Here is a 57,085-nt window from a genome sequence, read left to right on the forward strand (position 1 = left end):
TAGGGCCGCCGCGTCAACGCGCCGCACCTCGCTGCACCGCCACTCCAGACAAGGAGGTTCCATGTTCGACTTCCACCCCCAGCTCAAGCAGCGCTTTGCTGCCTTGCGCACGGGCGCTGAATTTTTTTCCCTGCGTTATGTGCGCGAGTCCGGCCAGCACTTGTCGGTGCGCAAGAACGTCGCCGAACCGCCCAGCCTGGCCCGCGATGAAGGCGCGATGCTCACTGCGCGAGTCAATGGTGTCGAGGCGTATGCCTCCACCAACGATCTGTCCCAGGCCGGCCTACAGGCAGCGCTGGAGCGGGCCGAGCAGCAAGCCCGCCAGCTCCAGCCCCACGCCCTGCTCGACCTGCGCGAGCAAGGGGTGTCCAGCGACCGCGCCGATTACCTCTCACCTGATTTCGACCAAGCCTTCCCTTCCCTGAGCGACTGTTACCAATTGCTCAGTGACGAATCGGCCGCAGTGCCCGTGGACGAGCGCCTGGTGAACTGGCAAGTCAGCATCGGCCTGACCCAGGTCGAGCAGATTTACCTCAACAGCGCCGGCGCCGAACTGCGCCAGGCCCAGCGTTTTATCTATCCGGCCCTGGATGTCACCGCTTTCGACGGTCAAGACAGCCAGACCCGCACCCTGGGCCGCGAGAATTTCGGCCAGCAAGGCGGCTTCGATGTGATCAGCCGCTGCGGCCTGATCGGCGCCGCCCCCAGGATCGCCGACCAGGCCCTGCAACTGCTGATGGCGCCGAACACGCCGCAAGGCCCACGGGACCTGCTGCTGATGCCCGACCAGATGATGCTGCAAATCCACGAGTCCATCGGCCATCCACTGGAGCTGGACCGCATCCTGGGAGACGAGCGCAATTACGCCGGCACCAGCTTCGTCAAGACCAGCGACTTCGGACACCTGCAATACGGCTCCAACCTGTTGAACGTGACCTTCGACCCGAACATTCCCGAGGAACTGGCCAGCTACAGCCATGACGACGACGGCACGGCCGCCAGCAAGCAGTTGCTGATTCGCGAAGGCCTGCTGCTGCGTCCGCTGGGCGGAGCACTCTCGCAGTTCCGTGCCGGCCTCAATGGTGTCGCCAACAGTCGCGCCTGCGGTTGGAACCGCCCACCCATCGATCGCATGGCGAACCTGAACATCGAGCCCGGCGACCAGTCCCTGGAACAACTGATCCAAGGCATCGAGCACGGTGTGCTGATGCGCACCAACCGCTCCTGGTCCATTGACGATGCCCGGAACAAATTCCAGTTCGGCTGCGAGTGGGGCCAATTGATCGAGAACGGCGAGCTCAAAGGCGTGGTGAAAAACCCCAACTACCGGGGCATTTCCGCACAGTTCTGGAAGAGCCTGCGCGCCGTGGGCGATGCCAGTACCTTCCAGGTCTTGGGCACCCCGAACTGTGGCAAGGGCGAGCCGAACCAGGTCATCCGTGTCGGCCATGCGTCGCCGGCGTGCGTGTTCAGCAACGTTGATGTGTTTGGGGGAGATGCCTGATGAGCACCGTCAATAATCAGGCCGTAGCGTTCAAGGCGTTGGTCGACTGGCTGGGCGATGCCCTGCGCGAGCCCGAACAGTTCACCCTCAGCTACGCCGCCGAATCCTCTGCCTTCGTGCGCTTCAACCACGGCAAGGTCCGCCAGGCCGGGCAGGTGCAACAAGCCAATGTCAGTTTCAAACTGATCGACGACGGGCGCCACGCCGACTTGCAGATCACCTTGTCCGGTGAAGCCAAGACGGATGTGCAACGCCTGGCCGAAGGCCTGCAACAACTGCGCGAAACCTTGCCGTTGCTGCCCCGTGATCCGTACCTGCTGCTCAACCACAACCACCGGCAGAGCAACAACGTGCAAGACCACCCGCTGCCGGAAACCGAGCAGGCCGTTGCTCAAATCACCCGCGCCGCCGAAGGCCTGGACCTGGTCGGCTTCTACGCCGCCGGGCCCATCAGCCGTGGCTTCGCCAGCTCTTCAGGGGCGTTCGGTTGGCACCAGGCCAACAGCTTCAACTTCGATTTCAGCCTGTTTCATGAGAACGGCCAGGCGGTGAAGGCCAGTTACGCCGGGCATGAATGGAGCGACGAAGGGTTTGCCCAGCGCTTCGCGCAGGCCCGCGAGCAACTAGCGTTCCTCGGCCGGCCACTGCGCACGTTGCCGCCCGGCGAATACCGCGCCTACCTGGCACCGGCGGCCCTGGAAGAAATCATGGGCATGCTCAGTTGGGGCGGGTTCTCGGCCCGGGCAATTGCCAGCAAGCAGAGCCCGTTGCAGAAGTTCTACGCCAACGAAGCCAGTTTCAGCCCCAACGTATGGTTGAGCGAGCAAGTCAGTGGTTCCTTGAGCCCGGCGTTTTCCGACGAAGGTTACCCCCGTGACGACCTGGGGCTGATCGCCAAGGGCACGGCCAATGCGCGGCTGGTCAATTCCCGCAGCGCCGCCGAATACGGCCTTACCGCCAATGGTGCCAGCAGCTACGAATACCCCACGGCACTGGACATGAAGGGCGGACAGCTGGAGCACAAAGACATCCTCGAACAACTGGGCACCGGGCTGTACATCAGCAACCTCTGGTACCTGAACTACTCGGACCAACCCGCCGCACGCCTGACCGGCATGACCCGCTTCGCCACGTTCTGGGTCGAGAACGGCCAGATCGTGGCGCCGGTCAGTACCATGCGCTTCGACGACAGCGTCTACAGCCTGCTCGGCTCGCAGCTCGAAGGCCTGACCCGGGAGCGCGAACTGCTGCTTTCGGCCAGCACCTACAGCCAGCGCGCCACGGCCTCGATGCTGTTGCCGGGGGCACTGGTCAAGCGGGTGACTTTAACGCTGTAAACCCAACCCTACACACCTGTGAAGGGGGTTACTTGTGGCGAGGGGATAAATCCCCTCGCCACAACGGCGTTCGCACTTGATCAACCTGTCATACAAGAGGCCCCATGCCCAACCGCGCACCGCTCGATGCTGTCACCGCCCGCTGGCTCCCGTGGGTCGTGGCGATTGCCTTCTTCATGCAGTCCCTGGACGGGACCATCCTCAACACCGCCCTGCCCGCCATGGCCAGCGACCTGGCGGAAAACCCGCTGCGCATGCAGGGCGTGATCATTGCCTACATGCTCACCGTGGCGCTGCTGATCCCGGCCTCGGGCTGGATCGCCGACCGCTTCGGCACCAAGAAGATTTTCTTCGGCGCGATCCTGTTGTTCAGCTTCGGCTCGCTGCTGTGCGCCTTGTCCCACTCGCTGGGCATGCTGATCGGCGCGCGGGTGATCCAAGGCCTGGGGGGCGCGCTGATGATCCCGGTCGGTCGGCTGGTGGTACTGCGGGCCTACCCTCGCTCGGAGCTGGTGCGGATCATGGGCTTCATCACCATTCCCGGCCTGCTCGGCCCGCTGATCGGCCCGACCATGGGCGGCTGGATGGTGGAGTACCTGACCTGGCACTGGATCTTCCTGATCAACCTGCCGGTGGGCGTGATTGGCTGCTATGCGGTATGGAAGTTCATCCCCGACCTGCGCGGCAGCGAGCGCACCCGGTTCGATGGCCTGGGTTTTTTGCTGTTCGGCGCGGCAATGGTGTTGATCACCATTGCCATGGAAGGCCTGGGGGAACTGCACCTGCCGCACTTGCGGGTGATGTTGCTGTTGTTCGGTGGCATGGCCTGCCTGGCGGCTTATTGGCTGCGGGCCGGGCATGTCGAGAACCCGCTGTTCGCACCGTCGCTGTTCAAGACCCGGACCTTTGCCGTGGGCATCCTCGGTAACCTGTTCGCCCGTCTGGGCAGCGGCGCCCTGCCATTTTTGGTGCCGTTGCTGTTGCAAGTGGCCCTGGGCTACTCGCCGTCCCAGGCCGGCATGAGCATGCTGCCGCTGGCGGCGGCGGCCATGTTCGCCAAGTCCGTGGCCCGACCGTTGATCGAACGCCTGGGCTATCGCATCGTCCTGACCGGCAACACCCTGGCCCTGGGCCTGATGCTGGCGAGCATGGGCCTGGTCAGCGAGCAAACGCCATATTGGTTGCTGCTGGTACAACTGGCCGTGCTGGGGGCGATCAACTCGCTGCAATTCACCGCGATGAACACCGTGACCCTGATCGACCTGGACGACGCCAGCGCCAGCAGCGGCAACAGCCTGCTGTCGGTGGTGGCACAACTGTCCCTGAGCCTCGGCGTGGCCTGCGCCGGCGCCCTGCTCGGCGGCTTCACAGCCCAGGTTGGCAACGATGGGGTCGAGACGGTGCTGGGAGCGTTCCAGTTGACGTTCGTCACGGTGGGGATCATGGCGATGCTGGCGGCGACGATTTTTTCCCAGTTGTCGAAGCAGGATGGACGGCGGGTCAAGCGGCCGGATGAGCATATCGAGCACTGACCAGGCTCCAGTAGATTTGAGGAGCTATTGTGGCGAGGGGATAAATCCCCTCGCCACAGATTGATCACCCCGAGAGCGCCACAGCTCGTCCAGAACTTTCGAAGAAAGTGGCACGAGGCTGCTACACTGCGCGACATTTTGTTTTGCAGGCCAGTCCCGTGACCACCATCGCCACCGCTTTTAATACTTTGCCGCTGTCCGCCGCCATGCTGGCTAACCTCGAATCACTCGGTTATGCCCAGATGACGCCGATCCAGGCGCAAAGCTTGCCGGTGATCCTCAAGGGCATGGACCTGATCGCCCAGGCCAAGACCGGCAGCGGCAAGACTGCGGCTTTCGGCATTGGCCTGCTGAACCCGATCAACCCGCGCTTCTTCGGCTGCCAGGCACTGGTGATGTGCCCGACCCGCGAACTGGCCGACCAGGTCGCCAAGGAAATCCGTCGCCTGGCCCGCGCCGAAGACAACATCAAGGTCCTGACCCTGTGTGGCGGTGTGTCCTTCGGCCCGCAGATCGCCTCCCTTGAACACGGCGCCCACATCATCGTCGGCACGCCAGGGCGCATCCAGCAACACCTGCGCAAAGGCTCGCTGGTGCTCGATGGTCTCAACACGCTGATCCTCGACGAAGCCGACCGCATGCTCGACATGGGCTTCTACGATGCCATCGAAGACATCATCCAGCAGACCCCGGAACGCCGCCAGACACTGCTGTTCTCCGCCACCTACCCGGTGGGCATCAAGCAGCTGTCGTCCAAGTTCATGCGTAACCCGCAGCAAGTCAAAGCCGAGGCGTTTCACTCCGACGCGCAGATCGAGCAGCGCTTCTACGAGATCTCTCCTGAAGAACGCATGGACGCGGTAGTCAAGGTGCTGGCGCACTTCCGCCCGGCCTCCTGCGTGGCGTTCTGCTTCACCAAGCAACAGGTCCAGGAAACCGTCGATCACCTGACATCCAAAGGCATCTCCGCCGTCGGCCTGCATGGCGACCTGGAACAGCGCGACCGTGACCAGGTGTTGGCGATGTTCGCCAACCGCAGCACCTCGGTGCTGGTGGCTACCGATGTAGCGGCACGCGGCCTGGACATCGATGCCCTGGACATGGTGATCAACGTCGAACTGGCCCGGGATTCGGAAATCCACATCCACCGCGTCGGCCGCACCGGCCGCGCCGGGGAAAAAGGCATCGCCATCAGCCTGGTGGCGCCGTCCGAAGCCCACCGCGCCCAGGCCATCGAGCAACTGCAGAAGTCGCCGTTGAGCTGGGACCAACTGGACAACCTCAAGTCCCAGGGCGGCGGCCCGCTGCTGCCGGCCATGAGCACGCTGTGCATCGGTGCCGGGCGCAAAGACAAAGTCCGCCCCGGCGACATCCTCGGCGCCCTGACCGGCGACGCTGGCATCCCCGGCGCCCAGGTTGGCAAGATCGCGATTTTCGATTTCCAGGCCTATGTGGCCGTGGAGCGCGGCATTGCCAAACAGGCACTGCAACGCCTGAACGATGGCAAGATCAAGGGCCGGTCGTTGCGGGTGCGGATCCTCTGACGAGGATCGTTCCCACGCTCTGCGTGGGAATGCTGTCCGGGACGCTCCGCGTCCCTTGCTGTCAAGCTTGACGCAGAGCGTCACAGGATGCGTTCCCACGCAGAGCGTGGGAACGATCGTAGGAAAGCCGAGAGGACACCGTTTTGCGCTCTACCGAAGTCGTGATCATTGGCGCTGGCGCCGCAGGGTTGATGTGCGCACTGAGCGCTGCCGCGCGCGGACGGCAGGTGATGTTGCTGGACCACGCCAACAAAGCCGGCAAGAAAATCCTCATGTCGGGCGGTGGACGCTGCAATTTCACCAACATGTACACCGAGCCGGGCAATTTTCTCTCGCAGAACCCGCATTTCTGCAAATCGGCCCTGGCCCGCTACACCCAATGGGATTTCATCGCCCTGGTGGCCAAGCACGGCGTGCCCTATCACGAGAAAAAGCTCGGCCAGTTGTTCTGCGATAACAAGTCCAGCGACATCCTCGGCCTGCTACTGGAGGAGTGTGACCAGGCTGGCGTCAAGCTGCACCTGGATACCTCGATCACACAGATCGAAAAAACCGACAGCGGCTACCTGCTGCAAACCACCCTTGGGGCCGTCAGTTGCCAATCCTTGGTGATCGCCACCGGCGGACTGTCGATCCCCACCCTGGGCGCTACCGGCTTCGGCTATCAGGTGGCGAAACAGTTTGGCCATCAACTGCTGCCAACCCGCGCCGGGCTGGTGCCGTTCACCATCACCGATCAACTCAAGACGCTGTGCACCGAGCTCTCGGGCACTTCGGTCGATTGCCTGGTGAGCTGCAACGGGCAGAGTTTTCGCGAGAACATCCTGTTCACCCACCGCGGCCTCAGCGGCCCGGCGATCTTGCAGATTTCGTCGTTCTGGGAACCGGGGGACACGGTGCAGATCAACCTGCTGCCCGACCACGACGTGCCGCAATGGCTGCAACAGCAACAGGCCGAACGTCCCAACAGCGAGCTGAAAACCCTGCTGGGCGAGCTGTTCACCAAGAAAATGGCCAACCTGCTGGCCGATACCTGGTTCGTCTCCAAACCCATGAAGCAATACACCCACGCGGAACTGGCGGACATTGCCGAGAAACTGGCGAGCTGGAATGTCGTCCCGGCCGGCACCGAAGGCTACCGCACCGCCGAAGTCACCCTGGGCGGCGTCGACACTCGGGAGGTCTCGTCCAAGACCATGGAATCGCTGAAAAGCCCCGGGCTGTATTTCATTGGCGAAGTGCTGGACGTCACCGGGCACCTGGGCGGGTTCAACTTCCAGTGGGCCTGGGCGTCGGGTTATGCGGCGGCGCAATACGTCTGACACAACAAAAATAAAAGGCAGGCAATGACCTTGTGGGAGCAAGCTTGCTCGCGATAGCGGTGGTTCAGTCAACATCAATGCGACCGACCTGACGCCATCGCGAGCAAGCTCGCTCCCACAGAGGGTCCATGGCGTTTTCTGAATCGCATTCACACGCGAAGGAACACTTTTTGCTGTCCGATGTGATCGCCGCCATTGCGTCGGCGTCATTACTGCCTCAATTTAGCGTCATTGCCCGTCAGGCCCGTGCACTTCATGTCATCGAACTCGTTTAGCCAGTCTTTGCGTCGCCTTTGGGCGTTGGATAAGTTCAGTTATAGCGTGCGGGTGTTCATCGCCCTGACCGGCAGTATGGGTCTGTGCTGGTATCTCGATGAGATGGCACTGCTGATTCCCCTGTTCCTGGGCATCATCGCCAGCGCCCTGGCCGAGACCGATGACACCTGGCAAGGCCGCCTCAATGCGCTGGCCGTGACCCTGGTGTGTTTCACCGTCGCGGCCCTGTCGGTGGAACTGTTGTTCCCCTATCCCGTGCTGTTCATCATCGCCCTGGCCCTGGCGAGCTTCGGCCTGACCATGCTCGGCGCCCTGGGTGAGCGCTATGGCGCAATTGCCTCGGCCACCTTGATTCTTTCGGTCTATACCATGATCGGCGTGGACCAGCGCGGTGGCGCGGTCACCGATTTCTGGCACGAACCCCTGCTGCTGGTGGCTGGCGCTGCGTGGTACGGCTTGCTCTCAGTGCTGTGGCAAGCGCTGTTTTCCAATCAACCGGTGCAGCAAAGCCTGGCGCGGCTGTTTCGTGAGCTGGGCCGCTACCTGAAACTCAAATCTTCACTCCTGGAGCCGATCCGCCAACTGGACGTCGAAGCCCGACGCCTGGAACTGGCCCAACAGAATGGCCGAGTGGTCGCGGCGCTGAACGCGGCGAAGGAGATCATCCTGCACCGCGTGGGCAATGGCCGGCCAGGCTCCAAAGTCAGCCGTTACCTGAAGCTGTATTTCCTCGCCCAAGACATCCATGAGCGCGCCAGTTCCTCCCATTACCCCTACAACGCACTGGCCGAGGCCTTCTTCCACAGCGACGTGATGTTCCGCTGCCAACGCCTGCTGCGCCAGCAGGGCAAGGCCTGCCAGGCGCTGGCCGAATCGATCCAACTGCGCCAGCCGTTCGTCTACGACGCCAGCTTCGCCGAGGCCCTCAACGACCTGCATGCCTCCCTCGAACACCTGCGCATCCAGAGCAATCCGGCCTGGCGCGGCTTGTTGCGATCGTTACGCGCCCTTTCGGCCAACCTTGCCACCATGGATCGCCTGCTCAGCGATGCCAGCAACCCCGACGCCCTGGCCGACGCCACCGACAGCAGCCTGCTGGACCGCTCGCCGCGCAACCTCAAGGACGTCTGGCTACGCTTGCGCACGCAGCTCACGCCAACCTCGCTGCTGTTCCGTCATGCCCTGCGCCTGCCCTTGGCGCTGAGCGTGGGCTACGCGATGGTGCATCTGATCCACCCGTCCCAGGGTTATTGGATCATCCTCACCACGCTGTTCGTCTGCCAACCCAACTACGGCGCCACCCGGCGCAAGCTCGGCCAGCGAATCATCGGCACCGCCATTGGCCTGACAGTGGCCTGGGCGCTGTTCGATCTGTTTCCCAACCCGCTGGTGCAATCGAGCTTCGCCATTGCCGCCGGGGTGGTGTTCTTTACCAACCGCACGACCCGCTACACCCTGGCAACTGCTGGGATCACCATCATGGTGCTGTTCTGCTTCAACCAGGTGGGCGACGGCTACGGGCTGCTGCTGCCGCGGCTATTCGATACCTTGCTCGGCAGCCTGATCGCCGGGCTGGCGGTGTTCCTGTTCCTGCCCGACTGGCAGGGCCGACGACTGAACAAGGTGCTGGCCAACACGCTGACCTGCAACAGCATTTACCTGCGTCAGATCATGCAGCAGTACGCCGCCGGTAAAAGCGACGACCTGGCCTATCGCCTGGCCCGACGCAACGCCCACAACGCCGACGCCGCGCTGTCCACCACGCTGGCCAACATGCTGATGGAGCCGGGGCATTTCCGTAAGGAAGCCGACGTGGGGTTCCGCTTCCTGGTGTTGTCCCACACGCTGCTCAGTTACCTGTCAGGCCTGGGCGCCCACCGCGGCACCGAACTGCCGGCGCAGGTGCGCGAACAATTGATCGATGGCGCGGGAGCGAAACTGGCGACGAGCATCGACGAAATCGCCCAGGGCCTGGCGAGCAAAACGCCGATTGTGGTGCAAAGCGACGAGGAGGAAGCCCTGGCCAATGAGCTCGAGCAGATGCCCGATGAAATTGACGAGGGGCAGCGGTTGGTGCAGACGCAATTGGGATTGATCTGTCGGCAACTGGGGCCGTTGCGGACCTTGGCGGCGCACTTGGTCAAGGACACCAGCGAGACTTGAGGGCTGTGGTGTTCATACTGGCCTCATCGCGAGCAAGCTCGCTCCCACAATGCGGTGCGCATGGACTTTGTGTAACAGCAGACCCACTGTGGGAGCGAGCTTGCTCGCGATGGGGCCGGTCCAGGCAACCTTACATCCCATGCGCCTTCAACAACCGCGCATAACTGCCGTCCGCTTTCATCGCCGCAATCTCCCGATCGAAGCCCGCCACGATCTCCTCATGCTGCGGATTCTTCAGGCTGACCAGGATGTGCAGGCTGTTTTCGCTCAACGGCTTGGGCAGGAACTCCACGGCGTTGCGCACCTTGGCCGACTCGCGGGCCAGGTAATAACGGGCGACGTATTCATCTTCCAGGGTCAGCTTCACACGGTCGGCTGCCAGCATGCGCACGGCCATCGCGAAGTTATGCACAGGGACCTTCTGCATTTGCTGGTCTTCATCGAATTCCTTGGCGTAGGCGTAACCGCGCACCACGGCGATGGGATAGGCATACAACTGTTGCAGGTTGTCGAACTCGATCGGCGCGTCCTTGCGCTTGAGGAAGCGCACGCGGTTGAGCAGGTACTCGGCTGAGAACTGGCCGACATGGGTGCGTTCTTCGCTGTACCAGGCGTTGACCAGCACATCATAGCGGCCCTCGCCGATGCCCAGCATCGCCCGGGCCCAAGGCACCTGTTCGAAGTCCGTGGCATAGCCGGCCCGCGCCAGGGCCGTGCTGACGATATCGGTCGCCAGGCCACCATTGACCAGCGTGGAGTCGGTAAAGGGAGGCCAGCCATCGGCGACCAGACGCAACTTCTGCGCACAGGCGTTGTGGCTCAGCAACAGCAATCCGACTAAAGCAAGAGCTCGATGCAAACGCGGCATGCCAAACATCCTTGACGGGTTCAAAGCCCGGTTTGTTTTAGCCGATACTCAAGGGATATCCTCGGACATCCGGTCCTAACATTAGCTCATTGAAACCGCAGCACAGCTCTGGCTCGAAGATTACACAAAGAAGACAACGCTGCGACAAGGGAATGATGGCATTTTGGTATTTATCACAGTTTTTTTACCGGGCCGAGCAAGAGACTTCCGAAGACAGCGCGCTTAATATCGGCATCAGGTTCTTAAGGAAATTCAAAAAATGGACATCGACTGGGTCTGCAAACACCACAGTGACCTGAGCAAAGAGCAGCTGTACGCCATCCTCAAATTGCGCGCTGAAGTGTTCGTCGTCGAGCAGAACTGCGCCTACCCGGACGTCGACGGCCTGGACCTGGAGGGCGACACCTGCCATTTGATGGCTTGGCAGGGCAACCAACTGGTGGCCTACCTGCGCTTGCTCGACCCGCACTCGCAAAACAGCGACGTGGTGATCGGGCGCGTGGTCATCGCGCCACACGCACGGGGCAAGGGGCTGGGCCACGCCTTGATGGAACATGGCCTCAAGCACGCCGAGAAATACTGGCCCGGGACGTCGATCTCACTGTCGGCCCAGGCACATCTGCAGGGGTATTACGGGCGGTATGGGTTTGAGGCGGTGGGCGTGGAATATCTGGAGGATGGGATTCCACACATTGGCATGCATCGGCCCTGATGACGCCATCGCGAGCAGGCTCGCTCCCACAGTGGATCTTCAGTGAACGATCAAATGTGGGAGCGAGCTTGCTCGCGATGAGGCCGGTCCAGACAAAGCCGAATTTCAGGGGTATTCAAGCACCGCCTTGATCCGCTGCAGATTCCCCTCGATCCACCCCCGATCGATCGCCCCCCAATCGCGAATCCGATAACACCCGGCATGATTTCGGGCGCCCTGCTCCTGCTCGAACTCACAAATGATATCCAGGTCCGCCAGCGCCGCGACGGTGTCCTGGGCGGTGCGCCGTGGCATGCCGGTGACTTCGGTGAGGGCGGGGACGTTGCTGGCCACGCCGCTGTCGATCAAGTACGCCACATACAAGCGACGGTAGAAGCTGGTCTTGGTCTTGCTGACGTCCATCCGGTCATTCCTTGTGTTGTTGCAGATCACGCCAGGTCAGGTACACCCGCAAGTCGAACTCCAACTGGTGATACCCCGGCAGCATGTGCTCGCAGAGTTGATAGAACGCCTTGTTGTGGTCCGACTCCTTGAAGTGGGCCAACTCATGCACCACGATCATTTTCAAAAACTCTGGCGCCGCCTCCTTGAACAGCGAAGCGATGCGGATTTCCTTCTTGGCCTTGAGCTTGCCGCCCTGCACCCGTGAGACCGCCGTATGCAAGCCGAGGGCGCGGTGGGTCAGGTCCAGGCGGTTGTCGAACAGCACCTTATCGATGGCCGGCGCGTTGCGCAGGTATTGTTGCTTGAGATCCAGCGCATAACCGTACAGGGCCTTGTCGCTCTGGACCGCATGCTGGTCGGGGTAGCGCTGGCGCAGGTAATCGCCCAACCGATCCTGAGCAATCATTTGCTGCACTTGTGCTTGCAGGGCGGCGGGATAGGCCTGGAGGTATTTGAGCGTGGTCATCGGTGGCAACACAGTCACAAAAGGCCGCCAGTGTAGCGAATTCAGGCCTGCACCGCGCTCCAGTCAAATGGCTTGGCAAAGGCATCGGTGTCTTCGGCCATCAACGGTCGCGCCACGAGGAACCCTTGCACATATTCGCAGCCATGGGCCTTGAGCCAGAGATATTGCTCCGGCGTCTCGACGCCCTCGGCGATTACCCGCAAGCCCAGTTGCATGCACAAATCGATCACCGAAGCAGCCAGCGCCGCATCCCGGGGCGAGTCCGGCAGGCGGGCGATCAAGTGCCGGTCGAGCTTGAGGGTATCGAGCTCAAGGTCGCGCAGATGCGCCAGCGAGCATGGCCCCGAACCGAAGTCATCCAGCGCCACCCGTACCCCGAGGTGACGCAGCAGCCGCAGTTGTTTGTGGGTTTCGTCAGGGTTGCGCATCAGCGCATCCTCGGTCACCTCCACCTCCAGTTGCCGGGGTTTCAAGGCATGGCGGTCCAGGACCTGGCGCAATTCGGTCACCAGGTTAGGCATGCCGAACTGGGTGCTGCTCAGGCTCACCCCCAACACCAGGTCGTCGGCGAACATGCGCTCCCAGACTTTGCGCTGGGCCGCGCTGCGATGATAGATCCAACTGCCCAGCCGACTGATCAACCGCGCCTCCTCCAGTAGCGGCAGGAACAACCCCGGCGGAACATCGCCGACGCTGGGGTGCTGCCAGCGCAACAACGCCTCGAACCCACGGATCCGTCCATCGGTGATGGACACCTGGGGCTGGTAGACCATATTGAAGTCACGGTTTTCGATGGCCGAACGCACGCTTTCCTCGAGCATCAGCCTTGAACGGGCTCGACCGTTCATTTCGTGATCATAAAAACGATATTGCTGGCGGCCGGCACGCTTGGCTTCGTACATGGCAATGTCAGAGGCGCGCAGCAAACCGTCGAGATTGGACCCGCAATCCGGATACGTCGCAATGCCGATACTGGCGCCCAACGCCACGTCCATGCCTTCGATCTGCTGACAGATCGACACCCGTTCGATGAGTTTTTCCGCAATCTTGGCCGCGTGCTCCGGCAGCTCCAGGTCCAGCAGGGCCGTGAATTCGTCACCGCCCAGCCGCGCCAGGATGTCGAACGGGCGCAGGCACGCCTTCAATTGTTCCGACACCCAGCGCAACACCCGGTCACCGGCGTCATGGCCCAGGGAATCATTGACCCGCTTGAAACCGTCGAGATCCAGGTACAGCAACACCCAGTTGCTTTCCAGGCGCTCGCTGCGCATCAACAGGTTTTCCGCCGTCTGATAGAACCCCCTGCGGTTGAGCAAACCGGTCAGCGGGTCAGTGACGGCCTGGAATTCAAGCTGCTGGTGCAAGTGGCGAACCACCGACATGTCCTGCAGTGTCACCACCATCGCCTTCTGCTCCTCAGGCAGTGGCGCACAGGACAAGGCCACCGACACCTGCTGCCCAGGCGCGGTGCGCAGGACAGCATCGTGCGCGCGCCAGGTTTCACCACGGCTGTAGGCAATATGGATATCGGAGTCGACCCACTCGGGGATGTGCGGCTTTTGCAGGAAGTCCAGCAATGGCATGCCCTGCAATTGCTCGGCGGTGGCATTGAGAAGACGGCACGTAGACGGGTTGGCGAAGCGGATACAACCGCTCTCATCCACCACCAGAATCCCTTCGGCGGCGTTGTCCAGCACCGAGGCGTTGAACGCCCTGGCCGCTTCCAGATCCTGGCTCAGGCGCTGCAAGGCCCGGCGATTGCGCTGGTGTTCCAGCAACGCATGGACCTTGGGCTTGAGAATCTGCGGATCGAACGGTTTGAACAGGTAATCCACGGCACCACTGGCGTAACCCTTGATCACCGCATCCTGGGATTGTTCGTTGGCGGTCAGGAAAATGATCGGCGTGAGCCGCGTGCGCTGGCTGCCGCGCATCAGGCGTGCCACTTCGAAACCGTCCATGTCGGGCATCTGCACATCCAGCAGAACCAGGTCGATCTCGTGTTCAAGCAGCAGATTAAGGGCCTCGACACCCGAGGCTGCGGTCATGACTCTCCAATCCTGACGCTGCAACAACGCTCGCATGCTGAGCAGGTTTTCGGGGTAATCATCAACAATCAATAGGACAGAGCTGTCTTCGCCAAGCGTTGGTTGCGCGCATTCCATGCTGCTTCTCTTATCGGGCGCCACGTCCGTTTTACGTAGTAAAGCGGACAAATACTGTGTTCTCACTCTAGACCGTGATTTTGAAAAGCAGTAGGTGTCATCACGCCATCATCCAGGCAAAGCCCGAAATAGCCGACTAACGGTCACCCACCTCGGGCACAAAAACTGCAATGACATCTTCGACGGACAATTGACGTCAATCATCCGCTGGACGGTTATCAAAAAATTTCCCTTCTGCGTGATTAATACGCCCACAGGCGCGAGCTAGGGCCTCTCTGGGCGTTCAGCATTTTCACTCCCGTTACGTAGGATCCGATCATGATTGATCTCGCCACCTGGAACCTGAGCATCCCCGAAGGCAGCCCACCGACGACCATCGAAACCTCTCAACTGGTGCAAGGGTTCCAGGACCAGTACTTCCATGCCGACTCCGGCACGGTGTTTTTCTGGGCACCGGTGACCGGCGCCACGACCGCTAATGCTATTTATCCGCGCAGTGAACTTCGTGAGACCTACAGCAACGGCACCTTGCGCAATTGGCTGTACACGGCAGCGGACAACAAGCTGGCTGCCACCTTGGCCGTCAGCCAGGTGCCCAGTACCGGCAAGGTCGTCATTGGTCAGATCCATGCCAAGGACAGCACCAGCCCCCTGGTGAAACTGGAGTACCAATACAAAACCTACAGTTCCACCGGCAACATCGTCGCCAAGGTGCGCATGCGCCCGGACGACGAAACAGGCCAGGTCATCACCATCGCCACGGGCATAAAGCTCAATCAGTCCTTCTCTTACCTGATCCATCTAAGCCCCGCCGGCGTCCTGACCATCAATGGCGCGGGTTACCAGTGGAGCTCCCCCATCAGCTCCACTTGGAGCGACAAGCCGCTGTACTTCAAGGCGGGCGTGTACGTGCAGGACAACACCGGTTATCCCACCGAAGGCGGGACCGTGACGTTCAGCCTGCTGGATATCGATCACATCTAGACGTTTTGCGGGGCGCCATGGCAGCAACGCAATGCTGCTCGCCCGGCGACCCTATCAATTCGAAATCGTTCAGGGCGAGTTCGAAACGACCGACTAACGGTAATCCATCCGGCCCAGATGCTGCAGAAGACATGTTCGACGGACAATTGACGTCAAACATCCGCCGGATGGTTATTCAAAAAATTCCTTCCTGCGTGATCAACACACCCCAAATGCTTGGAGTAGAGCCTCCCGCTTTGGTCCTTAGTACTTTTACGCCCGTTACGCAGGATCCGACCATGATCGATCTCAACACTTGGAACTTGAGCATCCCCGAAGGCAGCCCCGCCACCACCATCGACACGCCTCGCCTGGCCCAGGGGTTCAAGGATGAATATTTTCACTCCGACACCGGCACGCTGTTCTTCTGGGCGCCGGTGACCGGCACCAAGACTGCAAACGCGATTTATCCACGCAGCGAACTGCGGGAAACCTACAGCGACGGCACCCTGCGTAATTGGCTGTACCCGGCGGCAGACAACATCTTGCGTGCCGCCGTAACCGTCAACCAGGTGCCCAGCAGCGGCAAGATAGTGATCGGTCAGATCCACACCAAAGACAGCACCAGTCCCATGGTGAAACTGGAGTACCAGTACAAAACCTATAGTTCCACCGGCAACATCGTCGCCAAGGTGCGCATGCGCCCCGACGACGAAACCGGCCAAGTCATCACCATCGCCACCGGCGTGAAGCTCAACCGCAGCTTTACCTACATGATCCACCTCAGCCCGAAGGGCGCATTGGGCATCAGCGCGGCAGGTTACAACTGGAGAACTACCGTGGATCCGGCCTGGAAGGTTAAACCGCTGTATTTCAAGGCAGGGGTGTATGTCCAGGACAACACCGGCTACACCACCGAAGGCGGAAAAGTGACGTTCAGCCTGCTGGAAATCAATCACAACATCTGAGCGCTTTTTCCTCGCACCATGGCAGCACGGACGCTGCTTGCGGCGCGCCCTCAACGCTTGGGCCTTCGCATCTCACGCTCAATCGAGCCCAGGGCATGCGGCAGTGCCATATCGCCATCGTTCAAAAAAATTCCGCTTTAACCGACTAACGGTCACCTGTCTCGGGCACCAAAACGGCAAACGCCACTCTGACGGTCTGCTGACGTCAACCCTCCGCCGGATCCGCGTGAAAAACGTTCGGTCCCGCTTCCTCCTGGCGCCAGCGAAAGCGCGTCCTAGAGCCTTCGGCTGTGGCGTAAATCATTTCTTATGTACAGAAAGGATCCGAACATGGTCGATCTTGCAACCTGGAACTTGAGCATCCCCGAGGGCAGCCCGCCGAAAACCATTGAAACGCCTCGGCTGGTGGATGGGTTCAAGGATAAGTACTTCAACTCCGAAGGCAGCACGGTGTATTTCTGGTCACCGGTGACCGGCACCAAGACTGAAAACGCGGTCTATCCGCGCAGCGAATTACGAGAAACCTATAAAGACGGCACTTTGCGCAACTGGCTGTACCCCGATGCCGACAATAAATTGAGCGCGACCCTGGTCGTCAACCAGGTGCCCAGCACCGGCAAGATCGTGGTCGGTCAGATTCATGCCAAGGACAGCAGCAAACCCCTGGTGAAGCTGGAATACCAGTACAAGGACGACAGCAAGACCGGCAACATCGTCGCTAAAGTGCGCATGCGCCCCGATGACGACGAGGGTCGAGTCATCACCGTGGCCACTGGGGTGAAACTTGCCCAGTCCTTCAGTTACCGGCTCCACCTCGATCGTACCGGCGACCTGGGTATTACCGCGGCGGGTCGTAGCTGGTACACCACCATCAGCTCTACGTGGCGGGTCAAGCCGTTGTACTTCAAGGCTGGCGTGTACGTGCAAGACAACAGCGGCTATACCAGCGAAGGCGGGAAAGTGACGTTCAGCAAACTAGATATCGATCACAACACTTAAAAAGTGCTTCCGAAAATCTCGTAGGAAACATCCCCTTGTGGCGAGGGGATTTATCCTCGCTGGGCTGCGCAGCAGCCCTCTCCTTTCGTCAGACCTTCCGCATGCGCCGGTTTGCGGCGGCTGCGCGCCCGAGCGGGAGCAAGCCCCCTGGCCACAGGGGCGCGGTGCGTCCTACAGGTCGATTTTGGCTTCGAAAATCTCCTCTATAGTTCGGTTCGTCTGCTGGCTTTGGTCAGTAGGCAAGGGTTTCGCAGCCCACTGACAGAACAGAGACTTTGCACCGTCAAATGAAAATTCAGGCAAACTCGCCTGCGTTCATTTTATGGCGGTTGCGCGCGGGAGATCTTCGGGTCTGCCGGGTTTGGTCTCTATCTCGGTCTGCGAACCCGCGCGCAACTGCCACCCATTTGTTTCGCAGCAAGAAGGTGGCAATTTATGTTTCTTAAATAGAGCCAAACCTTATGACGACGACTCAAGCAATCAGCCGCTTCACCCCTCTCACCCCAATCGCCACCACCCAACCTGTTCTGTTCATCGACAAAACCGTCCCGCTGACAGAGCTTCACGCCTGCGCCAGCGAACGCCTGCACGCTACCCTTGACTACCTGACCCTCATGGCCTGCGCCAGCCTGCGAGACTCGGCCGCCAGCGACTTCAACACCCTTACCAATGTGGCTCGGATCCTGGTCCAGGATGTCACCGATGTGTTTGGTGTCATTGAACAGCGCGGGCTTGAAGGGGAATAGAAATACCGTGTGTATATCCATTGCTGCGGTAACGGCCACTTATGGTTCCGCTCTTACAGCGGGTCACTTTCGAAAAGCGCGAAAGTAACCAAAGCGCTCCTGCCCCACCACTCGGTGCCTCGCCTAGGCTCGGCATGCCCTCACTCCGGCATTGCTCCGTGGGCCCGCCGCGAAGGACCATCCATGGTCCAGCGCGGCTATCCCGGCATCCATGCCGGGATGCCCACTCCACAATGCCTGCGTTCGGCCAGCGTGGTTAACGGGGCGCCAAAATCTACGTCCACCGCGAGGCGGCCTAGTAGCCGACCTGTTTCTCCCGGTAGTACTCCGATCCAATTGTGGGAGCGAGCCTGCTCGCGATGGCGGTGGTTCAGTTGATGAAGATGTTGAATGCATCGGCCTCTTCGCGAGCAAGCTTTGCTCCCACAGGTCCTGCTCAAACAGATCAGATGGATGTACGACCGAAAGAGCCAGGTCGGCTACTAGGCCGCCTCGCGAGCAAGCTTTGTTCTCACAGGTCCTGCTCAAACAGATCTGATGGATGTACGACCGAAAGAGCCAGGTCGGCTACTAGGCCGCCTCGCGGTGGACGTAGATTTTGGCGCCCCGTTAACCACGATGGCTGAACGCAGGCATTGGGCCGTGGGCATCCCGGCATGGATGCCGGGATAGCCGCGCTGGGCCATGGATGGCCCTTCGCGGCGGGCCCACGGACCAATGCCGGAGTGAAGGCATGCCGAGCCTAGGCGAGGCACCGAGTGGTGGGGCAGGAGCGCTTTGGTTACTTTCGACTGGGCCGGCTTCCGGGCTTTTCGAAAGTGACCCGCCGTAAGGGCGGAACCATAAGTAGCCGTTACCCAAAAAACGGATATACACATAAATCCCACGCATAAAAAAACCCGCATCACTGCGGGTTTTCTCACAACCACAACGCTGAAGCCTTAGTTAACCTTAGCGTTCAACTCACCTTTCAGATAACGCTGATACATCGCTTCCAACGAGATCGGCTTGATCTTGGAGGCGTTGCCGGCAGTACCGAACGCTTCGTAACGTGCAATGCACACGTCGCGCATGGCCGTCACGGTCGCGCCGAAGAACTTACGCGGATCAAATTCGCTAGGGTTGGTCGCCATCAAACGACGCATGGCACCAGTCGAGGCCAGGCGCAAATCGGTATCGATGTTGACCTTGCGCACGCCGTACTTGATGCCTTCGACGATTTCTTCAACCGGCACGCCGTAGGTTTCCTTGATGTCACCGCCGTACTGGTTGATGATCGCCAGCCACTCTTGTGGAACCGAGGAAGAACCGTGCATCACCAAGTGAGTGTTGGGGATGCGCTTGTGGATTTCCTTGATGCGGTCGATGGCCAGCACGTCGCCGGTAGGTGGCTTGGTGAACTTGTAGGCGCCGTGGCTGGTGCCGATGGCGATGGCCAAGGCGTCGACCTGGGTTTTCTTGACGAAGTCGGCCGCTTCTTCCGGGTCGGTCAGCATCTGGCTGTGATCCAGCACGCCTTCGGCGCCGATGCCGTCTTCTTCACCGGCCATGCCGGTTTCCAGCGAGCCCAGGCAACCCAGTTCGCCTTCCACCGACACGCCGCAGGCGTGGGCCATGGCGACGGTCTGCTGGGTGACGCGCACGTTGTATTCGTAGTCGGTCGGGGTCTTGCCGTCTTCGCCAAGGGAGCCGTCCATCATCACCGAGCTGAAGCCCAGTTGGATGGAACGCTGGCAGACGTCAGGGCTGGTGCCGTGGTCCTGGTGCATGCACACCGGGATGTGCGGGAATTCTTCGATCGCCGCCAGGATCAGGTGACGCAGGAACGGCGCACCGGCGTATTTACGGGCGCCGGCCGACGCCTGGACGATCACCGGAGAGTCAGTCTTGTCAGCGGCTTCCATGATGGCGCGCATCTGCTCAAGGTTGTTGACGTTAAAGGCTGGAACGCCGTAGCCGAACTCGGCTGCGTGGTCCAGCATCTGACGCATGCTGATAAGTGCCATTAGTGTGTCTCTCCCGGTCGAGGGTCGTTAATCGTGCCAGCCTGCCGGAGCGGCGGCGGCTATTCAAGTCATTGCAAGTCGGGGGTGACCCCGGCCTGCGTGTTCGGTGTCGCTAAATCCAGATACTGACGCGATCCTTGTGGGAGCGAGCTTGCTCGCGATGAGGGCGGCACATTCAACATCACTGTTGCCTGATACGCCGCTATCGCGAGCAAGCTCGCTCCCACATCTGGATCTCTGTGGATCAGTTCAATCGTATTACTGCGCCTTACAGCCACGCCCAATCAAGTCATTGGTGGCGACCCAATACACCAGGCCTTCCTCACCCTTGACGTGGAACGCCAACATGTCATCGCTGTACAGCGAACCCGACGCGCCTGGCTCTTGCTTCAGGTGATAAACCTGATCGGCACCACCGAGGCGTACGTCGACTTCCTTGCGGGCGGCATCGGCGTAGCGCCAGAGCACTTTGGCCTCGCTGTCACAGGTCCAGGTCGTCCAACTGTCCACAGGCGCGGATGACTGCAAAAAACCCAACTGCGTGCAACCGGCCAACATTGCCAACGCCACGACGGCGATCAAGCCTTTCATCCGTGTTCCTCGACTGACGACGCGCGCCGCCAGCCATGAGTAAAGAGTCTGACCCGTCAAGGACACCCATGTTCCTTGGCCGGGGTTTGCGTCTCGTATTTATCCAGGCCTTCCGGCCCGGAACGCTTGTTCAACACCGGGTTGGTCTCGGCCTGCCAGTCAGCCTGGTAGCAACCCCCTTCAGGCACCGGCGCCCCGGTTTCCGGGGCCGTTGCCTTCGGGCTGCTCGAACAGGCCACCAACATCGTCGCGGCCAACAGCAACGTGAACGTCTTGACCATCAGAACACTCCTTTGCCCGGTCAACGCAGCCTCAGGCCTTGGCCCGGCTTTCCAGGACTTCCACGGCCGGCAGCACTTTGCCTTCGACGAACTCGAGGAACGCGCCGCCACCGGTAGAAATGTAGGAGATCTGCTCGGCCACGCCATACTTATCGATGGCCGCCAGGGTGTCGCCGCCGCCAGCGATGGAGAATGCGTCGCTCTCGGCGATGGCCTGTGCCAGTACCTTGGTACCGTTGCCGAACTGGTCGAACTCGAACACACCAACCGGACCGTTCCACAGGATAGTCTTGGAAGATTTCAACAAGTCGGCGAAGTTGGCCGCGGTTTGCGGGCCGATGTCGAGGATCATGTCGTCCTCGGCCACGTCATCGATCAGTTTGACGGTGGCGGTGGCGCTTTCGGCGAACTCCTTGGCCACGACCACGTCCACCGGCAACGGCACGCTGACCTTGGCAGCGATTTCCCGGGCGGTGTCGAGCAGGTCCGGCTCGTACAGGGATTTGCCGACCGGGTGACCGGCCGCGGCGAGGAAGGTGTTGGCGATGCCGCCGCCGACGATCAACTGGTTGCAGACCTGGCTCAGGCTGTTGAGCACGTCGAGCTTGGTGGAGACCTTGGAGCCGGCAACGATGGCGGCCATCGGTTGGGCCGGGGAGCCCAGGGCCTTGCCCAGCGCATCCAGTTCAGCCGCCAGCAGCGGGCCGGCAGCGGCGACTTTGGCGAACTTCGCCACGCCGTGGGTCGAACCCTCGGCGCGGTGGGCGGTGCCGAACGCGTCCATCACGAACACGTCGCACAGGGCCGCGTATTGCTGGGCCAGTTCGTCAGCGTTCTTTTTCTCGCCCTTGTTGAAGCGCACGTTTTCGAACAACACGACATCGCCGGCCTTCACGTCCACGCCACCCAGGTAGTCAGCGACCAATGGCACGTCACGACCCAAGGCTTTGCTCAAGTAGTCGGCGACAGGCTTGAGGCTGTTTTCGGCCGAGAACTCGCCTTCGGTCGGACGGCCCAGGTGCGAGCAGACCATCACGGCCGCGCCTTTTTCCAGGGCCAGCTTGATGGTCGGCAGCGAAGCCAGGATGCGCGCGTCGCTGGTGACAACACCGTCCTTGACGGGAACGTTGAGGTCTTCGCGGATCAGTACGCGCTTACCTTGCAGATCGAGGTCGGACATCTTCAACACGGTCATGGGTCGCAATTCCTGGATAACTGTTTAGAGAGCAGGTTTGTTAGAAGCAGAAAGCGAAGTCGCTGTTTGCAGATAATGTTCAGCAACGTCCAGCATTCGGTTGGCAAAACCCCATTCGTTGTCGAACCAGGCCAGGATGTTCACAAGCCGCGGCCCGGAAACCCGAGTCTGGCTGGCATCGACAATGGCCGAATGCGGGTCATGGTTAAAATCACAACTGGCGTGAGGCAACTCGGTGTAGGCCAGTAGGCCTTTGAGCGGGCCGCTGGTGGCGGCTTCGCGCAGGATCCGGTTGACCTCGGTGGCGTCGGTATCGCTCACGGTCTGCATCGTAATGTCGAGGCAGGACACGTTGACCGTCGGCACCCGCACGGCTTTGGCCTGAATTCGTCCGGCAAGTTCCGGCAGCAGCCGTTCGATGCCACGCGCCAGACCAGTGGACACCGGAATCACCGATTGGAACGCCGAACGCGTGCGGCGCAGGTCCTCATGGTGATAGGCGTCGATTACCGGCTGATCGTTCATCGCCGAGTGGATGGTGGTGATCGACACGTATTCCAGGCCAATGGCCTGGTCCAGCAGGCGCAACAGCGGCACGCCGCAATTGGTGGTGCAAGACGCGTTGGACACCAGCAGCTCGTCGCCAGTCAGGCAATCCTGGTTCACGCCGTAGACGATGGTCGCGTCCACATCCGCTTCACTGGCCATCGGCTGGGAGAACAGCACCCGTGGCGCACCGGCGGCGAGAAAGCGCTGGCCGTCCTCACGAGTGTGGTAGGCACCGGAGCATTCGAGCACCAGATCGACGTCCAGGGACGCCCAATCGATGCCTTCAGGGGTGGCACTGCGCAGGACTTTCACGCAGTCACCATTAATATGCAGACAATCGCCCTCGACCCGCACTTCGCCGGGAAACCGGCCGTGGGTGGAGTCAAAGCGTGTCAGGTATTCGATACTGGCCATGTCGGCCAGATCGTTGATCGCCACGATCTCGAACCCGGCCTTGGCCCCTCGCTCGAACAACGCACGCAAGACGCAACGACCAATCCGGCCGTAGCCGTTGAGTGCAACTTTGTAGGGACGCGGTTGGGGCATGGGGGATCTCTGACCAGGGTGAATCCATCAGGGCAGCGTTGCCTGAGCCACCGCTATCGCGAGCAAGCTCGCTCCCACAGGATCGGTGGAGAACCTTGTGGGAGCGAGCCTGCTCGCGATGGCGTCAGCCCGGACGAGGCAACTTTCGGATCAGTCTTCCAGCAGCTCTTCAGCCTGACCCAGGATGTTTTCCAGGGTGAAGCCGAATTCCTCGAACAGCGCTGGCGCAGGCGCCGATTCGCCGTAGGTGGTCATGCCGATCACGCGGCCTTCCAGGCCCACGTACTTGTACCAGTAATCGGCATGAGCGGCCTCGATGGCGATCCGGGCGCTGACCTGCAGCGGCAATACCGCCTGCTTGTAGCCAGCGTCCTGGGCGTCGAACACGCTGGTGCACGGCATGGACACAACACGTACGTTGCGGCCCTGTTCGGTCAGCTTGTCGTAAGCCTGGACGGCCAGGCCGACTTCGGAGCCGGTGGCGATCAGGATCAGTTCAGGCTCACCGATGCAGTCCTTGAGCACATAGCCGCCACGGCTGATGTCGCCAATCTGGTCGGCATCGCGGTTCTGGTGCTGCAAGTTCTGGCGGGAGAAGATCAACGCCGATGGGCCGTCGTTACGCTCGATGGCGTATTTCCAGGCCACTGCCGATTCCACGGCATCGCACGGACGCCAGGTGTCCAGGTTCGGCGTGCAACGCAGGCTTGCCAGTTGCTCGATCGGCTGGTGAGTCGGGCCATCTTCGCCCAGGCCGATGGAGTCGTGGGTGAACACATAGAGCACGCGTTTTTTCATCAGCGCCGACATGCGCACGGCGTTGCGGGCATATTCCATGAACATCAGGAAGGTCGCGCCGTAAGGCACCAGGCCGCCGTGCAGCGCCACGCCGTTCATGATCGCGCTCATGCCGAACTCGCGAACGCCGTAGTACATGTAGTTGCCGCTGGCGTCTTCGGCGCTGACGCCTTTGCAGCCTTTCCACAGGGTCAGGTTGGAACCGGCCAGGTCGGCCGAACCGCCCAGCAACTCCGGCAGCAATGGGCCAAAGGCGTTCAGGGTGTTCTGGCTAGCCTTGCGGCTGGCGATGGTTTCGCCCTTGGCGGCGACTTCAGCGATGTAGGCCGAGGCTTTTTCGGCGAAGTCGGCCGGCAGCTCGCCGCTGAGGCGACGGACCAGCTCGTTTGCCAACTCAGGGAATTCGGCGGAGTAAGCCGCGAAACGCTGATCCCACTCGGCTTCGAGCGCACGGCCTTTTTCCTTGGCATCCCACTCGGCATAGATGTCGGCCGGGATTTCGAACGGGCCATGGTTCCACTTCAACGCGGCGCGGGTCAGGGCGATTTCCTCGGCACCCAGTGGCGCACCGTGGCAGTCTTCCTTGCCTTGCTTGTTCGGCGAACCGAAACCGATGGTGGTCTTGCAGCAGATCAGGGTCGGCTGGGCGCTCTTGCGGGCCGTCTCGATGGCGGTCTTGATCTCTTCCGGATCGTGGCCGTCGACGTTGCGGATCACCAGCCAGTTGTAGGCTTCGAAACGCTTGGGGGTGTCGTCGGTGAACCAGCCTTCGACTTCGCCGTCGATGGAAATACCGTTGTCGTCGTAGAACGCGATCAGCTTGTCCAGGCCCAAGGTGCCGGCCAGGGAGGCGACTTCGTGGGAAATGCCTTCCATCATGCAGCCATCACCCAGGAACACGTAGGTGTGGTGATCGACGACGTTATGCCCTGGGCGGTTGAACTGCGCGGCCAGGACTTTTTCCGCCAGGGCAAAGCCCACGGCGTTGGCCAGGCCTTGGCCCAATGGGCCGGTGGTGGTTTCCACGCCTGGGGTGTAGCCGTACTCCGGGTGGCCCGGGGTGCGGCTGTGCAACTGGCGGAAATTCTTCAGGTCATCGATCGACAGGTCGTAGCCGGTCAGGTGCAGCAGCGAGTAGATCAACATCGAGCCGTGGCCGTTGGACAGTACGAAACGGTCACGGTCGGCGAAGGCTGGGTTGCTCGGGCTGTGCTTGAGGTAATCGCGCCAAAGCACCTCGGCGATATCCGCCATACCCATAGGGGCACCGGGATGGCCGCTGTTGGCTTTCTGCACGGCATCCATGCTGAGGGCACGAATGGCATTGGCACGCTCACGACGGCTGGGCATCGCTGATCTCCTGCGGGAATTGAATCGAGAATGAATAAAACGAAACTGAAAAAAGGCGAGCATTTTCCCTCACCCACCCGCCTCGGGGCAATGACAGATAGTCATCCAAAGGCGTTTTTCCGGTGGATAAAGTCCCTTTCTCCAGGTGAAACCTTTCCGCTGATGGGTTGTAGAGTCAAGCAGGTGCCGGGAAGTGCCATTTATCGAGCAATATCAAAACTTTTTGATATTGACCTTGCGATGATCCAGACCCCTCTCTAGACTGCCGCCCTATGAACTTACGTGTGCCTTCCATTCGCCATGACGATTGCGATGAGCTGGCGACCCTTTGCAAGGCCGGCGGCGATCCGTTGCGGCTCAATGTATTGCGCGCCCTGGCCAACGATTCGTTCGGTGTGCTGGAGCTGGCACAGATCTTCGGCATCGGCCAGTCGGGCATGAGCCACCACCTCAAGGTCCTGGCCCAGGCCGACCTGGTGGCGACCCGCCGCGAAGGCAACGCGATTTTCTACCGCCGCGCCCTGCCCCACACTGACCTACTGGGCGGCAAGCTGCACGCCGCGTTGTTGGAGGAAGTGGACGAGCTGAATCTGCCCACAGAAGTGCAGGCACGCATCGCCCAGGTGCATGGGCAACGGGCCGCCGCCAGCCAGGATTTTTTCGCACGGGTGGCCGAGAAGTTTCGTGCCCAGCAAGACCTGATCGCAGGATTGCCGCAATACCGTGACAGCATCGTGGCGCTGCTCGATAAATTGAGCTTCGAGCCCAGCGCCACCGCCATCGAAGTGGGCCCCGGCGACGGCGCGTTTTTGCCGGAACTGGCGCGGCGCTTCAGCCAGGTGACGGCGCTGGACAACAGCCCGGCCATGCTCGAACTGGCGCGCCAGGTGTGCGAACGGGAAACGTTGGCTAATGTCAGTCTGCAACTGGCCGATGCCTTGGACGGTGTGAGCCTGCAGGCCAACTGCGTTGTGTTGAACATGGTGCTTCACCACTTCGCCGCGCCGGCCGACGCACTCCGGCACATGGCCGGCTTGCTGCAACCAGGCGGTAGCCTGCTGGTGACAGAGTTATGCAGCCACAACCAGAGTTGGGCCAGGGAGGCCTGCGGTGATCTCTGGTTGGGGTTTGAACAGGACGATCTGGCCCGTTGGGCCACCGCTGCGGGCCTCGTGCCCGGGGAAAGCCTCTATGTAGGCTTACGTAATGGTTTCCAGATCCAGGTCCGCCATTTTCAGCGACCGGCTGGCGACACTCACCATCGGTAACTTGTAGGAAAACATCGAGATGAGCGAATACTCCCTTTTCACCTCCGAGTCCGTGTCTGAAGGGCATCCGGACAAAATCGCCGACCAGATTTCTGATGCGGTGCTGGACGCCATCATTGCTGAAGACAAGTTCGCCCGCGTGGCGTGCGAGACTCTGGTGAAAACGGGCGTGGCGATCATCGCCGGCGAAGTCACCACCTCGGCCTGGGTCGACCTGGAACAGATCGTTCGTGACGTCATCCTGGGCATCGGCTACAACAGCTCCGACGTCGGCTTCGACGGCGCGACCTGCGGCGTGATGAACATCATCGGCAAGCAGTCCCCCGACATCAACCAAGGCGTTGACCGCGCCAAGCCCGAAGATCAGGGCGCCGGCGACCAGGGCCTGATGTTCGGCTACGCCAGCAACGAAACCGACGTGCTGATGCCAGCCCCGATCACCTTCTCGCACCAGCTGGTTCAACGCCAGGCCGAAGCCCGTAAATCCGGCCTGTTGCCTTGGCTGCGCCCGGACGCCAAGTCCCAAGTGACCTGCCGTTACGAAGGCGGCAAGGTGGTTGGTATCGACGCCGTCGTGCTGTCGACCCAACACAACCCGGAAGTGTCCTACAAGGACCTGCGCGAAGGCGTGATGGAACTGATCGTCAAGCACGTGCTGCCTGCCGAACTGCTGTCCAAGGACACCCAGTTCCACATCAACCCGACCGGCCAGTTCATCATCGGCGGCCCGGTGGGCGACTGCGGCCTGACCGGCCGCAAGATCATCGTCGACAGCTACGGCGGCATGGCCCGTCACGGCGGCGGCGCGTTCTCCGGCAAGGATCCATCGAAGGTTGACCGTTCGGCTGCCTATGCCGGTCGTTATGTAGCCAAGAACATCGTGGCCGCCGGCCTGGCCGAGCGCTGCGAGATCCAGGTGTCCTACGCCATCGGTGTCGCCCAGCCTACATCGATCTCGCTGAACACCTTCGGCACCGGCAAGATCAGCGATGACAAGATCATCAAGCTGGTTCGTGATGTGTTCGACCTGCGTCCATACGCCATCACCACCATGCTCGACCTGCTGCACCCGATGTACCAGGACACCGCAGCTTACGGTCACTTTGGCCGCACGCCGCAAACCAAGACGGTCGGTGACGATACCTTCACCACCTTCACCTGGGAAAAGACCGACCGCGCCGACGCCCTGCGCGCCGCTGCCGGCCTGTAAGACCTGCTGTACGAAAAAGCCCCTGGCGACCTAGTTGCCAGGGGCTTTTTCATGCCTGGGAAATTTACACACCGGCGTTGTGGCGAGGGACCATCGAACTCAAGATCGGCGTGCCACCAGCAAAAACGAAGCCGCACTGGCCAGCAACCCCGCACACATCCGATTGAACAGACGCTTGCCACTGGGCCGGGCAAACAGCCGCCGCGCATAAATCCCCATGTAGCAATACAACCCGATAGCGATGCACTCCAATGCCAGGAACAGGCCACCCAGCACAGCGAACTGCTGAGTGACGGTACCCGCACGGTCGACGAACTGCGGCAGGAACGCCGTAAACAGCAGGATCGCCTTCGGATTGCCAATCGCCACCAGAAATTCCTGGCGCGCCAGGCTGGTCATGCTCATCGCCGTGACCGTTGCCTCGCTGCCCGCCTCTGGCTGGGCGCGCCACAACTGCACGGCAAGGTAGAACAGATAGCCGGCACCGACGAGTTTGATCCCCAGGAATAACAGCTCCGAGGTGTGCAGCACAGCCGTCAGCCCCACCGCCGCCAGGGCGATCATGATGGCAAATGCCAAAAGCCGACCGACGCCCCCGCTGCACGCCCGGACGAAGCCATAGCGCGAGGCGTTACTGATGGACAGCAGGTTATTCGGCCCCGGCGCCATGTTCAGCGCAAAGCAGGCCGGAATGAAAACAGCGAGGGTCGTCAGGTCCATCGGGTGCACTCCTGGCAGAGGCGAATCGAAGGTCCATTCTGCACTGGCCTTTGATCGGTTCAAGGGACAGTTGCACGGCTAAATCACGTCGCACTGTACCGCCGCGACCTCGCCATCAGGCTTTGCAAAATCCGGTAACGCTCCAGGCCTCGCCCCCTTCGCCGCAGGGACTAGCCTTCGAGCACACCACCAAGCAAGGATGCTTCGATGCTGCCGTTATTGCGTGCACTCACCTGTTTTATCGTCATCACCCCTCCCGTCATCGCGGCGCCCTGCCCCGCTTGGCCCACCGATCGCGCCCAAGCAGAGATCAGTGCCCTGCAACGGCAAATCGACACGTGGGACGACAGTTATCACCGCCTCGGTCGAGCACTGGTGGCCGATGAGCTGTATGACCAATCCCACGCACAACTTGGCCAATGGCGCCATTGTTTCAGCCTTGAAGCGCCCAGTGATCCGTTGCGCTCGGCTGGCGGGAAGGTGCCACACCCTGTTGTCCATACCGGCCTGGAGAAACTCAAGGATGCCGAGGCCGTGGGGGCTTGGTTGCAGGGTCGCAAGGATGTCTGGGCCCAACCGAAAGTCGACGGCGTGGCGGTGACCTTGATCTATCGCCAGGGTCATCTGCAGCAGGCGATCAGCCGCGGCGATGGTGTCCAAGGGCATGACTGGACCGTGAATGCGCGCAAGATCGGCGCCATCCCCCAACGGCTGCGCCAGCCTTTGAACCTGCTCGTCCAAGGCGAGTTGTACTGGCGGCTGCCCGGCCATATCCAGGCCAGCCGCGGCAGTCTCAACGCCCGCGGGACCATGGCGGGCCTGATGGCGCGTACCAATCTGACGGTGCAAGAAGGGGCGGACATCGGTCTGTTTGTCTGGGATTGGCCTGAAGGGCCGGCCACCCTGCCCGAACGGATGACCACGTTGAATGAACTGGGCTTCGCTGACACCCTCGACTACAACCAGCCTGTCCAGGCCTTGGCCGATGCCGAGTACTGGCGCGACCACTGGTACCGCACGCCTTTGCCATTCGTCAGCGACGGCATCGTCCTGCGCCAGAGCCGCCGCCCACCCGCCGACCGCTGGCAAGCCAGGACGCCGTTCTGGAGCGTGGCCTGGAAATACCCGTACGCCCAGGCCCTGGCCGAGGTGCGCAAGGTGCGTTTCAAGGTCGGTCGTACCGGGCGCATTACGCCCGTACTGGAACTTGAGCCGGTCATGCTCGATGACCGGCGGATCCGCCGGGTGAGCGTCAGTTCCCTCAAACGCTGGGAGGAGCTGGACATCCGCCCCGGCGACCGGGTCGCCATCAGCCTGGCCGGGCTGACCATTCCACGCCTCGACAGCGTTGTGCTGCGCAGCGCCGAACGCCAGGACCTCGACGCCCCAACAGCAGCCGATTATCACTTCCTGAGTTGCTGGCAACCGACACCCGGCTGCGAAAGCCAGTTCCTGGCTCGCCTGAATTGGCTCAGCGGCAAGCATGGGCTTGCCCTGCCCCATGTCGGCCCCGACACCTGGGAAAAACTCCTGGCCGCTGGTCGGCTCGACGGATTGCTGGATTGGTTGACCCTCGATGCCGCCGAGCTTGCTAACATTGCCGGCTTCGGCGAGCTCAGCAGCACCCGCCTGCTCACCAGTTTGCACAGCGCCCGGCAACGCCCTTTCGCACAATGGCTCAAGGCCCTTGGCCTGCCGCCCGTCGGTGAGGCCCGACTGGAGGGGCCGTGGCAGAAGCTGGCCGAGCGCAACACCGAGCAATGGCAAGCCGAAGCCGGTATCGGACCGGGACGCGCCGCGCAATTGAGCGCTTTTTTCCGCGACCCGCAGGTACTGGCGTTGAGTGAAGTATTACGCACTGCCGGGGTCGACGGTTTTTGACACATGCCCCGAGCAGTTGAACCCAAGGGGCAAACGTGCGTTCCAACAGCGCATCTGTACCGATCGCTCGCGAGTTTTTTACGGAGTTGCTATGAATTTCCTGTCCCCCGTTGCCCTGCTGGTCTTGTGCAGCGCCATGGCCACCCCTTTGCTGGCGGATGAGCAATCACCGGAGCTCACCGGCTGCGCGGCCAAACGCCAGGGCATCATCAATCAGATCGAACTGGCCAAGACTCGCGGCAACAGCGACCAGCAGGCCGGCCTGGAAACAGCGCTGAACGAAGTCACCACCCATTGCACCGACGCCTCCTTGCGCAAGGAACGTGAAAACAGAGTGCTCGACGCCAAGCATGAAGTCAGCCGGCGCCAGGCCGATCTGGAAAAGGCCATGAAAAAAGGTGACTCGGAACGGATCAACAAGCGCAAGGAAAAGCTGGCGGCCTCCCGCAAGGAACTGCAGGAAGCGGTGGATGAGTTGGATAAGTGAACGCTGAAAGATCGTAGCCCTAGCCAGCGCCTACATAGGATCGTATCCAACCCGTAGGCGCTGGCGGAGCCTGCGATCTCTCAAGGGGTATCAATGATCCCGAAATTCTTTATGGCAGGCACTGCACGCATCTTCGACCTTCTGTACCGCCGGCCCCAGGTTACTGGCCTTGTAAGGCTGGACTTGGCTGGCGGTCACCAATTCACCGGTGGCGGCCTCAAGGCTGCGGGCCAGCTCCTGGAAACGTGCCTGCTGTTGCCAGACCGCATCCCGGGCGCTGGTGTGGTCTTCTTCGCGCACTTGCGGGAAGTGCTTCCACGGTTCGTGGGACAGTTGATCAAGTTGTACCGCGCCTTCGGCGAAGCGCGTGCCGTCGAACGGCACACGGCCGCGCAACATGCCACCCAATTCTTCATTGGTCTTGAGCATCTGTTTGAAGATCGCCTTGCGCTGGCCCAGGGGAGAGTTGGGATCGACGCCACCACAGGCGGACAGCATCAGGCAGGCCAGTACGGCCATGGAAAATCGTTTTACAAACATCTTGGCCTCGGGACAGGAAACGGCGGGTAGTATCCTCCGGTCATCGGCAAAGACCAATGACCCTATCAACAATACGGGTTGTTTGAGTGCATGACAGCGTTCGAATGACTGCAAAGGAAATCTTCATGAACAGCCGCTTCAAGACCTGGCACAAAGGCCTGGCATTGACCCTACCGTTGATCGCACTCCTGGCCGGCTGCAATCGCGGCGACAAGGTCGAAGAGCCTCAGACCCACGCCCTCGCCACGTATGTCAGCGCGCCGTGGGAAGCCTTGCCGTCGGTGTCCGATGAAGACCTGCTGGCCGGCTTCGGCTCCTGGCGCAGCGCTTGCACCCGGCTCAAGGCCGATGCGACCTGGGGCCCGACCTGCGCGGCAGCGGCCAATGTCCCGCAGACCGCCCCGGATGTGCGCAATTTTCTGAAGCAGAACCTGGACGTCTATGGCCTGCGCTCCGGCGACAACAGCCCCAACGGCCTGATTACCGGCTACTACGAGCCGGTCTACCCTGGCAGCCTCACCCAGACCGCCACCGCGAACGTGCCGGTGTATGGCGTGCCGGAAGACATGATCATCGTGGCGCTGGACAGCCTCTACCCCGAACTCAAGGGCAAACGCCTGCGCGGTCGTCTCGAAGGCCGGGTACTCAAGCCCTACGACGACGCGGCCACCATCGAAACCAACGGGGTGAAAGCACCGGTGATTGCCTGGCTGACCGACCCGATGAACCTGCAGTTCCTGCAAATCCAGGGCTCGGGTCGTATCCGCCTCAATGACGGCCGCCAGTTGCGCATCGGCTATGCCGACCAGAACGGCCACCCTTACCGGCCCATCGGGCGCTGGTTGGTCGAACAGGGCGAACTGAAGAAAGAAGACGTAACCATGGGTACCATCAGTGCCTGGGCCAAGGCCAACCCGAACCGGATTCCCGAATTGCTGGGCAGCAATCCCAGCTACGTGTTTTTCAACCGCAACCCCGACAGCAACGAAGGCCCGCGGGGCTCATTGAATGTGCCACTGACCGCTGGCTACAGCGTGGCGGTGGATCGCAAGGTGATTCCACTGGGCAGCCTGTTATGGCTATCCACCACTCGCCCCGACGGCAGCGCCTTGAACCGACCGGTCGCCGCCCAGGATACCGGCGGCGCAATTGCCGGCGAAGTGCGGGCGGACCTGTTCTGGGGCACGGGCGAGGCTGCGGGGCAATTGGCCGGGGACATGAAGCAACAGGGGCAGATCTGGATGTTGTGGCCCAAGGGCGCGGCGTTGCCGCAAGTGCCGCAAGTGGCGAATGCAGTCAGCGCCAATCCCTAAAGAGGTGTGTTGATTGTCCCGGCCCCATCGCGAGCAGGCTCGCTCCCACGGTTGATCTCCAGTGGACACATATTTTGTGTACGGCTAGATCCATTGTGGGAGCGAGCCTGCTCGCGATAGGGCCTCACAGACACTATGTCTCAACCGCCAGGCTCAGACCGAAACGAAGAAGAAACTCAGCACCAACCCCACCCCCACGAACCACACCAGCGACCGCAAGATGGCCCAGTCCGCCAGGTAGCAAATGATGTAGAGCAGACGACTGGTGATGAACAGCACCGCCAGCACGTTGATGGTCACCAGCTCGGCATTGCCGGCCAAGTGCGCGACGATCACCGCAGCAGCGAAAAATGGGCTGATTTCAAAGCTGTTCAGTTGCGCGGCGTAGGCGCGCCGGGGAGCGCCTTCGAGTGTTTCCAGGAAGTCCCGAGGGTCGTGGTTATCTGCCAGCCTGTATTTTCCACCTATCTTGGCAATGGCGATGCACAGGTAAGGCAGGAGAAAGGCAATCAAAATACACCACAGGGCAACCGTCATGAGGCAGTTCCTTCTTTGAGTTTTATAGAAATCGCAAGTCCAGCGCCGGTCAGAACTTCATCACCAGCATGCCAATCAGCACCAGCGCGCAAGCTAAGAGCCGCGGCCGCCCAAAAGGTTCTTTCAAGTAGCGCATGCCAAACAGTACAACCAGGATCACGCTGATCTCCCGCAACGCCGCAGCCTCGGCAATCGACCCCAGTTGCATGGCCCACAGCACCAGAGCGTAGCTGAACAATACGCAGAACCCGACCGCCAAGCCCAACCGCCACTGCTCGCGCCAAAACAGCAAGAACGCCGGTCGCTTACCGACCAACGCCAACAATGGAAACGGCCAGGCGCTGAGCAGCGTGACCCAGACCAGGTAATCCAATGGATGGGACCAACGCCGCAGGGCGTGACCGTCAACGAAGGTGTAGCAACCGATGCACAGGCCGATCAGCGCCACCACCGGCAGCATCGACCAGGGCAGTCGCTCGCCACCGCCGCCCTGCCACAACAGGCAAAGCATGCCGAACGGGATCAGCAAAATGCCGATGATCTGCTGAGTCGTCAGCACTTCCCCGGCGAAGATCAACGTCAGGGCCAGCACCACCAGTGGCGACAGGCCGCGCATCAGCGGATAGACCAGCCCCAGGTCACCGACCCGATAAGCCTGGATCAGCAGATAGCGATACAACAGCTCGAACAGCGCCGAGGCCAGGATCCACGGCCAGATCTCCAGCGGCGGCAATGCCACGAAACCCAGAGCTGCCCCTCCAAACAGCAACGCGACACTGTCCATGCACGCCACCACCAGCAAACGCTCACCGCTGAACTTGATCAGCGTATTCCACGCCGCATGCAACAGCGCCGCGACCAACACCAGAGCCGTTGCAAGCACGGCACGCTCCTTATTCCATCCAGAGAATTGATTCGCCATCCATCCGCGGCCGTTTATACTGCAAGCGACCACGCCGCACTCAGTTGCGCATACACCTATTCCAATAATTTCGCTGTTGCCCCGTTCACTCGAACCGGTGGTGCCGGCATGCGTATGCCTGATCAGAGCGTCAAGACTACAGACAGAGACCTTGCGCATGCCACTCGCCTTGCTTGCTTTGGCCGTCGCCGCTTTCGGCATCGGCACGACTGAATTCGTCATCATGGGCCTGCTGCCCGATGTCGCCCGAGACCTGGCCGTGAGCATTCCCCAGGCCGGGCTGCTTATTACTGGCTACGCCCTGGGCGTGGTGTTCGGCGCGCCGATCCTGGCGGTCGGCACCGCCAACATGCCGCGCAAGGCCACGCTGCTGGGCATGACGCTGATGTTCATCCTCGGCAACATGCTCTGCGCCCTGGCACCGAATTACGCCACGCTGATGGCCGCACGAGTCATCACCGCGCTGTGCCATGGGGCATTCTTCGGTATCGGCTCGGTGGTAGCGGCCGGGCTGGTGGCGCCGAACAAACGGGCCCAGGCCATTGCCATGATGTTTACCGGCCTGACCCTGGCCAACGTGCTGGGCGTGCCGTTGGGCACGGCCTTGGGCCAATACGCCGGCTGGCGCTCGACCTTCTGGGCCGTGTCAGTGATCGGGGTGATCGCCGCCATCGCTCAATGGGTCTGGCTGCCCAAGGAAATCCCCATGGACAAGGCCAACCTGGCCAGCGAGTTCAAAGTCCTGGGCAAGGCCAACGTGTTGCTCGCCCTCGGCATGAGCGTGCTGGCCTCCACCAGCCTGTTCAGCGTGTTCACCTACATCGCGCCGATCCTGCAGGACATCACCGGCGTCAGTCCCCATGGCATCACCATCATGCTGCTGTTGTTTGGCGTTGGCCTGACGGCGGGCAGCTTCCTCGGCGGGCGCCTGGCCGACCGACGCCTGCTGCCCTCGCTGGTGGGCATGGCCCTGGCCGTGGTGCTGGTGCTGGCCGCGTTCAGCCAGACCAGCCAGTCGGTGATTCCGGCGGCGATTACCCTGGTGCTATGGGGCATCTTCGCCTTCGCCCTATGCCCGATCCTGCAACTGCTGATCATCGACCAGGCCTTTGAGGCGCCGAACCTCGGCTCGACCCTGAACCAGAGCGCGTTCAATCTCGGCAACGCGGCTGGGGCGTGGATTGGTGGGTTGGTGGTGGCCAGTGGTGCGGATCTGGCGGATCTACCGTGGACCGGGGCAGCGGTCGGAGGCCTCACGGTACTGACCGCCTTGTTCTTTATCCAACGACAACGACGCTTGGCGGCAGTCGCTGTTTGAGGGCCTGAGAAATCTGCCCTGCCCGTGAGCGAATGGGCGACGCTTTCAGTAAGACTTTGTCCCCATCTGTGCGAGATGTTTTACCTACCTTCCAGAAGCCTTGTTCCAGAGCGCTTTTCATTGAAATCCGCCGAGTGCTGTTTGCAGTCGGCGGATGTTTGTCCAATTGAGTCGCAACGCAATAAGCCCTCGGATTTTGCTTAGAGTTCGGTCCCCCCCTTAGGTACAAGGAACGAACCAGAATGCTAGCCCCCATCTCGCGCGCGCCCCTTCAACCTCTCTCTTTCGAGAACAGAGACCAGACCGTAAAACAGGCGAATCCTGAAAATGACCGCCTATTGGTAGACCGCCCGACAGAACGGTCGATATCCATCACTCGGCATGGCGACGGTAGCGTTGATGTCACCATGAAGCGCCCCCCCATCACTAATCTGGTCCTGAGCGGCGGTGGCGCCAAGGGGGTAGCTTATTCGGGACTCGTCCATACGCTCGAAGCCACCGGAGTCATGAATTCCATCCAAACGTTTTATGGCTCCTCCGCAGGAGCCATATCGGCCGCACTACTTGCCAGCGGCATGGATCATGAGCGCTTCGACGAGATCTCTGACGAGATTTCCCTCGTTTCCTTGCTTAACAGCGCCGAGCCTGGTGTTTCAATCTGGCAGGACAGATTGTCGAAGTTGGGCGAAATGCTGAAAAACCTTCCGTTGGCGCAATTGCTGTGTGATCTGTTGCCACGCCTGGGTTCCAAGGGAATGCCGCTGGAAGATCTGATCCGGAAGGAATCCTGCAAGGCGTTTTTGAAGCATTGTGAGGATCATCGGGGACCTCTTCCCGAGAAAGCGCAACAAGCCGTTGCCAATGTGAAAGAAAATCAGTACGTCACCTTTGCTGACCTGGCGACGCTGAGCGAGAAGATCGATCAGATCAAGACCGTGGAAATCACCGGCACCGCCATGTTCGAGGAAGGCGCGCAATTGGTGGTCTTCAGCGCGGACCTGACCCCCAATATGGACATTGCCGTGGCAGCACATATTTCCGCGTCGCTGCCAGTCGTATTCAGCAAGCCAACCCAGCAAAAGCTGCCATTCCAACAGAACGATGAGAAGCGCATTGAAACCACGGCATTTGCCGATGGCGGCATCCTGAACAACACACCGATACGTGCCCTCTACAATCCCCCGATCCCGGACGGCGAGCATTTGATCCTGGTATTCGAGGCTGAAGAATCGGACCAGGAAAACCACCGAGGTACGGGCATCTCGGCCCTGATCGACAGATTCCTCAACGCCCCCCATACGGCTAGCTCTGCATGGAACGCCGAACAACTAAAGCGTTTTGCCGACCAGACCGTCATCGTGCCGATGAACAGCAAAAAGGGCGATTTCCGCGGCCTGAATGGAACGATCAATTTCAGCATGTCCGAGGACATCAAGAATCATCTCCAGGAAGATCTGCGCAAGGCGGTCCAGATCCATCTGGACGAGCGCAACGCCACTCAACAAACCTTTTCGTTTGCCTCGACCGAGGACGCCCTATTGGCCTTGGACGACCAAACGTTAGAGCAGTTAAGCGCAGAACTGGAGCGCGACGAAACCTGCGCCGAGGTGATCGCCTTCAGGCGGCACGCGCAACTGGCGCTGACGCAATTGAAGGAAGCGATCCAAGCAGCCAACGAAACGCCCGCTAAGCTTGAACCCACCCCACAGATGCACATGGCCATCTGGGCCCTCGACCAGCTTGCGGACCAGCCTGGCAGGCTGGAATGGCTGGCAAAACGCCTAAATCACGGCAATGACCCGGACTTCATGCAGTTCCTGCAGGCCGCCGCCGAGTGGGACAAAGGCGCGCCCCGCGCCATTTCCGAGGTCACCCGTCACGCCGTCGAGCAAATGCACTTGCAAGACATTGCCACGCGCATCCGTTACGCCACGCAACACGTGCTGAATCCTGCGTGCTTTCTCGGCGGCCAGCCAGAGGCGAACATCAAGCTGCTCAAAGGAGCCATCCGAGAACTGCAGGAAGTGCAGGGGCCAAACGAATCCAACAACTCACTGGAGCAGAAGATCACGTTCAACAACTCACTTGAACGAGTCATCGCGAACTACAGATCGCGCTACACGGGGATGCTTAATCCGGAATCGACAACCCGCAGGACACTGCGCAACATGCAGTTCAAATAACCGTCCACTCGCGCCGGGAGCCTGGGGTCAGGTTCCCGCCTACTCCGAGCCCTTGCGCTGCGTAGGCTTATCTAGGCGTTTATCTTTGGGCGGGCCCACTTCGCTACGAATCTGCGCATGACTGATCAAGGCGAAGATAAAGCTCCCGCCGACGATATTGCCCGCCAACGTCGGCCCGGCGAACACCATCCAGAAGTCCCCCCACGACAACTGGCCGGCAAACACCAGGTAGGAGACTTCGGCCGAGCCGACGACGATGTGGGTGAAATCCCCCAGCGCCATGAGGTAGGTGATGAGGATGATGATCCACATCTTGGCGCTTTCCATGGAGGGGATCATCCAGACCATGGTGGCGATCATCCAGCCGGAAATGATGCCTTTGGCGAACATCTGGCCGGTGTCGTTTTCCATGACTTTGCGACCGATCTCCAGGAAAGCCTGGTCGGTGCGCTGGTCGAAAATCGGCAGGTGCAGCATCACGTAGGCCACCAACACGGTGCCGCACAGGTTGCCCACCAGCACCACGCCCCAGAGCCGCATCAACCGGCCGAAATTGCCCAGGGTGGGTTTGCTCATGATCGGTAGCACGGCAGTCAGGGTGTTTTCGGTGAACAGTTGCTGGCGGGCGAGGATCACCGCGAGAAAGCCGGCGCAGTAACCGAAACTGGCGATGACCTTGAAGCCTTCGTGGTCCGGCAACCGGGAATTGAGCAACCCCATCGCCATCAGCGACAGGCCCATGGTCAACCCCGCCGCCAGGGCCGACCACCAGAGCGCGGCGATACTGCGTTCCAGTTCCTGGTTGCCCTGGGTGCGGATGATTTCATGCAGCACCGCAGCCCGCGGCGGCTGGTTACGGTCGACTTCGTGCTGTTCCTGCGCCGAAAGATCAGGGGTCTTGCCTTCTTCGTGGGTGTCCATACAGCTCCTGAACCGGTGGCGTGATGTACCTACGACACGCGGCGTTCGGAGCTGTTCAGTGGCGAGACCTGCTGTTCATCGCGACTTCAGATTTGAGGCGTTAGTAAAGCCGTCATCGCGAGCAAGCTCGCTCCCACAAGGGATTGTGTGACCTCAAGTGCAGCGCCAGCCAGTGCGGGAGCGCGCCTGCTCGCGATTGGAGACACCGCCGATCTCACTGACTGGTAATGTCATCCTGGAACTGATCCTTGACGTACCTGATCTCGGTCCGGCCATGAGGCGCTGGCAAGCCGTCTTCACCAAGATTGACGAAAACCATCTTCTCCACGGTCAGGATGCTCTTGCGCGTGATTTTGTTGCGCACTTCGCAAGTCAGGGTGATGGAGGTGCGGCCAAATTCGGTGGCAGTGATGCCCAGTTCGATGATGTCGCCCTGGCGCGAAGCACTGACGAAGTTGATTTCCGAGATGTACTTGGTGACCACGCGCTGGTTGCCCAACTGGACGATGGCGTAGATCGCCGCTTCTTCGTCGATCCAGCGCAACAGGCTGCCGCCGAACAGCGTGCCGTTGGGGTTGAGGTCTTCGGGCTTGACCCATTTTCGGGTGTGGAAATTCATGTTCACTCCTGAGCGTCTGGCCGATGAATGGCTGCATCATGGCAGACCGGGCGGGCAGGCTCTACATCGCGGCCCCTATAACGATCATCGGCAATTTTGATTTGCCGACAGAAACCCTTTTGGAAGATCCGATTAGCCCGTTATAATCGCCCCCGCTTTACCCGGTCCACGCTTTGGACCGTTCCCGCCACCTGTCCGAGGGGCGCTGCAGCAGGCTCGACCTGTCAGGCTCGGATGGGGCGTTGTTCGTATGGGGCTCCCCGCACGGACACTAAACGCACAACGGCGCCCATTCGCATACATTACGAATGGAGGCTCTTCATGAGCGCTGTTATTACGCCTGCCGCTTTTACCGATTACAAAGTCGCCGATATGTCCCTGGCCGCCTGGGGCCGTCGCGAAATCATCATCGCCGAATCCGAAATGCCAGCCCTGATGGGTCTGCGTCGCAAGTACGCCGGCGAGCAACCGCTCAAGGGCGCCAAGATCCTCGGCTGCATCCACATGACCATCCAGACCGCCGTGCTGATCGAAACCCTGGTTGCCCTGGGTGCCGAAGTGCGCTGGTCGTCCTGCAACATCTTCTCGACCCAGGACCAGGCCGCTGCCGCCATCGCCGCCGCCGGTATCCCGGTATTCGCCTGGAAAGGCGAGACCGAGCAAGAGTACGAGTGGTGCCTGGAGCAAACCATCCTCAAGGATGGCCAGCCATGGGACACCAACATGATCCTCGACGACGGCGGCGACCTGACCGAGCTGCTGCACAAGAAATACGCAGCCGTGCTGGAAAAAGTCCACGGCGTGACCGAAGAAACCACCACCGGCGTACACCGCCTGCTGGACATGCTGGCCAAGGGCGAACTGAAGATCCCGGCCATCAACGTCAACGACTCGGTGACCAAGAGCAAGAACGACAACAAATACGGCTGCCGTCACAGCCTCAACGACGCCATCAAGCGTGGCACCGACCACCTGTTGTCGGGCAAGCAGGCGCTGGTGATCGGCTACGGTGACGTGGGCAAGGGTTCGGCCCAGTCCCTGCGTCAGGAAGGCATGATCGTCAAGGTGTCGGAGGTCGATCCGATCTGCGCCATGCAAGCCTGCATGGACGGTTTCGAACTGGTTTCGCCGTTCATCGACGGGATCAACGACGGCACCGAAGCGAGCATCGACAAGGCACTGCTGGGCAAGATCGACCTGATCGTGACCACCACTGGCAACGTCAATGTCTGCGACGCCAACATGCTCAAGGCCCTGAAAAAGCGCGCCGTGGTCTGCAACATCGGTCACTTCGACAATGAAATCGACACCGCTTTCATGCGCAAGAACTGGGCATGGGAAGAAGTGAAGCCACAAGTGCACAAGGTTCACCGCACTGGCACTGGCAGCTTCGACCCGCAGAACGACGACTACCTGATCCTGCTGGCCGAAGGCCGCCTGGTGAACCTGGGCAATGCCACCGGTCACCCAAGCCGCATCATGGACGGTTCGTTCGCCAACCAGGTCCTGGCCCAGATCTTCCTGTTCGGCCAGAAATACGCCGACCTGTCGCCGGCCCAGAAAGCCGAGCGCCTGACCGTGGAAGTACTGCCCAAGAAACTCGACGAAGAAGTGGCCCTGGAAATGGTCCGCGGTTTCGGCGGCGTGGTCACCAAGCTGACCAAGCAACAGGCTGACTACATCGGCGTCACCGTCGAAGGCCCGTTCAAGCCACACGCTTACCGCTACTGATCGGCTATTGCCTGCTCTCCCTGTGGGAGCGGGCTTTTTGTGGGAGCGAGCTTGCTCGCGATGCTGGCACCTCGATCTAACTTTCGGGCCGAGGTGACACTCATCGCGAGCAAGCTCGCTCCCGCATAGGTCCGCTCCCACATTGAGATGCGCCAGGCTTCCAGCCCTACGAGTTTCCAAGGATATGACCATGTCCCAAGAACGTCGCTACAGCTTCGAGTTCTTCCCGACGAAGACCGATGCTGGGCATGAAAAACTGATCGCCACTGCCCGTCAGTTGGCCAGCTACAACCCCGATTTCTTCTCCTGCACCTACGGCGCCGGCGGTTCGACCCGTGACCGCACGATGAACACCGTGTTGCAGCTCGAAAGCGAAGTCAAAGTCCCGGCCGCCCCGCATCTGTCCTGCGTAGGCGACAGCAAGGACGACCTGCGCAGCCTGCTGACCCAGTACAAGGCCGCAGGCATCAAGCGTATCGTTGCCCTGCGCGGTGACCTGCCCTCGGGCATGGGCATGGCCAGCGGCGAGCTGCGTCACGCCAATGACCTGGTTGAGTTCATTCGTGAAGAGACCGGCGAGCACTTCCACATCGAAGTGGCTGCTTATCCGGAAATGCACCCACAGGCGCGCAATTTCGAAGACGATCTGCTCAACTTCGTCCGCAAGGCCAAGGCTGGCGCCAACAGTGCGATTACCCAGTACTTTTTCAACGCCGACAGCTATTTCTACTTCGTCGAGCGCATCCGCAAGATGGGCGTCGACATTCCTGTGGTGCCGGGGATCATGCCGATCACCAACTACAGCAAGCTGGCGCGGTTCTCCGACGCGTGCGGTGCGGAAATCCCACGTTGGATCCGCAAGCAGCTGGAAGCCTATGGCGACGACACATCCAGCATCCAAAGCTTCGGCGAAGAAGTCATCACGCAAATGTGTGAGCGTTTGTTGCAAGGTGGTGCACCGGGACTGCATTTCTATACCCTGAACCAGGCCGAGGCCAGCCTGGCGGTATGGAACAATCTCAAGCTGCCGCGTTAACGACTTATATGCCGTGATACAAAAAGGCCTTGGCGAAAACCAGGGCTTTTTTATAGCCAAGACATCTGGAGGACTGCAGTAGATGCCTATTGGTCAAAGGTCAACGACCCCACAACTCATTTATCTGGTCTACGGGGCCGAGACCTATCATCAGGAAGCGCTATTCAGCATCGCCAGTGCCCTGGCCGGTCTGCGTGAAACACCGGGCGAAGCGCTGGACATCCAGGTGTTCACGGATAACCTCCTGCCCTACGAGGGGCTACCGGTACGGTTACGCCACCTGGACAACGAAACCCGCCAGGCCTGGATCGAGCCCCATGGGTATCACTTCCGTGCCAAGCATGTGGTGATGCAAAAGGTGCTTGAAGAAGCTGAACTGGCACTGCTGATCGACACCGACACGTTCTTTCATTGCTCGCCCCTTGAACTGTTCCGTCGTGTTCAGCCAGGCACGCTGCTGTGCAATGCTTTCGGTCTGACTTATGGCGCCAACAAGGACTCGACGCTTTATCTGACCCTGGCCGACGTCATGCGCCAGCGGCAGCTGGCGGACGACGACATGCCCTTGCTGAACTCAGGTGTCATTGGTCTCAACTGCGCGGACGCGGCGGTTCTGGATCGCTCGATTGCCCTGATGGATGAGTTTTATCCTCTGGCAAATGGTGCCTACACCCTGGAAGAGCTCTGCTTGTCAGTGGCCGCCTACCGCTCAGTGCAGGTGCGTGAATGCCCGGACCTGATCCACCACTACTGGAGCCGTAAACAGCTGTTCCGGGCCAAGACCAAAGCCTGGCTCGACAAACATCGCGCCGCCCCTATCTGCCCGCAAGCCCTGGATGAAACCCGGCAAGTGACCGCTGTCCTGCCCCGCCCTCCCACATTGCAGCGTCTGGCCTATAAATTCATCACCCTGGCATTGCCCGGTCACAAGCGGCAATTCATGCGCGAAATCCTCTACGGCTGCTATCGCCATACCAACCAGTTCGACCAGGCCTGCGCCCCGGTCTGGTGGGAAAAGGCCCTGGAGAACCTTGAACACCGCCTGAAAAAGCCCTTGGAAGACCATGAACTCAAACACTGGCTCAACCATCCGCTGATTCGCCTGGTGCTGGGCGAACGCCGCGAAGCCATCTATCAGCACCTGATGCAGGCCAAAGGCAACTAAGGCGCGGTCCAGAGCGCTCTAGCTATTTGATGAGCTCTCGTCGTAACCTCAGGCCATGCCCGTTATTGCCCAGTTACTGACCGCCCTTCTCCTCTTGTGCCTGAGCCTGGCTGCCCGGGCGGAGAAGTTGCGCATTGTCACCGAAGCCTGGGCGCCTTACGTCTATGAAGAGAACGGCAAAATCCTCGGACTCGACTACGAAACCACGGCGATTGTGTTCAAACGCCTGGGCATCGACGTGGAATGGCAACTCCTGCCCTGGAAGCGTTGCCTGGCGATGCTGGAACAGGGATTAGCGGACGGGGCGCTGGATATTTTTCACAGCGATGAGCGCGACGCCATGCTGCTCTATCCCAGCGAACCCCTGTCGGAGGTGGAGTTCGTGATGTTCTACGCCAACGCCCGGCCCCATCCGTTTAGCACGCTCGATGACCTGGGCGGCCTGACCGTCGGTACATCTCCCGGCTATCTGTACAGCCAGGCCTTCAGTGAATCGCCCCTGTTCAAGCGTGAAACAGCGCCGACCCACGAAGCCAACTTCGGCAAGTTGCAACTGGGCCGGATCGACCTGCTCATCACTGACCGCCGGGTAGGCCGGCACGTGCTCAATCAAATGCAACTGAGCGACCAGATCACTGAAAACCCAACGGTGGTGAGCCGTCAAAGCCAATACCTGGCGGTACGGCGCAGCGCCGGGATGGATTTGCTGGTGCAACGCTTCGGTGCCGAACTCAAGCGCTTCAAGCGCGAACCGGCCTACGCCGAGCTGAGCGCCCGCTACGGCGCCGACCTGGTAACCAAGGCGGCGGCGCCCTACCCGACGCAACGCTGAAATAAACCGTTGAGCAGCAGGAAAGCGGCGCACAGCGTTTGCTCTGTTATACTCCGGCCTTCCCGCCAGGCTTACGCCCGGACGCCCGGTCTTGCAAAAGGCATCCCGACACCGCTACAGCGCAGCTTCCAGCCCGCGCGAGCCCTGTCCGGACCCGCCTTTGAGACTCGGCAGGACCGGACGGGATGACGTCTTTTTTATTGAACGTCGTTCGCGCCAGGCAAGACTATCCCATTGGGCCAGGCCCTCACTAAAACAGGATTACTCATGTCCTTTGCTTCCCTCGGTCTCTCCGAGGCTTTAGTCCGCGCCATCGAGGCCGCCGGCTACACCGAGCCTACCCCGGTGCAACAGCGGGCCATTCCCGCCGTGTTGCAAGGTCGCGACCTGATGGTCGCGGCACAGACAGGTACTGGTAAAACCGGTGGTTTCGCCCTCCCGATCCTGGAGCGGCTGTTCCCCAACGGTCACCCAGACAAATCCCAGCGTCACGGCCCGCGCCAACCGCGCGTACTGGTCCTGACCCCTACCCGCGAACTGGCAGCCCAGGTCCACGAGAGCTTCAAGGTCTACGCTCGTGACCTGAAGTTCGTCAGCGCCTGCATTTTTGGCGGCGTCGGCATGAACCCCCAGGTCCAGGCCATGTCCCGTGGCGTCGATGTTCTGGTGGCGTGCCCCGGCCGGCTGCTGGATCTGGCAGGCCAAGGCAGTGTCGATCTGTCCCACGTGGAAATCCTCGTGCTGGACGAAGCCGACCGCATGCTCGACATGGGCTTTGTCCATGACGTGAAGAAAGTCCTGGCTCGCCTGCCCGCCAAGCGCCAGAACCTGCTGTTTTCGGCGACGTTCTCCAAGGACATCACCGACCTGGCCGGCAAGCTGCTGCACAACCCGGAACGCATCGAAGTCACGCCGCCCAACACCACGGTCGAGCGCATCGAACAGCGTGTATTCCGCCTGCCGGCCAGCCACAAGCGAGCCTTGCTGGCGCACTTGATCACCGCTGGCGCCTGGGAACAGGTCCTGGTGTTCACCCGTACCAAGCACGGCGCCAACCGCCTGGCCGAGTACCTGGACAAGCATGGCCTGCCGGCCGTGGCGATCCACGGGAACAAGAGCCAGAACGCCCGCACCAAGGCCCTGGCCGATTTCAAGGCTGGCGAAGTACGCATCCTGGTCGCCACCGACATCGCCGCCCGCGGCCTGGACATCGACCAGTTGCCTCACGTGGTCAACTTCGAGCTGCCGAACGTCGATGAAGACTACGTGCACCGTATCGGCCGTACCGGCCGGGCCGGTCGTTCGGGCGAAGCGATCTCGCTGGTCGCGCCGGACGAAGAAAAACTGCTCAAAAGCATCGAGCGCATGACCAAGCAGAAAATCGCCGACGGCGACCTGATGGGCTTCGATGCCAGCACCATCGAGGCCGAGAAGCCTGAAGTGCGTGAACGTCCGGACGTGCGCAACCCGCGCAACGCCCGTGGCCCACGTGGCGACGGTCCGAATGGCGGCGGTGGTGGCGGTGGCCGCAAGGACAAAGGCAAGGACAAAGGCAAGGAAAAACCGGCCAGCAACAGCCGTGGCGAACGTCCGGCCCGCGAGCAAAAGCCTCGCGAAGGCACGCCAGCCCGTGAACAGCAGCGCCCAGCTCCACGCGCCGCAGCCGATCGCGCCCCGGACGAGTTCCTGGACGACGATATCGATAACTTCGGTAACCGCGTCGACTACGTGCCCCAGCAGAAACCGGCCCAGGGTCGCGGTCGCCGTCCGGGCGCCCCGGCACAAGGCGCTGGCGCAGGTGCACCGCGTAGCAGCCAGCCACAAGGTCGCCAGAACGGTCCACGCAACAGCAACGGCTCGTCCACCGGCACCCCACCGGCCAAGCGCAACGGCCCGCGCAACGGTGCTCCCCGTGACGGCCAGGCCCGTCGCGAAGACACCCGCCCGCGCCGCCCTGCCCGTGACGACCAGCCTCGTCAGGAACCGGCCGTGCAGGCTCCCCGTGGCAACCAGCCGAAGATCATGCACAAGGAATCGAAAGCCGATCGCTTCCCGACGCCTGAGCAACTGGATCAACTGCCAAGCCGTCCACGGGGCGAGAAGCCAGCGCTCCTGACCCGCAATCGCTGAGTTTTTCCAAGCCTTGAAAAATGCCCCTGGTCTCGCGATCAGGGGCATTTTTGTTTGATGGGACTCTGATCTAACCCTGTGGGAGCGAGCCTGCTCGCGATAGCGGTGGGTCAGTCACCGCTCTTTTCATGTGCCGGCCTCATCGCGAGCAGGCTCGCTCCCACAGGGGGCACTGCGTTGCCATAATCAGCGCAATAAAAAACGCCCCTGATCGCCAAGACCAGGGGCGTTTTTTTGTCAGTGCCAAAGTTATTTCGCTTTGACACCTTCAAACGAGATGTACAGCTCAACGGCGTCGGACTGTGGACCCAGGTCCATCATCTTGCCGAAGTCAGAACGCTTGATGCTGGTGGTGCCCTCGAAGCCAGCACGGTAGCCGCCCCACGGATCCTTGCCTTCACCCAGGAACGTGGCCTTGACCACGATTGGCTTGGTCACGCCGTGCAGCGTCAGGTCGCCGGTCACGTCTGCGGTGTCTTTACCATCAGCGTTCTTGCCGGTGGGCTTGACGCTGGTGGACACGAACTTGGCATCGGCGAACTTGCCTACGTCCAGGAAGTCCTTGCTGGCGATGTGCTTGTCGCGCTCGGCGTGATTGGTGAACACGCTGGCGGTACGTACGTTGAACTCGATCTTGCTGGCTTCAGGCTTGGCGGCGTCGAAGCTGAACTTGCCGTCGATGTCCTTGAAGGTACCGGTGATGTAGCTGTAGCCCAGGTGGCTGATCTTGAAGTCGACGAAGGCGTGCTGGCCTTCCTTGTCGACTACGTAGTCGGCAGCCATGGCCTGGCCGGCCGACAGCAGTGCAGAACCGATTGCCAGGGCGGCGAGCGTCTTTTTCAACATGCTTTCTATTCCTTTGGAGTCGAGGTTGAACATCAGGCTTGGCGTCCCAGCATGCGCTTGAGGGTCGCGTCACGGTCGATAAAGTGGTGTTTCAATGCTGCCAACGCGTGGAGGCCGGAAAAAATGACCAGCGCCCACGCCAGGTACAGGTGAATCTGGCCAGCGACGTCTGCCTGATCGGGCAGTCCGGACACCAGCGCGGGTACTTCAAACAGGCCAAACACCGGAATCCCGACACCGTCTGCGGTGGAAATCAGGTAACCGGCAATCATCACGGCGAACAACCCGAGATACAGGGCGCTATGGCCAAGCTTGGCGCCGATACGGGTGAGACGCCCGTAGGTTTGCAGGGTCGGCGGCGGCGGGCTGACAAAACGCCAGATCACCCGCAGCAACATGACCGCCAGCAGCACCAGGCCAATGCTCTTGTGCAGGTCCGGCGCGTCTTTGCGCCAGGTGCTGTAGTAATCCAGGCCGACCATCCACAGGCCCAGGGCGAACAGCCCATACACTGCCAGCGCAACGCCCCAGTGCACAGCGATACTGACCCAGCCATAGCGAGAAGAAGAGTTGCGTAGCTGCATTGCTCATATCCTGTAAAAACTGCGATCAAGACTAGCGAGTTATCTATCGATTTAAAGCGGAAATTTTCGCTTTGAAATATCGAGAAATACGATCATCAGTCTGGAGGGGGTGAGTTAAGGAAAGATTAAAGGCAATACGGTGCGTAATGGGCGATAGGTACACCCGGGGAGAGCCGGAGAGCTTGAAGTACTAATTCACCGAGCACTCAGGCTTAAATGGGTCGATTGTGCACTTGTACGCTAGCTGCGGATCTCTCTTTGGGATCATCGGAATTGTTAAAGGGTCCCGGCATTCGCCAGATACACATCCTGAAAGTGCTACCAACATGATCATCGCTATTAGAATTTTCATAAACGCTCCAGTTTTTTGAGGAGCCTAAAGCCGATGACCGGGTGTGCTCTATCACTTCCATCCCCTTGTTTGGTGGGAAGTTTCCGATATGTCGCCGAGGCGTGTAGGACGTTAGCGCTCGTTGCGCAACCCCGGGCTCTGGGCCGCAGCGTCAGTGCACGCCTAATGCCGGATAAAAAAACGCGGCCCTTGGGCCGCGCTTTTTTACGCCTGAACGTTACTGAGCCTGGGTCTCAGTAGTCGTCGCCGGTTTGGCCACTGGCTTCTTCGCCGGTTCAGCCTTTTTCACCGGTGCCTTGGCCGGGGCTTTTTTTGCCGGGGTCTTGGCTGCCGGTTTCTTCGCCGGTGCTTTCTTGGCAGGCTCGGCTTTTACTGGGGCCACGGGCTTCGGCGCTTCTACCGGCGCAGGCGCCGGGGTTGGCGCTGGAGCAGGTGTCGGGGCTGGCGGCGCTACCGGCTCGGGTGCCTTGACCGGCTCCGGCTTCTTGTCGTCATCCGAGCCACCAAACAGGTTGCTGAAGAAGTTGCCTTTCTTCGCCGCCACCGCACCGGCCGCTGCTGCCGTTGCAACTGGCGCGACCTTGGCCGGTTCAAACGACTTGCCCGCCGCCAGGTCTTCAACCTGGCTGGCTGCCCGCTGACCGCTGCGCAACGCGCCTTCCAGGGTGCCCGGGTACAAAGTGTCGGTGTGTTCGCCGGCAAAGGCTATGCGCTGCAATGGTTTTTCCCACAGGCGCCAGTATTTGCTGATCTGGCCCGGACCAAAGGCCAGGTATGCGCCGCCCATGGACGGGTCGGTGCTGTAGCGGCGGATTTCATAACCGGTGAACGCCCCACGTGCCTGTGGATAAAACGCGTGGAGGCGGATCAGCACCTGATCGACCATCTGCTTGTCGCCGAAGGCCTGCATCACCCGGGCGTTGTCGCCGGACAGGTTGATGACCACGTTGGCGCCGCCCTTCATGGCCGGCTCGATCCACATCATGCCCAGGCCGGTGTTGCTGTAGATCTCACCCGACATGCGCGCCTTGCTGTCCCAGACCGGGGTCTTGAACTTGAGCATGATCTGGTCGCGCCAGCCGTAGTTGGTGCCCTTGATCGCGCCTTGATGCTGGGCGTCCAGGGCCGGGGTCAGCTGGATTTTGTTCAGCGCGCGCAACGGCACGGCCAGCACCACGTAATCCGCCTGATAACCAACGCTGCCGACCTTGACGGTGACGCCGTCCTTGTCCTGGGAGATGGCCGATACCGGCGAGCTGGTCTTGATGATTTTCAGCTGTTTGACGAAGGCCTGGGCCAGGGTCGGACTGCCGCCGAGCAGGCGAGAAGCCCGCAGGTCACGGTCGGACACGCCACGATAGACCCGGTTCTGTTGTGCGAAATACAGCAGTGACAGGCGCGAAGGTTCGTCGTAGCGGGTGCGAATTTCCTGGTTCACCAACTGACGCGCAGTGGCCGGCAGTTGCAGGCGGTCGAGCCAATTGGACACGGTGATCTGGTCCAGCGAATGCAAGGTGCTGGTGGCCGCCGGGTTCTGCGGGTCTTCAATGGAGCGCGCCAGATCGTCCAGGGTGGTTTCGTAGCGTTTGAGGGCTTCGGCCGTTGCCGGCTGCTTGGTCGCCAGGTCAGCGGCCGTGTAGTAGGTACCGTCGATCAGATAGCTGGGGGTGCGCACGAATTCCGGGGCCGGCGTGGTGCTCAGCTTGAATGTGGAGACGTACTTGTTCAGCACCGGCTGAGTCTTCTCGTTGCCGATCCACTCGCTCGTGGCCATGCCCGAACGACCGCCCAGGCTCGGTTTGGCTTCCAGCAGAGTCACGGCCCAACCTTTGTTCTGCAGCTCATAAGCCGCCGTGAGCCCCGCCAGGCCGCCTCCGACGACGATGGCCGTCGGTTGCTTGTCCTTGGCCAGCGCCGAAACGCTGAACAGCCCTATCATCACCAGCGCACAGGCGCGCAGCCAACCAGCAGACATTCAACGAACTCCGGAGTAAACGTAGGTAATTTCAGTTTTTCGAGCCAGGCGGCTCTCGATTTTTCGAGCCAGTCGGCTCAGAGACGGCGAAGAATACGTCAGCCATCAAAGCGCCGCCAGCGGCGTCTATCGCCTTGCTCAAAGTAGCGCGAACGACACAATGGGTTGTCCCCAGGGCCGCCATTGCATAGGCTTGCGCGATTGTTTTGCCCGCGCCCGCCGCGAGCCGCCTCGAGGAGACTGTACATGGGCCTGAATAACCAGTGGATGCAACGCGACCTCGCGGTGCTGTGGCATCCCTGCACCCAGATGAAAGACCACGAACGCCTGCCACTGATCCCCATCAAGCGCGGTGAAGGCGTGTGGCTGGAAGACTTCGAAGGCAAGCGCTACCTCGATGCCGTCAGTTCCTGGTGGGTCAACGTGTTCGGCCACGCCAACCCGCGCATCAACCAGCGGATCAAGGATCAGGTCGATCAGCTGGAGCACGTGATCCTCGCCGGCTTCAGCCATCAACCGGTGATCGAACTGTCCGAGCGCCTGGTGAAGATGACGCCCGAGGGCCTGACCCGGTGTTTCTACGCCGATAACGGCTCGTCCTGCATCGAAGTGGCGATGAAGATGAGCTTTCACTACTGGATCAATCGCGGCCAGCCGGATAAAAAACGCTTCGTCACCCTGAGCAACAGCTACCACGGCGAAACCATCGCGGCGATGTCGGTGGGCGATGTGCCGCTGTTCACTGAAACCTACAAGGCGCTGCTGCTGGACACGATCAAGGTGCCCAGCCCTGACTGCTACCACCGCCCTGAAGGCATGGGCTGGGAGGAGCATTCACGCAACATGTTCGCCGCCATGGAGCAGACCCTCGCCGAGCACCACGACACCGTCGCGGCGGTGATCGTCGAGCCGCTGATCCAGGGCGCCGGCGGCATGCGCATGTACCACCCGGTGTACTTGAAGTTGCTACGCGAAGCCTGCGACCGCTACGGCGTGCACCTGATCCACGATGAAATCGCCGTCGGCTTCGGCCGCACCGGGACGATGTTCGCCTGTGAGCAGGCTGGCATCACGCCGGATTTCCTCTGCCTGTCCAAGGCCCTGACCGGCGGTTACCTGCCGCTGGCGGCGTGCGTGACCACCGACGAGGTCTACAGCGCCTTCTACGACGACTACCCGACCCTGCGCGCCTTCCTGCACTCCCACAGCTACACGGGCAACCCCCTGGCCTGTGCGGCGGCCCTGGCGACGCTGGATATCTTCGAAGAAGACAACGTCATCGAAAACAACCAGGCCCTGGCCCAGCGCATGGCGAGCGCCACCGCCCACCTGGCCGACCATCCGAACGTCGCCGAGGTGCGCCAGACCGGCATGGTACTGGCGATCGAGATGGTCAAGGACAAGGCCAGCAAGACCGCCTACCCATGGCAGGAGCGACGCGGCCTGACGGTGTTCCAGCATGCCCTGGAGCGCGGCGCGTTGCTGCGCCCGCTGGGCAGCGTGGTGTATTTCCTGCCGCCGTATGTGATCACCCCGGAGCAGATCGATTTCCTGGCAGAAGTGGCCAGCGAAGGCATCGACATCGCCACCCGGGACAAAGTCAGCGTGGCGGTGCCGAAGGATTTTCATCCGGGCTATCGTGACCCCGGCTGAGCCCTGAACTTCTCGTTCCCACGCTCTGCGTGGGAATGCATCCCGTGACGCTCCGCGTCACATCCACAGCGGACGCAGAGCGTCCTATGGCGGCATTCCCACGCGGAGCGTGGGAACGATCGAGAGAAAAAACATGAGACTGTCCCGCTTCTTCATCGACGCGCCCCTGAGCCTCGGCGAGCACGAGTTGCCCGAAGCCCAGGCCCACTACATCGGCCGTGTGCTGCGCATGGCCGAGGGCGATGCGGTGCAGGTGTTCGACGGCTCCGGCCAAGAGTTTCGCGGCACGTTGGCCGAAGTTGGCAAGAAACGCGTACGGGTGCAGTTGGACGAGCAGTTCGCCGGGCAGGTTGAATCGCCGTTGCACATCCATCTCGGCCAAGGCCTGTCACGGGGCGAGCGCATGGATTGGGCGATACAGAAAGCCACGGAACTGGGGGTCAGCGAGATCACGCCGATTTTCAGCGAGCGCTGTGAAGTACGCCTCAAGGACGAACGCGCCGACAAGCGCCTGCTGCACTGGCGCCAGGTGGCGATCAGCGCTTGCGAGCAATGTGGGCGTTCGACCGTACCAGTGATCCATCCGCCGCTGCTGCTGGCTGACTGGCTGAAGCAGACCGAGGCCGAGCTCAAGCTGGTACTGCACCCGGTGGCCGAGCCGCTGGTCAGCCATGCCAAGCCGCAGGCATTGGCGTTCCTGATCGGCCCCGAGGGCGGTTTGTCGGACGCCGAAGTCGAACAGGCCAAGACCGCCGGCTACCACGCCGCCCGCCTCGGCCCCCGCGTGCTGCGCACGGAAACCGCACCGGTGGTGGCGCTGGCGGTGGCGCAGCAGTTGTGGGGGGATTTCTAGCTTCCTGCGTCCACTGAAGATCAATGTGGGAGCGAGCTTGCTCGCGATTGCGGTTTAACATCCAACACGGATGCCGACTGATCCACCGCCATCGCGAGCAAGCTCGCTCCCACAATGGATCAACGGTGTTCAGGCGTCAGAGCACATAGAGCAAAATCGCCACGAAGTGCAGCAGGCTGCCGGCGATCACGAACAGGTGCCAAATCCCATGGGCATGGCGCAGCCGGTGATCCAGCGCAAAAAAGATAATGCCCACGGTGTACAGCACGCCGCCCGAGGCCAGCCAGGCAAACCCGGCGCTGCCCAGGGCCGCCAACAGCGGTTTGACCGCCACCAGCACGATCCAGCCCATCACCGCATAGATCACGATCGACAGGATCCGCGCTTCGGAACGTGGCTTGATCTCCTGCAGAATCCCGATCAGCGCCAGTCCCCAGACGATCCCGAACAACGTCCAGCCCCACGGCCCGCGCAAAGTCACCAGGCAGAATGGCGTGTAACTGCCAGCGATCAGCAGGTAGATGGAAAAGTGATCGACCTTCTGCATGATCGCTTTCTTGCGCCCGCGCACGCTGTGGTAAACCGTCGAAGCGCTGTAGAGCACCAGCAAGGTAAAACCGTAGATGGCCACGCTGACGATCTTCCACGGATCGCCAGCCATCCCGGCAATCACCAGCAGCCACACCGCCCCGATGAAAGCCGCCACCGCCCCGACCAGGTGCGTCCAGGCGTTGAGTCGTTCGCCGTGATACATCCCATCCCACCTCACATTCCAGAACAGACGCCAAGGCTCAGGCTTGGCGCTACAAAGTGCAATGTTTTGCTTGCTGGGAGCAAGGCTTGTCCGCGATGAAGGTAACGCGGTTTCTACACAACCGAGTCGCCTGCTTCGCGAGCAAGCTTTGCGCCCACAGGGCACAATCGAGCGATACGAATAAGAGTCTGCCCCATGCTGATCGACGAAGAATTGACCCTGAAGAAGCTCGAGGTGTTCCTGGCCTTCATGCGCACCGGCAACCTGGCGCGGGCGGCGGCCGAGTTGCAGACCAGCAACGTCAGCGTGCACCGGGCCATTCACTCGCTGGAGAGCGCCTTGCGTTGCCCGCTGTTCAAGCACGAAGGCCGCAACCTCACGCCGCTGGAAAGCGCCTATGTGCTGGAGGAACGGGCGCAGAAACTGATCCAGGATGTGGTCGAAAGTGTGCGCCTGACCCGTGAAGCAGCCGGTTTCTCCGCCGAGCGCTTCAAGCTCGGCTCGCTGTACTCGCTGACGGTCAAGACCGTGCCGCAGTTGATCATGGGCCTGAAAATCCGCCGCAGCGAACTCAATATCGACCTGATCCTGGGTTCGAACATCGACCTGCTGTACAAACTCAAGAACATGGAAGTGGACGCGATCCTGATTTCCCTAGATGACAGCGTGAACGATCCGGACTGCGAACATATCGCGCTGTTTTCCGATGACATCTTCCTCGCCACGCCAGCTGATTCGCCCTTTGCCCAACGCACCGAAGTCGATCTGGCCGAGGTGCGCGACGAGACGTTCATCACCTTGACCCAGGGTTTTGCCACGCATCAGGACGGTATTCGGGTATTCAAGCAGGCGGGGTTCGAGCCGAAGGTGGCGATGCAGGTCAACGACATCTTCACCCTGTTGAGCATGGTCAGCTCCGGGGTGGGCTATGCGTTGCTGCCGGGCAGGATTGCGGCGGTGTATGAAAATCGGGTGAAACTGATCCCGTTGCAGGAAAAATACCGGTTGCAGCAGCACATCGGCGTGGTGTTTCTCAAGGCCAAGGAGCGTGACCCGAATCTGCTGGCGCTGTTGGCCGAATGCCGGATGTACGCCAATCGCCAGGCTTGAAACCGAGTCGCCATCATCGCGAGCAAGCTCGCTCCCACATTGATTTGTGTCGTCCCCAAAACCTGAGTGCGACACAAAACCTGTGTGGGAGCGAGCTTGCTCGCGATGAGGCCAGTCCTGTCAGCAAAGAGACCAAGCCCTACCCCATCAACCCCCGCATGATCAGAAACAACAACGAAGGCCCGAGCAAACACCCAAGCGCCGTATAGAACGCCGCCGTCAGGCAGCCATAGGGCACCAGCTTCGGATCGGTGGCCGCCAGCCCGCCGGCCACACCGCTGGAGGTGCCCATCAAGCCACCAAAGATCACCGCACTTCGCGGATTGTTAAGGCCAATCAGCGGTGCCACGAAAGGTGTCGCGACCATCACCAGGATTGCCTTGATCAATCCCGCGGCAATGGACAGCGCCATGACCTCGGAACTGGCGCCAATCGCCGCGCCGGTGACCGGCCCGACGATGTAGGTCACCGCCCCGGCGCCGATGGTGGTCAGGCTCACCGCGTCGGTGTAACCGAAGGCCATCGCCACGCCCACGCCCGCAATGAACGACGTGCCCACCCCGACAAACAGCGCCAGCACCCCGACGAAGCCGGCGCGCTTGAGTTCCTCGACACTCACGCCAAACGCCGTGGCGACAATGGCAAAGTCCCGCAGCATGGCGCCGCCGAGCAAGCCGATCCCGGACAGCAACGGAATGTCCACCACGCCCTTCTGCCCGCCGGTCATCGCACCGCCGATGTACGACAGCACCAACCCCAGCAAGATAGCGATGGCCGAGCCGTGCAGGCGGCCTTTAGTGAACGTGTTGCTGATCCAGTAGGACACCCACATGGTGATGCCGACAATTGCGAAGCCGCTGATCAGGCCGTAGCCGGTGATGACTTTCATCATGGATTCGTACATGGCAATCACCCGACCGTCTTCACGGAAATGTCGGCTTGAGGCCCTTTGTTGCCAATGCGCACCAGCACCGGCACCAGCGCAAAGGCAATCACCACTGCCAGAGTCCCGGCCAGGATCGCCATCGGCCCGCCTTTGAGCGCACCGTAGACGTTTTGCTGCGCCGCCATCGCCACCACGATGGGAATGTAGACCGCGCTCCAGAACTCCACACCGGCCTCGGATTTGCCCTTGAACAAGCCGCGCTTGCTCAGGTAGCTGCCCAGACCGATCAACAGCAGCATCGCAATGCCGACGCCGCCAACGTTAGCCGGCACGCCGATCAATTTGCCCAGCAGCTCGCCGATGAAAATACCCGTCAGGGTACAAAAGGCCAAAAATGCCACACCGTAGATAATCATTGTTGTAGTCCTCAAAGTGCATCGTCGAAGTTGTTGTTTTTGTGCTTCGCCAGCTTGAGTCGGTGGTTTAGGGTTGGCGGCTTCCCTCCTCACGCAACAGCGCTTGCAAGGTATCGAGTCGAGCACCGTCGAAGGCCATGACGGTGCCTTGCTCGAACACCCGGCGCGCCAGCCCGGTCAGCACCGCACCGGGCGGCAGTTCGATCTGTAGCCGCACGCCGCGCTCGTAGGCGCTTTGCACCGTGCCACGCCAATCGACGACGCGGCACATGTTGAACGCCAGGTCGTCGCGCAGGGCCTCGGGGCTGATCATCGGCCGGGCGCGGCTGCCGCTGAGATAGCCAAGAGTTGGCGCTTTCAACGGCACATTGGCAAACGCTTGGGCCAATGCTTGCGCCGGGATCTCCAGCAACGGGCAATGAGACGGCACGCTCACCGCCAGCCGACAGGCCTTCCCGGCACCCTGGCTTCGCGCTTGCTTGGCAACGGTGCTCATGGCCTGGTCGCTGCCGGCGATGACCACCTGGTTATCGGCATTGATGTTGGCCAGGTAGACCGGTGTGCGGGCGCTGTGCACTTGCGCCAGCAGGGCTTCCACTGCCGCGAGGTCGAGGCCGATGATCGCGGTCATGCCGTAGCCTTGCGGATAGGCCCGCTGCATCAACTCACCCCGCAGGCTGACCAGCCGCAACGCCTCGTCAAACCCCAGCGCACCGGCCACCACCGCCGCCGGATAGGCGCCGATGGACAGCCCCGCCACGTAGTCCGGCGCAGGTGCCTGTTCCAACAGTTGCCGAGACGCCGCCACGCCAGCGATCAACAAACACAGTTGCACCGCACGGGTCGATTGCAACGCCTCGGCACTGTCCAGTTGCAGCACGTCCTCGCCGAGCACATCACCCGCCTCGCCCAGGATTTGCGGCGCCAGGCCATGGAGCATGCCTGCTCGCTGCGCACCCTGGCCGGGAAACACCAAGAGACTGCTCACGCGACCTGCTCCAGCGACGGCTGCCAAGGATCGCTCACCAGCCGCGCTTGAAGATCATCCTTGAGCAAGACCCGGCGCGCCGAACCCGCCCACTCGCGCAGGGCGACGGCGCCGAAAGGCGTTTGCAGCTGCATGTCCACGGCGCACGGCGAAGCCTGCAATTGCGCCAGCAACGCCTTGGCTTGAAGACGGCCCAACCTGCGGGGCACACGCAAGATCAGGTCGAGGTCGCTGCGCTCATGCAACGCCTCGATACCACTGGCGAGCTCGAATCCTGCGCTACCACTGACGCCCCAGACGCAGCCGCTGGCGTCGAGCAGCGGGCGCAGTCGGGACAGCGCCTGCAAGGCCGGCAAGTCGCGAGTCGACGCAACGTGACAAAGGTCTTCTGGCCTGACGCGACGGGCAATCGCCGCGATCGCCATCGACGTTGCATAGCGCTGCTCGCGCAAGCGCCCGCGCACGCCGACCGCGATTTGATCCGGTGCCGTCAGCGCGCGCCGAACCACCACCGGTTGACCGGCGGTGAT

Annotated in this window: 51 protein-coding genes and 1 riboswitch (1 of these 52 only partly in view); of the genes, 27 read left to right on the forward strand and 24 right to left on the reverse strand. The window is 61.1% G+C overall.

The window, feature by feature from the left end; translation table 11 throughout:
• The first annotated feature begins 61 nt into the window (after positions 1 to 61).
• From SGN16_RS27245 to yccS, 6 genes are all read left to right on the forward strand, one after another.
• A complete protein-coding gene (locus SGN16_RS27245; RefSeq protein ID WP_335944573.1) occupies positions 62 to 1,504 on the forward strand; it encodes a TldD/PmbA family protein in 1,443 nt (480 codons plus the stop codon).
• Positions 1,504 to 2,841, forward strand: a complete 1,338-nt coding sequence (locus SGN16_RS27250) for a TldD/PmbA family protein (RefSeq protein ID WP_335944574.1) — start codon at positions 1,504 to 1,506, stop codon at positions 2,839 to 2,841. The genes SGN16_RS27245 and SGN16_RS27250 overlap by 1 nt, the downstream gene beginning before the upstream one ends.
• Before the next feature lie 104 nt (positions 2,842 to 2,945).
• Positions 2,946 to 4,373, forward strand: coding sequence for a multidrug transporter subunit MdtD (gene mdtD / locus SGN16_RS27255; RefSeq protein WP_210641661.1), 1,428 nt, complete (start codon positions 2,946 to 2,948; stop codon positions 4,371 to 4,373).
• Between the two features lie 206 nt (positions 4,374 to 4,579).
• Complete coding sequence (dbpA, locus tag SGN16_RS27260) at positions 4,580 to 5,917, forward strand: ATP-dependent RNA helicase DbpA (RefSeq protein WP_238340361.1); 1,338 nt, start codon at positions 4,580 to 4,582, stop codon at positions 5,915 to 5,917.
• Positions 5,918 to 6,060: 143 nt separating this feature from the next.
• Positions 6,061 to 7,239 (forward strand): NAD(P)/FAD-dependent oxidoreductase, encoded by a 1,179-nt coding sequence (locus SGN16_RS27265; RefSeq protein ID WP_335944575.1) that lies wholly within the window; start codon positions 6,061 to 6,063, stop codon positions 7,237 to 7,239.
• A 255-nt stretch (positions 7,240 to 7,494) separates the two neighbouring features.
• Positions 7,495 to 9,678, forward strand: coding sequence for a YccS family putative transporter (yccS, locus tag SGN16_RS27270; RefSeq protein WP_210641666.1), 2,184 nt, complete (start codon positions 7,495 to 7,497; stop codon positions 9,676 to 9,678).
• Positions 9,679 to 9,808: 130 nt separating this feature from the next.
• Here the strand turns inward: yccS and SGN16_RS27275 are convergent, their stop codons facing one another.
• Positions 9,809 to 10,546 carry a transporter substrate-binding domain-containing protein gene (locus SGN16_RS27275; protein ID WP_210641669.1) on the reverse strand — a complete coding sequence of 246 codons (738 nt, stop codon included), beginning with the start codon at positions 10,544 to 10,546 and terminating at the stop codon, positions 9,809 to 9,811.
• Positions 10,547 to 10,805: 259 nt separating this feature from the next.
• Here SGN16_RS27275 and SGN16_RS27280 point away from each other — a divergent pair, with 259 nt between their 5' ends.
• Complete coding sequence (locus SGN16_RS27280) at positions 10,806 to 11,258, forward strand: GNAT family N-acetyltransferase (protein ID WP_210641670.1); 453 nt, start codon at positions 10,806 to 10,808, stop codon at positions 11,256 to 11,258.
• Between the two features lie 105 nt (positions 11,259 to 11,363).
• Here the strand turns inward: SGN16_RS27280 and SGN16_RS27285 are convergent, their stop codons facing one another.
• From SGN16_RS27285 to SGN16_RS27295, 3 genes are read right to left on the reverse strand one after another with little or no spacing between them, the layout of a single operon-like run.
• On the reverse strand, positions 11,364 to 11,660 hold the full coding sequence (locus SGN16_RS27285; protein WP_210641678.1) for a winged helix-turn-helix domain-containing protein: 297 nt from the start codon (positions 11,658 to 11,660) through the stop codon (positions 11,364 to 11,366).
• 4 nt (positions 11,661 to 11,664) lie between these two features.
• A complete protein-coding gene (locus SGN16_RS27290; RefSeq protein ID WP_335944662.1) occupies positions 11,665 to 12,168 on the reverse strand; it encodes a M48 family metallopeptidase in 504 nt (167 codons plus the stop codon).
• 41 nt (positions 12,169 to 12,209) lie between these two features.
• The gene (locus tag SGN16_RS27295; RefSeq protein ID WP_210641680.1) at positions 12,210 to 14,333 is read right to left on the reverse strand and encodes an EAL domain-containing protein; all 2,124 of its coding nucleotides are present in this window, start codon (positions 14,331 to 14,333) and stop codon (positions 12,210 to 12,212) included.
• A gap of 318 nt (positions 14,334 to 14,651) precedes the next feature.
• Here SGN16_RS27295 and SGN16_RS27300 point away from each other — a divergent pair, with 318 nt between their 5' ends.
• The 4 genes from SGN16_RS27300 (at position 14,652) to SGN16_RS27315 (ending at position 18,009) form a co-directional block, all read left to right on the forward strand.
• Complete coding sequence (locus SGN16_RS27300; protein WP_210641682.1) at positions 14,652 to 15,317, forward strand: polysaccharide lyase family 7 protein; 666 nt, start codon at positions 14,652 to 14,654, stop codon at positions 15,315 to 15,317.
• A gap of 278 nt (positions 15,318 to 15,595) precedes the next feature.
• Positions 15,596 to 16,264, forward strand: coding sequence for a polysaccharide lyase family 7 protein (locus SGN16_RS27305; protein WP_335944576.1), 669 nt, complete (start codon positions 15,596 to 15,598; stop codon positions 16,262 to 16,264).
• Positions 16,265 to 16,594: 330 nt separating this feature from the next.
• Positions 16,595 to 17,263 carry a polysaccharide lyase family 7 protein gene (locus SGN16_RS27310; protein ID WP_335944577.1) on the forward strand — a complete coding sequence of 223 codons (669 nt, stop codon included), beginning with the start codon at positions 16,595 to 16,597 and terminating at the stop codon, positions 17,261 to 17,263.
• Between the two features lie 461 nt (positions 17,264 to 17,724).
• On the forward strand, positions 17,725 to 18,009 hold the full coding sequence (locus tag SGN16_RS27315) for a fructose-bisphosphate aldolase (protein WP_163856320.1): 285 nt from the start codon (positions 17,725 to 17,727) through the stop codon (positions 18,007 to 18,009).
• A gap of 941 nt (positions 18,010 to 18,950) precedes the next feature.
• Here SGN16_RS27315 and fba read toward each other — a convergent pair.
• From fba to tkt, 6 genes are all read right to left on the reverse strand, one after another.
• Complete coding sequence (fba, locus tag SGN16_RS27320) at positions 18,951 to 20,015, reverse strand: class II fructose-bisphosphate aldolase (RefSeq protein WP_003177554.1); 1,065 nt, start codon at positions 20,013 to 20,015, stop codon at positions 18,951 to 18,953.
• A gap of 258 nt (positions 20,016 to 20,273) precedes the next feature.
• Positions 20,274 to 20,606: an MliC family protein gene (locus SGN16_RS27325; RefSeq protein ID WP_210641689.1), complete on the reverse strand. Its 333-nt coding sequence runs from the start codon at positions 20,604 to 20,606 to the stop codon at positions 20,274 to 20,276.
• Between the two features lie 56 nt (positions 20,607 to 20,662).
• Positions 20,663 to 20,887 (reverse strand): hypothetical protein, encoded by a 225-nt coding sequence (locus SGN16_RS27330; RefSeq protein WP_210641690.1) that lies wholly within the window; start codon positions 20,885 to 20,887, stop codon positions 20,663 to 20,665.
• A 31-nt stretch (positions 20,888 to 20,918) separates the two neighbouring features.
• On the reverse strand, positions 20,919 to 22,082 hold the full coding sequence (locus SGN16_RS27335; RefSeq protein ID WP_335944578.1) for a phosphoglycerate kinase: 1,164 nt from the start codon (positions 22,080 to 22,082) through the stop codon (positions 20,919 to 20,921).
• Positions 22,083 to 22,106: 24 nt separating this feature from the next.
• A complete protein-coding gene (gene epd / locus SGN16_RS27340; RefSeq protein WP_210641694.1) occupies positions 22,107 to 23,177 on the reverse strand; it encodes an erythrose-4-phosphate dehydrogenase in 1,071 nt (356 codons plus the stop codon).
• Between the two features lie 150 nt (positions 23,178 to 23,327).
• Entirely contained in the window at positions 23,328 to 25,325 is a 1,998-nt protein-coding gene (gene tkt / locus SGN16_RS27345; protein ID WP_335944579.1) for a transketolase, read from the reverse strand.
• Positions 25,326 to 25,355: 30 nt separating this feature from the next.
• On the opposite strand from tkt, the gene SGN16_RS27350 reads away from it, so the two are divergent.
• Genes SGN16_RS27350 through metK form a run of 3 tightly spaced genes read left to right on the forward strand, consistent with a single transcriptional unit; the run spans position 25,356 to position 27,803 of the window.
• On the forward strand, positions 25,356 to 25,586 hold the full coding sequence (locus SGN16_RS27350) for a hypothetical protein (RefSeq protein ID WP_335944580.1): 231 nt from the start codon (positions 25,356 to 25,358) through the stop codon (positions 25,584 to 25,586).
• A gap of 11 nt (positions 25,587 to 25,597) precedes the next feature.
• Positions 25,598 to 26,593, forward strand: a complete 996-nt coding sequence (locus SGN16_RS27355; RefSeq protein WP_335944581.1) for a metalloregulator ArsR/SmtB family transcription factor — start codon at positions 25,598 to 25,600, stop codon at positions 26,591 to 26,593.
• A gap of 19 nt (positions 26,594 to 26,612) precedes the next feature.
• Positions 26,613 to 27,803 carry a methionine adenosyltransferase gene (metK, locus tag SGN16_RS27360; protein ID WP_210641702.1) on the forward strand — a complete coding sequence of 397 codons (1,191 nt, stop codon included), beginning with the start codon at positions 26,613 to 26,615 and terminating at the stop codon, positions 27,801 to 27,803.
• Positions 27,804 to 27,902: 99 nt separating this feature from the next.
• On the opposite strand, the gene SGN16_RS27365 is transcribed toward metK, so the two are convergent.
• Positions 27,903 to 28,523: a LysE family translocator gene (locus SGN16_RS27365; RefSeq protein ID WP_335944582.1), complete on the reverse strand. Its 621-nt coding sequence runs from the start codon at positions 28,521 to 28,523 to the stop codon at positions 27,903 to 27,905.
• 207 nt (positions 28,524 to 28,730) lie between these two features.
• Between SGN16_RS27365 and ligB the strand changes: the two genes are divergently transcribed.
• Both ligB and SGN16_RS27375 read left to right on the forward strand, forming a co-directional pair.
• The gene (gene ligB / locus SGN16_RS27370) at positions 28,731 to 30,404 is read left to right on the forward strand and encodes an NAD-dependent DNA ligase LigB (protein ID WP_335944583.1); all 1,674 of its coding nucleotides are present in this window, start codon (positions 28,731 to 28,733) and stop codon (positions 30,402 to 30,404) included.
• A gap of 91 nt (positions 30,405 to 30,495) precedes the next feature.
• Positions 30,496 to 30,891, forward strand: a complete 396-nt coding sequence (locus SGN16_RS27375; protein WP_335944584.1) for a DUF1090 domain-containing protein — start codon at positions 30,496 to 30,498, stop codon at positions 30,889 to 30,891.
• Positions 30,892 to 30,981: 90 nt separating this feature from the next.
• Here the strand turns inward: SGN16_RS27375 and SGN16_RS27380 are convergent, their stop codons facing one another.
• On the reverse strand, positions 30,982 to 31,431 hold the full coding sequence (locus SGN16_RS27380; RefSeq protein WP_210641710.1) for a cytochrome c: 450 nt from the start codon (positions 31,429 to 31,431) through the stop codon (positions 30,982 to 30,984).
• 125 nt (positions 31,432 to 31,556) lie between these two features.
• Here SGN16_RS27380 and SGN16_RS27385 point away from each other — a divergent pair, with 125 nt between their 5' ends.
• Positions 31,557 to 32,744, forward strand: coding sequence for a murein transglycosylase A (locus SGN16_RS27385; protein ID WP_335944585.1), 1,188 nt, complete (start codon positions 31,557 to 31,559; stop codon positions 32,742 to 32,744).
• Positions 32,745 to 32,897: 153 nt separating this feature from the next.
• Here SGN16_RS27385 and SGN16_RS27390 read toward each other — a convergent pair whose 3' ends face one another.
• Positions 32,898 to 33,281, reverse strand: a complete 384-nt coding sequence (locus SGN16_RS27390; protein ID WP_210641714.1) for an MAPEG family protein — start codon at positions 33,279 to 33,281, stop codon at positions 32,898 to 32,900.
• 49 nt (positions 33,282 to 33,330) lie between these two features.
• The gene (locus SGN16_RS27395) at positions 33,331 to 34,164 is read right to left on the reverse strand and encodes an EamA family transporter (RefSeq protein WP_335944586.1); all 834 of its coding nucleotides are present in this window, start codon (positions 34,162 to 34,164) and stop codon (positions 33,331 to 33,333) included.
• Positions 34,165 to 34,360: 196 nt separating this feature from the next.
• Here SGN16_RS27395 and SGN16_RS27400 point away from each other — a divergent pair, with 196 nt between their 5' ends.
• Both SGN16_RS27400 and SGN16_RS27405 read left to right on the forward strand, forming a co-directional pair.
• Positions 34,361 to 35,521 (forward strand): MFS transporter, encoded by a 1,161-nt coding sequence (locus SGN16_RS27400; protein ID WP_210641718.1) that lies wholly within the window; start codon positions 34,361 to 34,363, stop codon positions 35,519 to 35,521.
• A gap of 242 nt (positions 35,522 to 35,763) precedes the next feature.
• Entirely contained in the window at positions 35,764 to 37,704 is a 1,941-nt protein-coding gene (locus SGN16_RS27405; protein ID WP_335944587.1) for a patatin-like phospholipase family protein, read from the forward strand.
• Positions 37,705 to 37,743: 39 nt separating this feature from the next.
• Here the strand turns inward: SGN16_RS27405 and SGN16_RS27410 are convergent, their stop codons facing one another.
• Positions 37,744 to 38,625 carry a formate/nitrite transporter family protein gene (locus SGN16_RS27410; RefSeq protein WP_335944588.1) on the reverse strand — a complete coding sequence of 294 codons (882 nt, stop codon included), beginning with the start codon at positions 38,623 to 38,625 and terminating at the stop codon, positions 37,744 to 37,746.
• A 214-nt stretch (positions 38,626 to 38,839) separates the two neighbouring features.
• Positions 38,840 to 39,244, reverse strand: a complete 405-nt coding sequence (locus SGN16_RS27415) for a hotdog domain-containing protein (RefSeq protein WP_210641722.1) — start codon at positions 39,242 to 39,244, stop codon at positions 38,840 to 38,842.
• 191 nt (positions 39,245 to 39,435) lie between these two features.
• Positions 39,436 to 39,542: riboswitch (S-adenosyl-L-homocysteine riboswitch) on the forward strand.
• A gap of 23 nt (positions 39,543 to 39,565) precedes the next feature.
• Here SGN16_RS27415 and ahcY point away from each other — a divergent pair.
• The 5 genes from ahcY to SGN16_RS27440 all read left to right on the forward strand — a co-directional run bounded on the left by ahcY (position 39,566) and on the right by SGN16_RS27440 (position 46,138).
• Complete coding sequence (gene ahcY / locus SGN16_RS27420) at positions 39,566 to 40,975, forward strand: adenosylhomocysteinase (protein WP_210641724.1); 1,410 nt, start codon at positions 39,566 to 39,568, stop codon at positions 40,973 to 40,975.
• A 190-nt stretch (positions 40,976 to 41,165) separates the two neighbouring features.
• Positions 41,166 to 42,011 carry a methylenetetrahydrofolate reductase [NAD(P)H] gene (gene metF, locus SGN16_RS27425; protein WP_210641727.1) on the forward strand — a complete coding sequence of 282 codons (846 nt, stop codon included), beginning with the start codon at positions 41,166 to 41,168 and terminating at the stop codon, positions 42,009 to 42,011.
• Between the two features lie 82 nt (positions 42,012 to 42,093).
• Complete coding sequence (locus SGN16_RS27430; protein WP_210641730.1) at positions 42,094 to 43,176, forward strand: hypothetical protein; 1,083 nt, start codon at positions 42,094 to 42,096, stop codon at positions 43,174 to 43,176.
• Between the two features lie 55 nt (positions 43,177 to 43,231).
• Positions 43,232 to 44,008, forward strand: a complete 777-nt coding sequence (locus tag SGN16_RS27435) for a transporter substrate-binding domain-containing protein (protein WP_210641732.1) — start codon at positions 43,232 to 43,234, stop codon at positions 44,006 to 44,008.
• A gap of 267 nt (positions 44,009 to 44,275) precedes the next feature.
• Entirely contained in the window at positions 44,276 to 46,138 is a 1,863-nt protein-coding gene (locus SGN16_RS27440) for a DEAD/DEAH box helicase (protein WP_335944589.1), read from the forward strand.
• Between the two features lie 249 nt (positions 46,139 to 46,387).
• On the opposite strand, the gene SGN16_RS27445 is transcribed toward SGN16_RS27440, so the two are convergent.
• From SGN16_RS27445 to SGN16_RS27455, 3 genes are all read right to left on the reverse strand, one after another.
• On the reverse strand, positions 46,388 to 46,984 hold the full coding sequence (locus tag SGN16_RS27445; protein ID WP_212797965.1) for a YceI family protein: 597 nt from the start codon (positions 46,982 to 46,984) through the stop codon (positions 46,388 to 46,390).
• A gap of 32 nt (positions 46,985 to 47,016) precedes the next feature.
• Positions 47,017 to 47,568: a cytochrome b gene (locus SGN16_RS27450; protein ID WP_210641737.1), complete on the reverse strand. Its 552-nt coding sequence runs from the start codon at positions 47,566 to 47,568 to the stop codon at positions 47,017 to 47,019.
• Positions 47,569 to 48,137: 569 nt separating this feature from the next.
• A complete protein-coding gene (locus SGN16_RS27455) occupies positions 48,138 to 49,895 on the reverse strand; it encodes a flavin monoamine oxidase family protein (protein ID WP_335944590.1) in 1,758 nt (585 codons plus the stop codon).
• A gap of 246 nt (positions 49,896 to 50,141) precedes the next feature.
• Between SGN16_RS27455 and SGN16_RS27460 the strand changes: the two genes are divergently transcribed.
• Positions 50,142 to 51,548 carry an adenosylmethionine--8-amino-7-oxononanoate transaminase gene (locus SGN16_RS27460; RefSeq protein ID WP_210641743.1) on the forward strand — a complete coding sequence of 469 codons (1,407 nt, stop codon included), beginning with the start codon at positions 50,142 to 50,144 and terminating at the stop codon, positions 51,546 to 51,548.
• A 133-nt stretch (positions 51,549 to 51,681) separates the two neighbouring features.
• Positions 51,682 to 52,401, forward strand: coding sequence for a 16S rRNA (uracil(1498)-N(3))-methyltransferase (locus tag SGN16_RS27465; protein ID WP_210641744.1), 720 nt, complete (start codon positions 51,682 to 51,684; stop codon positions 52,399 to 52,401).
• Positions 52,402 to 52,537: 136 nt separating this feature from the next.
• On the opposite strand, the gene SGN16_RS27470 is transcribed toward SGN16_RS27465, so the two are convergent.
• Positions 52,538 to 53,155, reverse strand: a complete 618-nt coding sequence (locus tag SGN16_RS27470) for a hemolysin III family protein (RefSeq protein ID WP_210641746.1) — start codon at positions 53,153 to 53,155, stop codon at positions 52,538 to 52,540.
• A 195-nt stretch (positions 53,156 to 53,350) separates the two neighbouring features.
• On the opposite strand from SGN16_RS27470, the gene SGN16_RS27475 reads away from it, so the two are divergent.
• Positions 53,351 to 54,265, forward strand: a complete 915-nt coding sequence (locus SGN16_RS27475) for a LysR substrate-binding domain-containing protein (RefSeq protein WP_335944591.1) — start codon at positions 53,351 to 53,353, stop codon at positions 54,263 to 54,265.
• A 139-nt stretch (positions 54,266 to 54,404) separates the two neighbouring features.
• Here SGN16_RS27475 and madM read toward each other — a convergent pair whose 3' ends face one another.
• The 4 genes from madM to SGN16_RS27495 all read right to left on the reverse strand — a co-directional run.
• The gene (gene madM, locus SGN16_RS27480) at positions 54,405 to 55,169 is read right to left on the reverse strand and encodes a malonate transporter subunit MadM (protein ID WP_135847602.1); all 765 of its coding nucleotides are present in this window, start codon (positions 55,167 to 55,169) and stop codon (positions 54,405 to 54,407) included.
• A gap of 5 nt (positions 55,170 to 55,174) precedes the next feature.
• Positions 55,175 to 55,567 carry a malonate transporter subunit MadL gene (gene madL, locus SGN16_RS27485; protein ID WP_335944592.1) on the reverse strand — a complete coding sequence of 131 codons (393 nt, stop codon included), beginning with the start codon at positions 55,565 to 55,567 and terminating at the stop codon, positions 55,175 to 55,177.
• Between the two features lie 67 nt (positions 55,568 to 55,634).
• Positions 55,635 to 56,555, reverse strand: coding sequence for a malonate decarboxylase subunit epsilon (gene mdcH / locus SGN16_RS27490; RefSeq protein WP_335944593.1), 921 nt, complete (start codon positions 56,553 to 56,555; stop codon positions 55,635 to 55,637).
• On the reverse strand, positions 56,552 to 57,085 hold the 3' portion of the coding sequence (locus SGN16_RS27495) for a malonate decarboxylase holo-ACP synthase (RefSeq protein WP_210641749.1). It continues 90 nt past the right edge of the window; 534 of the gene's 624 nt are visible here — the last part of the coding sequence; the start codon falls outside the window, past its right edge — the gene reads right to left on this strand; its stop codon occupies positions 56,552 to 56,554. Before SGN16_RS27495 ends, mdcH begins: the two co-directional genes overlap by 4 nt.

The sequence above is a fragment of the Pseudomonas sp. G166 genome, assembly GCF_037027455.2.
Classification (GTDB): Bacteria; Pseudomonadota; Gammaproteobacteria; order Pseudomonadales; family Pseudomonadaceae; genus Aquipseudomonas.

Excerpts from the sequence above, each read along its gene's own strand:
- SGN16_RS27350 (WP_335944580.1), top strand. The coding sequence starts at position 25,356 with ATGAATAAAACGAAACTGAAAAAAGGCGAGCATTTTCCCTCACCCACC.
- SGN16_RS27465 (WP_210641744.1), top strand. The coding sequence starts at position 51,682 with ATGAGACTGTCCCGCTTCTTCATCGACGCGCCCCTGAGCCTCGGCGAG.
- SGN16_RS27440 (WP_335944589.1), top strand. The coding sequence starts at position 44,276 with ATGTCCTTTGCTTCCCTCGGTCTCTCCGAGGCTTTAGTCCGCGCCATC.
- SGN16_RS27295 (WP_210641680.1), bottom strand. The coding sequence starts at position 14,333 with ATGGAATGCGCGCAACCAACGCTTGGCGAAGACAGCTCTGTCCTATTG.
- SGN16_RS27315 (WP_163856320.1), top strand. The coding sequence starts at position 17,725 with ATGACGACGACTCAAGCAATCAGCCGCTTCACCCCTCTCACCCCAATC.
- tkt (WP_335944579.1), bottom strand. The coding sequence starts at position 25,325 with ATGCCCAGCCGTCGTGAGCGTGCCAATGCCATTCGTGCCCTCAGCATG.
- SGN16_RS27365 (WP_335944582.1), bottom strand. The coding sequence starts at position 28,523 with ATGGACCTGACGACCCTCGCTGTTTTCATTCCGGCCTGCTTTGCGCTG.
- SGN16_RS27375 (WP_335944584.1), top strand. The coding sequence starts at position 30,496 with ATGAATTTCCTGTCCCCCGTTGCCCTGCTGGTCTTGTGCAGCGCCATG.
- SGN16_RS27310 (WP_335944577.1), top strand. The coding sequence starts at position 16,595 with ATGGTCGATCTTGCAACCTGGAACTTGAGCATCCCCGAGGGCAGCCCG.
- metF (WP_210641727.1), top strand. The coding sequence starts at position 41,166 with ATGTCCCAAGAACGTCGCTACAGCTTCGAGTTCTTCCCGACGAAGACC.
- SGN16_RS27305 (WP_335944576.1), top strand. The coding sequence starts at position 15,596 with ATGATCGATCTCAACACTTGGAACTTGAGCATCCCCGAAGGCAGCCCC.
- mdtD (WP_210641661.1), top strand. The coding sequence starts at position 2,946 with ATGCCCAACCGCGCACCGCTCGATGCTGTCACCGCCCGCTGGCTCCCG.
- dbpA (WP_238340361.1), top strand. The coding sequence starts at position 4,580 with ATGCTGGCTAACCTCGAATCACTCGGTTATGCCCAGATGACGCCGATC.
- SGN16_RS27415 (WP_210641722.1), bottom strand. The coding sequence starts at position 39,244 with ATGAATTTCCACACCCGAAAATGGGTCAAGCCCGAAGACCTCAACCCC.
- SGN16_RS27470 (WP_210641746.1), bottom strand. The coding sequence starts at position 53,155 with ATGTATCACGGCGAACGACTCAACGCCTGGACGCACCTGGTCGGGGCG.
- ligB (WP_335944583.1), top strand. The coding sequence starts at position 28,731 with ATGCTGCCGTTATTGCGTGCACTCACCTGTTTTATCGTCATCACCCCT.
- SGN16_RS27400 (WP_210641718.1), top strand. The coding sequence starts at position 34,361 with ATGCCACTCGCCTTGCTTGCTTTGGCCGTCGCCGCTTTCGGCATCGGC.
- ahcY (WP_210641724.1), top strand. The coding sequence starts at position 39,566 with ATGAGCGCTGTTATTACGCCTGCCGCTTTTACCGATTACAAAGTCGCC.
- metK (WP_210641702.1), top strand. The coding sequence starts at position 26,613 with ATGAGCGAATACTCCCTTTTCACCTCCGAGTCCGTGTCTGAAGGGCAT.
- SGN16_RS27285 (WP_210641678.1), bottom strand. The coding sequence starts at position 11,660 with ATGGACGTCAGCAAGACCAAGACCAGCTTCTACCGTCGCTTGTATGTG.
- fba (WP_003177554.1), bottom strand. The coding sequence starts at position 20,015 with ATGGCACTTATCAGCATGCGTCAGATGCTGGACCACGCAGCCGAGTTC.
- SGN16_RS27300 (WP_210641682.1), top strand. The coding sequence starts at position 14,652 with ATGATTGATCTCGCCACCTGGAACCTGAGCATCCCCGAAGGCAGCCCA.
- SGN16_RS27325 (WP_210641689.1), bottom strand. The coding sequence starts at position 20,606 with ATGAAAGGCTTGATCGCCGTCGTGGCGTTGGCAATGTTGGCCGGTTGC.
- SGN16_RS27380 (WP_210641710.1), bottom strand. The coding sequence starts at position 31,431 with ATGTTTGTAAAACGATTTTCCATGGCCGTACTGGCCTGCCTGATGCTG.
- SGN16_RS27290 (WP_335944662.1), bottom strand. The coding sequence starts at position 12,168 with ATGACCACGCTCAAATACCTCCAGGCCTATCCCGCCGCCCTGCAAGCA.
- madM (WP_135847602.1), bottom strand. The coding sequence starts at position 55,169 with ATGTACGAATCCATGATGAAAGTCATCACCGGCTACGGCCTGATCAGC.
- SGN16_RS27455 (WP_335944590.1), bottom strand. The coding sequence starts at position 49,895 with ATGTCTGCTGGTTGGCTGCGCGCCTGTGCGCTGGTGATGATAGGGCTG.
- SGN16_RS27335 (WP_335944578.1), bottom strand. The coding sequence starts at position 22,082 with ATGACCGTGTTGAAGATGTCCGACCTCGATCTGCAAGGTAAGCGCGTA.
- SGN16_RS27245 (WP_335944573.1), top strand. The coding sequence starts at position 62 with ATGTTCGACTTCCACCCCCAGCTCAAGCAGCGCTTTGCTGCCTTGCGC.
- SGN16_RS27390 (WP_210641714.1), bottom strand. The coding sequence starts at position 33,281 with ATGACGGTTGCCCTGTGGTGTATTTTGATTGCCTTTCTCCTGCCTTAC.
- SGN16_RS27385 (WP_335944585.1), top strand. The coding sequence starts at position 31,557 with ATGAACAGCCGCTTCAAGACCTGGCACAAAGGCCTGGCATTGACCCTA.
- yccS (WP_210641666.1), top strand. The coding sequence starts at position 7,495 with ATGTCATCGAACTCGTTTAGCCAGTCTTTGCGTCGCCTTTGGGCGTTG.
- SGN16_RS27435 (WP_210641732.1), top strand. The coding sequence starts at position 43,232 with ATGCCCGTTATTGCCCAGTTACTGACCGCCCTTCTCCTCTTGTGCCTG.
- SGN16_RS27280 (WP_210641670.1), top strand. The coding sequence starts at position 10,806 with ATGGACATCGACTGGGTCTGCAAACACCACAGTGACCTGAGCAAAGAG.
- epd (WP_210641694.1), bottom strand. The coding sequence starts at position 23,177 with ATGCCCCAACCGCGTCCCTACAAAGTTGCACTCAACGGCTACGGCCGG.
- SGN16_RS27460 (WP_210641743.1), top strand. The coding sequence starts at position 50,142 with ATGGGCCTGAATAACCAGTGGATGCAACGCGACCTCGCGGTGCTGTGG.
- SGN16_RS27450 (WP_210641737.1), bottom strand. The coding sequence starts at position 47,568 with ATGCAGCTACGCAACTCTTCTTCTCGCTATGGCTGGGTCAGTATCGCT.
- SGN16_RS27250 (WP_335944574.1), top strand. The coding sequence starts at position 1,504 with ATGAGCACCGTCAATAATCAGGCCGTAGCGTTCAAGGCGTTGGTCGAC.
- madL (WP_335944592.1), bottom strand. The coding sequence starts at position 55,567 with ATGATTATCTACGGTGTGGCATTTTTGGCCTTTTGTACCCTGACGGGT.
- SGN16_RS27475 (WP_335944591.1), top strand. The coding sequence starts at position 53,351 with ATGCTGATCGACGAAGAATTGACCCTGAAGAAGCTCGAGGTGTTCCTG.
- SGN16_RS27330 (WP_210641690.1), bottom strand. The coding sequence starts at position 20,887 with ATGGTCAAGACGTTCACGTTGCTGTTGGCCGCGACGATGTTGGTGGCC.
- SGN16_RS27445 (WP_212797965.1), bottom strand. The coding sequence starts at position 46,984 with ATGTTGAAAAAGACGCTCGCCGCCCTGGCAATCGGTTCTGCACTGCTG.
- SGN16_RS27410 (WP_335944588.1), bottom strand. The coding sequence starts at position 38,625 with ATGGACACCCACGAAGAAGGCAAGACCCCTGATCTTTCGGCGCAGGAA.
- SGN16_RS27405 (WP_335944587.1), top strand. The coding sequence starts at position 35,764 with ATGCTAGCCCCCATCTCGCGCGCGCCCCTTCAACCTCTCTCTTTCGAG.
- SGN16_RS27355 (WP_335944581.1), top strand. The coding sequence starts at position 25,598 with ATGAACTTACGTGTGCCTTCCATTCGCCATGACGATTGCGATGAGCTG.
- SGN16_RS27430 (WP_210641730.1), top strand. The coding sequence starts at position 42,094 with ATGCCTATTGGTCAAAGGTCAACGACCCCACAACTCATTTATCTGGTC.
- SGN16_RS27275 (WP_210641669.1), bottom strand. The coding sequence starts at position 10,546 with ATGCCGCGTTTGCATCGAGCTCTTGCTTTAGTCGGATTGCTGTTGCTG.